The sequence below is a fragment of the Rhizobium sp. R693 genome (genome assembly GCF_002211315.1).
Classification (GTDB): Bacteria; Pseudomonadota; Alphaproteobacteria; order Rhizobiales; family Rhizobiaceae; genus Rhizobium.
This window is the reverse complement of record NZ_LOKY01000018.1, coordinates 1-54883: the sequence shown is the minus strand read 5'-3', so window position 1 is coordinate 54883 and position 54883 is coordinate 1. Positions and strand designations below refer to the sequence as shown.

At 60.7% G+C, this 54883-nt stretch carries 60 protein-coding genes, 1 tRNA gene and 2 pseudogenes; 31 read left to right on the top strand and 32 right to left on the bottom strand.

The features are described 5' to 3' along the window. On the top strand, nt 1-362 hold a 362-nt coding region (locus ATY79_RS16760), incomplete at its 5' end, for an aminotransferase class I/II-fold pyridoxal phosphate-dependent enzyme (protein ID WP_141105735.1). 34 nt (nt 363-396) lie between these two features. On the opposite strand, the gene dxr is transcribed toward ATY79_RS16760, so the two are convergent. Next, complete coding sequence (gene dxr, locus ATY79_RS16755) at nt 397-1590, bottom strand: 1-deoxy-D-xylulose-5-phosphate reductoisomerase (RefSeq protein WP_088693407.1); 1194 nt, start codon at nt 1588-1590, stop codon at nt 397-399. A 198-nt stretch (nt 1591-1788) separates the two neighbouring features. On the opposite strand from dxr, the gene ATY79_RS16750 reads away from it, so the two are divergent. Continuing rightward, nucleotides 1789-2055, top strand: coding sequence for a BON domain-containing protein (locus ATY79_RS16750; RefSeq protein ID WP_088693408.1), 267 nt, complete (start codon nt 1789-1791; stop codon nt 2053-2055). Between the two features lie 7 nt (nt 2056-2062). On the opposite strand, the gene ATY79_RS30900 is transcribed toward ATY79_RS16750, so the two are convergent. Then, nucleotides 2063-2218: a hypothetical protein gene (locus ATY79_RS30900; protein ID WP_189637181.1), complete on the bottom strand. Its 156-nt coding sequence runs from the start codon at nt 2216-2218 to the stop codon at nt 2063-2065. A 164-nt stretch (nt 2219-2382) separates the two neighbouring features. Between ATY79_RS30900 and ATY79_RS16745 the strand changes: the two genes are divergently transcribed. Then, nucleotides 2383-3027, top strand: a complete 645-nt coding sequence (locus ATY79_RS16745) for a ThuA domain-containing protein (RefSeq protein WP_088693409.1) — start codon at nt 2383-2385, stop codon at nt 3025-3027. Here the strand turns inward: ATY79_RS16745 and ATY79_RS16740 are convergent. Together ATY79_RS16740 and ATY79_RS16735 are read right to left on the bottom strand one after the other, a co-directional pair. Further along, nucleotides 3024-4658: pseudogene (locus ATY79_RS16740) on the bottom strand (phosphoethanolamine--lipid A transferase). The gene ATY79_RS16745 and the pseudogene ATY79_RS16740 overlap by 4 nt on opposite strands. A gap of 159 nt (nt 4659-4817) precedes the next feature. After that, the gene (locus tag ATY79_RS16735; protein WP_088693478.1) at nt 4818-5849 is read right to left on the bottom strand and encodes a LacI family DNA-binding transcriptional regulator; all 1032 of its coding nucleotides are present in this window, start codon (nt 5847-5849) and stop codon (nt 4818-4820) included. Between the two features lie 143 nt (nt 5850-5992). Between ATY79_RS16735 and ATY79_RS16730 the strand changes: the two genes are divergently transcribed. From ATY79_RS16730 to ATY79_RS16715, 4 genes are read left to right on the top strand one after another with little or no spacing between them, the layout of a single operon-like run. Further along, nucleotides 5993-7081 carry a fatty acid desaturase family protein gene (locus ATY79_RS16730; RefSeq protein ID WP_088704464.1) on the top strand — a complete coding sequence of 363 codons (1089 nt, stop codon included), beginning with the start codon at nt 5993-5995 and terminating at the stop codon, nt 7079-7081. A 34-nt stretch (nt 7082-7115) separates the two neighbouring features. Beyond that, nucleotides 7116-7430 carry a MocE family 2Fe-2S type ferredoxin gene (locus ATY79_RS16725; RefSeq protein WP_088693412.1) on the top strand — a complete coding sequence of 105 codons (315 nt, stop codon included), beginning with the start codon at nt 7116-7118 and terminating at the stop codon, nt 7428-7430. Nucleotides 7431-7440: 10 nt separating this feature from the next. Continuing rightward, nucleotides 7441-8664 (top strand): FAD-dependent oxidoreductase, encoded by a 1224-nt coding sequence (locus ATY79_RS16720; RefSeq protein ID WP_088704463.1) that lies wholly within the window; start codon nt 7441-7443, stop codon nt 8662-8664. A 30-nt stretch (nt 8665-8694) separates the two neighbouring features. Continuing rightward, a complete protein-coding gene (locus ATY79_RS16715) occupies nt 8695-9492 on the top strand; it encodes a 3-methyl-2-oxobutanoate hydroxymethyltransferase (RefSeq protein ID WP_088693414.1) in 798 nt (265 codons plus the stop codon). Nucleotides 9493-9540: 48 nt separating this feature from the next. Here the strand turns inward: ATY79_RS16715 and ATY79_RS16710 are convergent, their stop codons facing one another. The 4 genes from ATY79_RS16710 to ATY79_RS16690 form a co-directional block, all read right to left on the bottom strand. Beyond that, nucleotides 9541-9894 (bottom strand): acid shock protein, encoded by a 354-nt coding sequence (locus tag ATY79_RS16710; protein ID WP_088693415.1) that lies wholly within the window; start codon nt 9892-9894, stop codon nt 9541-9543. Nucleotides 9895-10474: 580 nt separating this feature from the next. Further along, on the bottom strand, nt 10475-10828 hold the full coding sequence (locus ATY79_RS16700) for a hypothetical protein (RefSeq protein WP_088693417.1): 354 nt from the start codon (nt 10826-10828) through the stop codon (nt 10475-10477). 275 nt (nt 10829-11103) lie between these two features. Beyond that, a tRNA-Arg gene (locus ATY79_RS16695) sits at nt 11104-11180 on the bottom strand. 74 nt (nt 11181-11254) lie between these two features. Then, nucleotides 11255-12418: a M20 aminoacylase family protein gene (locus ATY79_RS16690; protein WP_088693418.1), complete on the bottom strand. Its 1164-nt coding sequence runs from the start codon at nt 12416-12418 to the stop codon at nt 11255-11257. 156 nt (nt 12419-12574) lie between these two features. Between ATY79_RS16690 and ATY79_RS16685 the strand changes: the two genes are divergently transcribed. Together ATY79_RS16685 and ATY79_RS16680 are read left to right on the top strand one after the other, a co-directional pair. Next, nucleotides 12575-13702: a D-alanyl-D-alanine carboxypeptidase family protein gene (locus tag ATY79_RS16685; protein ID WP_088693419.1), complete on the top strand. Its 1128-nt coding sequence runs from the start codon at nt 12575-12577 to the stop codon at nt 13700-13702. Between the two features lie 12 nt (nt 13703-13714). Continuing rightward, nucleotides 13715-14884: a GTP-binding protein gene (locus tag ATY79_RS16680; RefSeq protein WP_088693420.1), complete on the top strand. Its 1170-nt coding sequence runs from the start codon at nt 13715-13717 to the stop codon at nt 14882-14884. A 1-nt stretch (nt 14885) separates the two neighbouring features. Here the strand turns inward: ATY79_RS16680 and ATY79_RS16675 are convergent, their stop codons facing one another. The 5 genes from ATY79_RS16675 to ATY79_RS30895 all read right to left on the bottom strand — a co-directional run bounded on the left by ATY79_RS16675 (nt 14886) and on the right by ATY79_RS30895 (nt 18677). Further along, nucleotides 14886-15110, bottom strand: a complete 225-nt coding sequence (locus ATY79_RS16675; RefSeq protein WP_088704462.1) for a sulfurtransferase TusA family protein — start codon at nt 15108-15110, stop codon at nt 14886-14888. Nucleotides 15111-15114: 4 nt separating this feature from the next. After that, nucleotides 15115-16338, bottom strand: a complete 1224-nt coding sequence (locus ATY79_RS16670) for a murein L,D-transpeptidase family protein (protein ID WP_088693422.1) — start codon at nt 16336-16338, stop codon at nt 15115-15117. A 187-nt stretch (nt 16339-16525) separates the two neighbouring features. Continuing rightward, complete coding sequence (locus ATY79_RS16665) at nt 16526-17479, bottom strand: acetyl-CoA carboxylase carboxyltransferase subunit alpha (protein WP_088704461.1); 954 nt, start codon at nt 17477-17479, stop codon at nt 16526-16528. A 63-nt stretch (nt 17480-17542) separates the two neighbouring features. Beyond that, a complete protein-coding gene (gene xerD / locus ATY79_RS16660) occupies nt 17543-18496 on the bottom strand; it encodes a site-specific tyrosine recombinase XerD (RefSeq protein WP_088693424.1) in 954 nt (317 codons plus the stop codon). Nucleotides 18497-18500: 4 nt separating this feature from the next. Continuing rightward, on the bottom strand, nt 18501-18677 hold the full coding sequence (locus ATY79_RS30895; RefSeq protein WP_007789465.1) for a hypothetical protein: 177 nt from the start codon (nt 18675-18677) through the stop codon (nt 18501-18503). Nucleotides 18678-18823: 146 nt separating this feature from the next. On the opposite strand from ATY79_RS30895, the gene ATY79_RS16650 reads away from it, so the two are divergent. The 4 genes from ATY79_RS16650 to ATY79_RS16635 all read left to right on the top strand — a co-directional run bounded on the left by ATY79_RS16650 (nt 18824) and on the right by ATY79_RS16635 (nt 22395). Next, nucleotides 18824-19414 carry a shikimate kinase gene (locus ATY79_RS16650; RefSeq protein WP_088693425.1) on the top strand — a complete coding sequence of 197 codons (591 nt, stop codon included), beginning with the start codon at nt 18824-18826 and terminating at the stop codon, nt 19412-19414. Then, complete coding sequence (aroB, locus tag ATY79_RS16645) at nt 19411-20541, top strand: 3-dehydroquinate synthase (RefSeq protein ID WP_088704460.1); 1131 nt, start codon at nt 19411-19413, stop codon at nt 20539-20541. The genes ATY79_RS16650 and aroB overlap by 4 nt, the downstream gene beginning before the upstream one ends. Then, entirely contained in the window at nt 20538-21848 is a 1311-nt protein-coding gene (locus ATY79_RS16640) for an HlyC/CorC family transporter (protein WP_088693427.1), read from the top strand. The genes aroB and ATY79_RS16640 overlap by 4 nt, the downstream gene beginning before the upstream one ends. A gap of 67 nt (nt 21849-21915) precedes the next feature. Beyond that, nucleotides 21916-22395, top strand: coding sequence for a DUF2938 domain-containing protein (locus ATY79_RS16635; RefSeq protein ID WP_088693428.1), 480 nt, complete (start codon nt 21916-21918; stop codon nt 22393-22395). A gap of 68 nt (nt 22396-22463) precedes the next feature. Here the strand turns inward: ATY79_RS16635 and ATY79_RS16630 are convergent, their stop codons facing one another. Beyond that, the gene (locus ATY79_RS16630) at nt 22464-22745 is read right to left on the bottom strand and encodes a BolA family protein (protein WP_088693479.1); all 282 of its coding nucleotides are present in this window, start codon (nt 22743-22745) and stop codon (nt 22464-22466) included. 100 nt (nt 22746-22845) lie between these two features. Here ATY79_RS16630 and ATY79_RS16625 point away from each other — a divergent pair, with 100 nt between their 5' ends. From ATY79_RS16625 to ATY79_RS16610, 4 genes are all read left to right on the top strand, one after another. Continuing rightward, complete coding sequence (locus ATY79_RS16625; RefSeq protein ID WP_088693429.1) at nt 22846-23457, top strand: J domain-containing protein; 612 nt, start codon at nt 22846-22848, stop codon at nt 23455-23457. Nucleotides 23458-23769: 312 nt separating this feature from the next. Beyond that, a complete protein-coding gene (cobS, locus tag ATY79_RS16620; protein ID WP_007528066.1) occupies nt 23770-24762 on the top strand; it encodes a cobaltochelatase subunit CobS in 993 nt (330 codons plus the stop codon). A 12-nt stretch (nt 24763-24774) separates the two neighbouring features. Further along, nucleotides 24775-26676: a cobaltochelatase subunit CobT gene (gene cobT, locus ATY79_RS16615; protein ID WP_088693430.1), complete on the top strand. Its 1902-nt coding sequence runs from the start codon at nt 24775-24777 to the stop codon at nt 26674-26676. Nucleotides 26677-26696: 20 nt separating this feature from the next. After that, nucleotides 26697-27728, top strand: coding sequence for an esterase-like activity of phytase family protein (locus ATY79_RS16610; protein ID WP_088693431.1), 1032 nt, complete (start codon nt 26697-26699; stop codon nt 27726-27728). A gap of 43 nt (nt 27729-27771) precedes the next feature. Here the strand turns inward: ATY79_RS16610 and ATY79_RS16605 are convergent, their stop codons facing one another. The 4 genes from ATY79_RS16605 to rpmB form a co-directional block, all read right to left on the bottom strand. Next, nucleotides 27772-28797 (bottom strand): porin, encoded by a 1026-nt coding sequence (locus tag ATY79_RS16605; protein ID WP_088693432.1) that lies wholly within the window; start codon nt 28795-28797, stop codon nt 27772-27774. Nucleotides 28798-28937: 140 nt separating this feature from the next. Further along, the gene (locus ATY79_RS16600) at nt 28938-29279 is read right to left on the bottom strand and encodes a hypothetical protein (protein WP_088693433.1); all 342 of its coding nucleotides are present in this window, start codon (nt 29277-29279) and stop codon (nt 28938-28940) included. Between the two features lie 200 nt (nt 29280-29479). Then, nucleotides 29480-30109 carry a VUT family protein gene (locus ATY79_RS16595; RefSeq protein ID WP_088693434.1) on the bottom strand — a complete coding sequence of 210 codons (630 nt, stop codon included), beginning with the start codon at nt 30107-30109 and terminating at the stop codon, nt 29480-29482. 121 nt (nt 30110-30230) lie between these two features. Further along, nucleotides 30231-30527: a 50S ribosomal protein L28 gene (rpmB, locus tag ATY79_RS16590; RefSeq protein WP_007528060.1), complete on the bottom strand. Its 297-nt coding sequence runs from the start codon at nt 30525-30527 to the stop codon at nt 30231-30233. 237 nt (nt 30528-30764) lie between these two features. Here rpmB and ATY79_RS16585 point away from each other — a divergent pair, with 237 nt between their 5' ends. Next, on the top strand, nt 30765-31541 hold the full coding sequence (locus tag ATY79_RS16585; protein WP_088693435.1) for a DUF3108 domain-containing protein: 777 nt from the start codon (nt 30765-30767) through the stop codon (nt 31539-31541). 29 nt (nt 31542-31570) lie between these two features. Then, nucleotides 31571-32467 (top strand): EamA family transporter, encoded by an 897-nt coding sequence (locus ATY79_RS16580; RefSeq protein WP_088704459.1) that lies wholly within the window; start codon nt 31571-31573, stop codon nt 32465-32467. Nucleotides 32468-32470: 3 nt separating this feature from the next. Here the strand turns inward: ATY79_RS16580 and ATY79_RS16575 are convergent, their stop codons facing one another. Next, nucleotides 32471-32893, bottom strand: coding sequence for a cupin domain-containing protein (locus ATY79_RS16575; protein WP_088693437.1), 423 nt, complete (start codon nt 32891-32893; stop codon nt 32471-32473). After that, nucleotides 32893-33663, bottom strand: a complete 771-nt coding sequence (gloB, locus tag ATY79_RS16570; protein WP_088693438.1) for a hydroxyacylglutathione hydrolase — start codon at nt 33661-33663, stop codon at nt 32893-32895. The genes ATY79_RS16575 and gloB overlap by 1 nt, the downstream gene beginning before the upstream one ends. 54 nt (nt 33664-33717) lie before the next feature. Between gloB and ATY79_RS16565 the strand changes: the two genes are divergently transcribed. The 3 genes from ATY79_RS16565 to ATY79_RS16555 all read left to right on the top strand — a co-directional run bounded on the left by ATY79_RS16565 (nt 33718) and on the right by ATY79_RS16555 (nt 36636). Next, nucleotides 33718-34494, top strand: coding sequence for a class I SAM-dependent methyltransferase (locus ATY79_RS16565; protein ID WP_088693439.1), 777 nt, complete (start codon nt 33718-33720; stop codon nt 34492-34494). A 106-nt stretch (nt 34495-34600) separates the two neighbouring features. Continuing rightward, nucleotides 34601-35710, top strand: coding sequence for a histidinol-phosphate transaminase (gene hisC, locus ATY79_RS16560; RefSeq protein ID WP_088693440.1), 1110 nt, complete (start codon nt 34601-34603; stop codon nt 35708-35710). After that, complete coding sequence (locus tag ATY79_RS16555) at nt 35707-36636, top strand: prephenate/arogenate dehydrogenase family protein (protein WP_088693441.1); 930 nt, start codon at nt 35707-35709, stop codon at nt 36634-36636. The genes hisC and ATY79_RS16555 overlap by 4 nt, the downstream gene beginning before the upstream one ends. A 2-nt stretch (nt 36637-36638) precedes the next feature. Here ATY79_RS16555 and ATY79_RS16550 read toward each other — a convergent pair whose 3' ends face one another. Beyond that, a complete protein-coding gene (locus tag ATY79_RS16550; protein WP_088693442.1) occupies nt 36639-37637 on the bottom strand; it encodes a DUF2125 domain-containing protein in 999 nt (332 codons plus the stop codon). 51 nt (nt 37638-37688) lie between these two features. Between ATY79_RS16550 and ATY79_RS16545 the strand changes: the two genes are divergently transcribed. Beyond that, nucleotides 37689-38222: a gamma-glutamylcyclotransferase gene (locus ATY79_RS16545; protein ID WP_088693443.1), complete on the top strand. Its 534-nt coding sequence runs from the start codon at nt 37689-37691 to the stop codon at nt 38220-38222. Nucleotides 38223-38226: 4 nt separating this feature from the next. Here ATY79_RS16545 and ATY79_RS16540 read toward each other — a convergent pair whose 3' ends face one another. The 4 genes from ATY79_RS16540 to ftsE form a co-directional block, all read right to left on the bottom strand. After that, a complete protein-coding gene (locus ATY79_RS16540) occupies nt 38227-39024 on the bottom strand; it encodes a 1-acyl-sn-glycerol-3-phosphate acyltransferase (RefSeq protein WP_088693444.1) in 798 nt (265 codons plus the stop codon). An 84-nt stretch (nt 39025-39108) separates the two neighbouring features. After that, nucleotides 39109-39813 carry a YdcF family protein gene (locus ATY79_RS16535; RefSeq protein ID WP_088704458.1) on the bottom strand — a complete coding sequence of 235 codons (705 nt, stop codon included), beginning with the start codon at nt 39811-39813 and terminating at the stop codon, nt 39109-39111. A gap of 74 nt (nt 39814-39887) precedes the next feature. Further along, nucleotides 39888-40898 carry an ABC transporter permease gene (locus ATY79_RS16530; RefSeq protein ID WP_088693445.1) on the bottom strand — a complete coding sequence of 337 codons (1011 nt, stop codon included), beginning with the start codon at nt 40896-40898 and terminating at the stop codon, nt 39888-39890. Continuing rightward, nucleotides 40891-41550, bottom strand: coding sequence for a cell division ATP-binding protein FtsE (gene ftsE / locus ATY79_RS16525; RefSeq protein ID WP_088693446.1), 660 nt, complete (start codon nt 41548-41550; stop codon nt 40891-40893). Before ftsE ends, ATY79_RS16530 begins: the two co-directional genes overlap by 8 nt. A 149-nt stretch (nt 41551-41699) precedes the next feature. Here ftsE and ATY79_RS16520 point away from each other — a divergent pair, with 149 nt between their 5' ends. From ATY79_RS16520 to ATY79_RS16510, 3 genes are all read left to right on the top strand, one after another. Beyond that, a complete protein-coding gene (locus tag ATY79_RS16520) occupies nt 41700-42419 on the top strand; it encodes a hypothetical protein (protein WP_088693447.1) in 720 nt (239 codons plus the stop codon). A 65-nt stretch (nt 42420-42484) separates the two neighbouring features. Continuing rightward, nucleotides 42485-43027, top strand: a complete 543-nt coding sequence (gene hpt, locus ATY79_RS16515; RefSeq protein WP_007528026.1) for a hypoxanthine phosphoribosyltransferase — start codon at nt 42485-42487, stop codon at nt 43025-43027. Between the two features lie 118 nt (nt 43028-43145). Further along, nucleotides 43146-43505 carry a response regulator gene (locus ATY79_RS16510; RefSeq protein ID WP_007789408.1) on the top strand — a complete coding sequence of 120 codons (360 nt, stop codon included), beginning with the start codon at nt 43146-43148 and terminating at the stop codon, nt 43503-43505. A 23-nt stretch (nt 43506-43528) separates the two neighbouring features. On the opposite strand, the gene ATY79_RS16505 is transcribed toward ATY79_RS16510, so the two are convergent. From ATY79_RS16505 to argH, 5 genes are all read right to left on the bottom strand, one after another. Continuing rightward, nucleotides 43529-43978 carry a hypothetical protein gene (locus ATY79_RS16505; RefSeq protein WP_088693448.1) on the bottom strand — a complete coding sequence of 150 codons (450 nt, stop codon included), beginning with the start codon at nt 43976-43978 and terminating at the stop codon, nt 43529-43531. 625 nt (nt 43979-44603) lie between these two features. Further along, the gene (locus tag ATY79_RS16495; protein WP_088693481.1) at nt 44604-47294 is read right to left on the bottom strand and encodes a TIGR02302 family protein; all 2691 of its coding nucleotides are present in this window, start codon (nt 47292-47294) and stop codon (nt 44604-44606) included. A gap of 172 nt (nt 47295-47466) precedes the next feature. Continuing rightward, nucleotides 47467-48735, bottom strand: a complete 1269-nt coding sequence (gene lysA / locus ATY79_RS16490; protein WP_088693450.1) for a diaminopimelate decarboxylase — start codon at nt 48733-48735, stop codon at nt 47467-47469. A gap of 12 nt (nt 48736-48747) precedes the next feature. Further along, a complete protein-coding gene (locus ATY79_RS16485; RefSeq protein WP_088693451.1) occupies nt 48748-48942 on the bottom strand; it encodes a lipoprotein in 195 nt (64 codons plus the stop codon). Between the two features lie 79 nt (nt 48943-49021). Beyond that, nucleotides 49022-50422 (bottom strand): argininosuccinate lyase, encoded by a 1401-nt coding sequence (argH, locus tag ATY79_RS16480; RefSeq protein ID WP_088693482.1) that lies wholly within the window; start codon nt 50420-50422, stop codon nt 49022-49024. A gap of 41 nt (nt 50423-50463) precedes the next feature. Here argH and ATY79_RS16475 point away from each other — a divergent pair, with 41 nt between their 5' ends. From ATY79_RS16475 to ATY79_RS16455, 5 genes and pseudogenes are all read left to right on the top strand, one after another. Beyond that, entirely contained in the window at nt 50464-51126 is a 663-nt protein-coding gene (locus ATY79_RS16475) for a TlpA disulfide reductase family protein (RefSeq protein WP_088693452.1), read from the top strand. Nucleotides 51127-51375: 249 nt separating this feature from the next. Continuing rightward, a complete protein-coding gene (locus tag ATY79_RS16470) occupies nt 51376-51957 on the top strand; it encodes a TetR/AcrR family transcriptional regulator (protein WP_088693453.1) in 582 nt (193 codons plus the stop codon). Nucleotides 51958-51970: 13 nt separating this feature from the next. After that, on the top strand, nt 51971-52264 hold the full coding sequence (locus ATY79_RS16465; RefSeq protein ID WP_088704457.1) for a YciI family protein: 294 nt from the start codon (nt 51971-51973) through the stop codon (nt 52262-52264). Next, nucleotides 52261-52341 (top strand): annotated as a pseudogene (locus ATY79_RS31585) (DNA-3-methyladenine glycosylase I); the annotation flags it as partial. The gene ATY79_RS16465 and the pseudogene ATY79_RS31585, both read left to right, overlap by 4 nt. Nucleotides 52342-52692: 351 nt before the next feature. After that, nucleotides 52693-53223 (top strand): hypothetical protein, encoded by a 531-nt coding sequence (locus tag ATY79_RS16455; protein WP_088693456.1) that lies wholly within the window; start codon nt 52693-52695, stop codon nt 53221-53223. 37 nt (nt 53224-53260) lie between these two features. Here ATY79_RS16455 and ATY79_RS16450 read toward each other — a convergent pair whose 3' ends face one another. Both ATY79_RS16450 and ATY79_RS16445 read right to left on the bottom strand, forming a co-directional pair. Continuing rightward, nucleotides 53261-54142 carry a 3-hydroxybutyryl-CoA dehydrogenase gene (locus tag ATY79_RS16450; RefSeq protein ID WP_088693457.1) on the bottom strand — a complete coding sequence of 294 codons (882 nt, stop codon included), beginning with the start codon at nt 54140-54142 and terminating at the stop codon, nt 53261-53263. Nucleotides 54143-54290: 148 nt separating this feature from the next. Next, on the bottom strand, nt 54291-54883 hold a 593-nt coding region (locus ATY79_RS16445; RefSeq protein WP_141105734.1), incomplete at its 5' end, for an electron transfer flavoprotein subunit alpha/FixB family protein.

Here is a 54883-nt window from a genome sequence, read left to right as displayed (position 1 = left end):
CCGGTGCGGTTGCCTCGATCCAGCATCTGAAGGTCAGCCCGTTCGAGCGGGCGCGGCATCAGGATCGTGTCCGCAAGCTGAGGGCGCTGCTCGATCAGCGCGGCATTCCGCATATGCCGAACCCGAGCCATATTGTCCCGGTCATGGTCGGCGATGCCGCCAAGTGCAAGTGGATCTCCGATCTGCTCATCGACCATTGCGGTGTCTACGTGCAGCCGATCAACTACCCGACGGTGCCGAAGAAGACCGAGCGGCTGCGCATCACCCCGACGCCGCTGCACAGCGATGCCGACATCGAGCATCTCGTCGACGCCCTACATTCGCTCTGGTCGCGCTGCGCGCTCGCGCGGCACGTGGCCTAAAGAGCCGTTATCCGGGAAAAGCGAGGGGCCGCCGTTAGGCGGCCTTTTCGTTGACGGTTACCAGTTCGGCAGCGAGCCTGCGGGCCTCCGCATCGGCAGCAAAGACGTCGTCCATCGTCTTCGCTTCGCCAGTTGCAATCATCTTATCCATGATCGCTTCGGCAATGTCTGCCATGGCCAGGAAGCCGATCCGTTCTTCGACGAAGGCGTGAAACGCAACTTCCTCGGCCGCATTCATGATGGCGCCCTGCAGGCCGCCCCGTTCCAGCGCGGTGCGCGCCAGTCTCAGCGCCGGGAAACGCGCTTCATCCGGCGCCTCGAAGTCGAGGCGCGAGAGCTTGGCGAAATCCAGCCGCTCGACGTTCAGCTTCGTCCGGCGCGGATAGTCGAGCGCGTAGCCGATCGCCGTCCGCATGTCGGGGCTGCCGAGCTGGGCGATGATCGATCCATCCGTGTAGCCGACCATGGAGTGAATGATCGATTGCGGATGCACGATCACTTCGATCTGGTCCGGGCGAACATTGAAGAGGTGCTTCGCCTCAATCATCTCCAGCGCCTTGTTGAACATCGAGGCACTCCCGACCGAGATCTTCAACCCCATCGACCAGTTGGGATGTGCACGCGCCGTCGCCGCGGTCACGTTCGCCATGTCGGCACGCGACCAAGTGCGGAATGGGCCACCCGAAGCCGTCAGAATGATCCGTTCGACAGCGTGCCGCTGATCTTCGTCAAGAGATTGAAAGATCGCGCTATGTTCGCTGTCGACCGGGATCAGCCGCCCACCGCCCTTTGCCACGGCATCGATGAAGAGATCGCCGGCGGAAACCAGACATTCCTTGTTGGCAAGCGCGATCGTGGCGCCCTTGCGGGCAGCGGCCAGCGTCGGCGCCAGTCCGGCGGTACCAACGATGGCGGCCATCACCCAATCCGCATCGAGGTCAGCTGCTTCCGCTAGGCCCGATACGCCGGCGGCGACCGCGATGCCGCTGCCAGACAGTTCTTCCTTCAGCGAGTGATACTTGCCGTCGCTAGCCGTGACCGCAAGCTTGGCGCCGGCAGACTTCGCCTGCTGCGCCAGAAGCTGGACGTTCTCATTGCCGGTGACTACAGCGATCTCGTAGCGGTCCCGCCCGCCCAGTTGGTCGACAACGTCGAGCGTGTTTTGTCCGATCGAGCCGGTTGAGCCAAAAATGCTGAGGCGCCTGGGCGCCCTTTCGCCTGCCATCATCGGTGATTTCGCCAAAACTCTTGCATTGGCTCTGCCTGTACAGGGGATTGAAATGAGCGGCAAGTGTGCGCCGCAGCAGAAATCCAGCGATCCGCCAGCGCGGTCGCCCCTGCATCGGATGTCGGGGATGCCTCGGAGTGCGGCGCGAAACCAATCGGCCAATCGCCGCGTTTTGCAGTTGAGACAGGAGGAAGGCAAATGGTTTTCAAGCAACCGACGTTCTACGGCGAACCTTTCGAGCCCGAGACCGGCGCTGACAAGGACGCCGCGCTTGAGGAGGCCGTGGCGAATGCTCTGGCTGTGGCTGGTGGGATCGATGCTGCGGACGTGAAGGTCACGCTCGAAGATCATACCATCGTGCTGACGGGCATGGTTGCCACGCCAGCCGAGATCGAGCGTGCAACCGCCGTCGCGCAGGCTATCGCGGGGACGAGACCCGTGCGCAATGATATTGAAGTGGCGTAATTATCCCTCAGCCGGCAAAGCGTTCCATTTGGAAGGCTGCGATCCTGTCCGTCTTTGGCGTGGTGATCGGCCCCGTCGATTTAAAGGCGGTTGCAAGTAACAAGCCGCTGACGATGAGATATGCGAATACAAGCAACGTCAATTTCACGCGCATGGCAAGCACTCCGCTCTTTCCGTCGAACGCCTTGTAGGTCGGAAAAGTTCCGCCTTCCGATCGCCGACAGAAAATGTGATTGGCAAAGGCTTGCGCTGGTATGTGGCGTCGGTCTTGTCGTAAGGAGAGTTGGCTGTCTCGGCGGCCCAGTGTGTGCGGCAAGGGAGGCGCTAATGCGCAAAGCGATCATCGTCTGGGGCGGCTGGATCGGCCACGAACCCGAGGAGTGTGCTCACCGCGTTGCGGAGTTGTTGCGAGAGGATGATTTTGCCGTCGAGGTGACTGGCGATCTTGGCATCTTCGGCTCAGCTGTGATCGCCAACGCGGATCTGCTTGTGCCTGTCATAACCGGTGAGAAAATCGAGAAGGCGCACGCGGATGCGTTGGTGTCGGCAGTGCGTGGCGGTCTCGGCCTCGGTGGGCATCATGGCGCGCTTGCGACCTCGTTCAAGGAGAGTGCACCCTTCCGATATGTCTGCGGGGTCACGTGGGTCGCCCATCCCGGCAATATCATCGATTTCCGTGTCAAGGTCACCCGCCAGGACGATCCTGTAATGGAGGCGATTCCCGACTTCGACTATCGGTCCGAGCAATACTACCTCCACTATGATCCTTCCGTCGAAATCCTGGCGACGACGAGTTTTTCCGGAGAGTATGATGCGGCTGCCCGCAACGTCACAATGCCGGTCGCCTTCAAGCGCCAATTCGGGCAGGGGCGTGTCTTCTACTGCGCTCTCGGTCACGTCGCGAGCGAGTTCGATCACCCCTACATGCGCCTCATTCTTCGCCGCGGCCTTTCCTGGGCGGCGCGCTCCTAGGGGCCAGGAGGTCCGGCCCGTTTGCAGCCGGCGAAAACATCGAGCTTCGGTTCATAGACGGATGTCACCACGTTCATCATTCCCAGTACGCTGTGGAACAGGTTGTCGTGGGATGTCGGATCGTTCGTCGACTGGGCAAGGCACGCCTTATCGAGAGCCATCGACGCGGTGAAATCCGGATCCAGCCAGAGGAGGAAGGGCACGTGCTTCTGCTCCTCGGGGGCGAGGAAATATGGAGCGCCATGAAGATAAAGGCCCTTCTCGCCGAGCGATTCGCCGTGGTCTGACATATAGATCAGTCCGGCCGCGATCTTGTCGCTACGTGCCTTGAGCCTATCGATGACCGTGGAAAGGAAGTGGTCAGTATAGAGGATCGAGTTGTCGTACGCGTTGACGATCTCGTTGTCCTTGCAATTGGAAAGCTCCGCTGTCTCGCACTCAGGAGTGAATTTTCGGAACTCCTTGGGATAGCGTAGATGATAAGCGGGGCCGTGACTGCCGATCTGATGGAGTACAAGGACGCTATCCTTGCTCACGCCGTTCAACCAATCGTCGAGCCTGTCGAGAAAAATTCCGTCCTGGCACTCGCCGTTCCGGCAGAAGCGCGGGTCGGTTGAATTTGCCAGGTCCACGTAGGGGATCCGCGCCGCGGCGCCCTTGCTTCCGGTATTGTTGTCAAACCAGGTCACATCGATGCCCGCATGGGCGAGCACATCCATCAAGCCCTCGTTCTGCGACCCCTTGGCGTGTGTGTAGCTGGCGCGCGTGAAGGGCGAGAACATGCAGGGTATCGATGTGGCAGTCGCCGTGCCGCAACTCGTCGTATGCGGGAAATAGAGAACGTTCCGCTTTTGAAGCTCCGGGTTGGTATTGCGACCGTAGTCGCCAAGCGAGAAATTCATCGCCCGCGCCGTTTCGCCGGCAACGATGATCGTGACCCGTGGTTTGTTCAAGGACATGACCGGAACGACCTTGGCGTCGGTACCAACGGGCCTGACGACGGATCTGGCTTCCTTGCCCGCCTGAACGAAATATCGTGTGGCGCTGACGATTGGCGTAACCGGGTTCAGGCTCTTCACTATATCGCGGTGCTGGCGGATTGCTGCGGCATAGTCCTTGGAATAGGCGCCTGCGACAGCACCAAATATCAACAGACAGCCGATGATCGTCACGCTGTTCCACAAGAGCTTTTTCAGGATGGGACGATGGACGACCCTGACCCATAAGATCAGTGCCGTCGGGATGGCCGAAAACAATACGATGTGCAGAAAAAAGCCGGGTGTGATCAGGTGGTTGGCCTCGGCAGGCGTCGTCTCCATGGCGTTTCTAATCATGTCGGGATCGACAAGGACGCCAAAGGAATCCGTGAACCAGGCAGCAAGCGAAGCCGCAAGAACTAGGAAAATCAGCACCGGCTTGATAACGTACTTTGCCGAGAAAGCCGTGACGAACGCGATGAACAGAACGGAGATTGCGAGGTAGAGGGCGGCAACCGCTATCGGCGCCGCGGCGAGATTGGCGTGAACCTTGCCCTAGAACGTCCGATTCAGGAACAGGACCAGATAGAGACCGGTGATTGCCGATAGCGAAACACTACCGATGCTGGGGCGGTATATGGATTGCTTTTTCAATTTATGCGACCGCTTCGATGCCTGCAGGTTCAGGTCTTCGCAGCGGTTCGGGACTCTACGTTCACCGCAGCAGGCAGGTTAGTGTGTTACAAAACTGACACGGGCCTGAACCGGTGGCAACAGGCCGCTCGCCTGATGCTAGAAGGTCGTCGGGAGCCGTTAGATGTTCTCTGAGGTGTAGATGTCGAAAGGCAGGAACGACTGCCCCGGGACGGCGTCGCTTTCTGACCCTATGGATGCGGTCATCAGGGCAATCAACTCGTTGCAGAGGCTCTTGACGGGTGTTGCGATCGCCATGGTCACCACATCGTCGGCGAGTGCTGCGCGCGAGTCCGGTGTCAGTTCATTGACGACCACGGCAAGCTTGCCTGCGAGGCCTTCTTCGCGGACAGCGGAGATCGCACCTTCCATGCCGCCGCCGCAGACATAGAAGCCGACGAGGTCGGGATGCTGCTTGAGCAGGTTGATGGTGGCCTCGTGCGTGATCTCCGGGGTCTCGAGGTTTATCAGTGTTTCGAGAACCTCGAAATCTGGCGCATTCTCGCGAAAATACGAGCGAAAGCCGATCTCGCGCAGTTCATGCCCGTGATAGCGATGGCTGCCGACAAAGCAGGCGACCTTGCCCGGTCTCTTGGAGGCCTTCGCGATCATCCACGCGGCCGTGCGGCCGACCTTTCGATTGTTCAACCCGACGTAGCCCTGGCGGACGCCACTGGCGAGATCGGACAGGATGGAAAAGGCGGCGATGCCCCTGGCTTTCAGGTCTTCAACCTCGGCCGTGACGGCAGGATAGTCCGGACCGACCAATGCAATCGCCTGATTGCGGCTGGCAAGCAGCTTCAACTTTTCAATGATCGCTGCAGGAGTAGACGCGGTCGCATATTCGATCTGGGCGGTGAGGCGAGATGATGTGTTGGAGTTAGCCGCCTGCTCGATTTCGCGGGCAAGCGTTTGATAGAACGACTGCGTCGGACGCTGCAGAAGAAAGCCCAGCCGGTAATGCGGGAGATCTTGAAATACTCTCTGCCTGAGCAGGCCGACCGCATGATAGCCGATCGAGGCGGCCGCGTTATAGACGCGCCTGGCCGTCTCCTCGCGCACGCGATGACGTCCGTTCAGAACGCGATCGACCGTTGCAACGCTAACGCCGGAAGCATTCGCCAGATCCTGTATCGTTGGTCGCTTCACCATTTCGCCCTTGCAAGAATCAATCATTGTGATGTGGCCGCAATGATGGGTTTTGATAGATTACATCAAGGCTGCATTGTCGCTTGATGAAAGTCAACATATTCTCGACTGGACAGGCCGAGAGGGATGGCATGCGAGAGGTTGCGATGGCGGATCATACGAAGAAGCGAGACTACAGCCTGCTCGGCGAAAGCGGCCGGACGGCCGTCGACACGGGGCTGGCGGCGGCGGAGTGGTATTACACGGAGGTCCCGCGCAAAGAGATGAAGGCGCTGATGCAACGTTCCGATGCGCCGGCCGTTCGCGATACGATCATCTGGCTCGGCGCAATGATCGTCCTTGCCGGGCTTGGCGTCTACTTCTGGGGCTCCTGGCTCTGTGTGCCCTTCCTTCTTGCCTATGGGGTGCTTTACGGTTCGGCATCCGATAGCCGTTGGCATGAGTGCGGTCACGGCACGGCCTTCAAGACGCGCTGGATGAACGGCGCCGTCTACCAGATCGCCAGCTTCATGATCATGCGTAATCCAGTCACCTGGCGCTGGAGCCATACGCGTCATCACACCGACACGGTGATCGTCGGCCGGGATCGCGAGATTGCCGTGATGCGCCCGCCGGATCTGCTGCGACTGATCCTGAACTTCTTCGGCGTTCTCGATGTCTGGCACGCGATGGTCGACATGCTGCGCAATGCCTTCGGTGTCATCAGTGCCGAAGAGAAGACCTTCATCCCTGAGATGGAGCAGCCGCGCGCGATCCTCGTCGCCCGTATCTGGCTTGCTATCTATGTCGTCACGATCGCCGCTGCGATTGCGATGGGGACCATCCTGCCGCTGGTGCTGATCGGTCTACCGCGGCTCTATGGCGCATGGCACCACGTGCTGACCGGTCTGCTGCAACATGGCGGTCTTGCGGACAACGTCATCGACCATCGGCTGAACAGTCGCACGGTTCACATGAACCCCGTCAGCCGCTTTATTTACTGGAACATGAACTACCACGTCGAGCATCACATGTTTCCGATGGTGCCCTATCACGCGCTGCCGCGCCTGCACGCAATGATCAAGCACGATCTGCCAACTGCGAACCCGTCGATCTGGTCCGGTTATCGCGAGATGCTCCCGGCATTCCTGCGCCAGCTGCGCAATGAGGACTATTTCCTGAAACGCGAGTTGCCGGCGACGGCACGGCCCTATCGTGAGGAATTCCACGCCGAACTTGCGCCGGCCGCCCAATAGCGCAGCACAAATCACGAAGTTCTGGGAGGACATGATGAGCGGAAATTGGATCGAAGTCTGTGCGGTCGAGGACATCGACGAGGAAGATGTCATGCGGTTCGACCATCAAGGCAGGACGTTTGCGGTCTATCGCAGCCCCGACGACCAGTTTTTCGCAACGGACGGGCTTTGCACGCACGAGCAGGTCCATCTGGCCGACGGCCTTGTCATGGACGAGATCATCGAGTGTCCGAAGCATAATGGCCGCTTCAACTACAAGACAGGTCAGGCCAAGGGGGCGCCGGTCTGCGTCAACCTCAATACCTATCCCGTGAAGGTCGAAGGCGGCGCCGTCTTCATTTCGATCTGAGGAGCCCGTCATGACCCATTTCGTGATCATCGGAGCAGGGGAATGCGGCGCACGCACGGCGTTTGCCTTGCGCGAAAAGGGGTTTGACGGCGAGATCACGCTGATCGGAAACGAAACTCTCGCACCCTACGAGCGGCCGCCGCTTTCGAAGACGGCCGAGGAAGGGACGGGGCCGAAATTCATCGCCGAGCCGCAGAGATATGCTGCAGGCGGCGTCAGCCTCATGACAGGCGTGACGGTTCAAGGCGTTGATCCCGCTACAAAGGCCGTTACGCTTTCCGATGGCCGTACCATTGCCTATGACAAGCTTTTGTTCGCGACCGGTGCCCGCGCGCGGGCGTTTCCCGGGATTGCCGAGGATAGCCAGCATATCCGTCTGCTGCGTACCCATGCCGACGCGGTCGCACTTCGCAAGGCGATGGTGCCCGGAAAGCATATCGTGATCGTTGGCGGCGGTTTTATCGGCCTGGAACTTGCCGCGACGGCACGTGTGCTCGGAACTGACGTGACGGTTCTCGAAGGCCTTGAACGCGTGTTGAAGCGCGGCGTGCCGGAGGAGGTCGCAGGCGTGATCTGCGAACGGCATTCGCTCGAGGGCGTCGATATCCGCTGCGGCGTGGCAATCACCGCGATTGCCGAAGACGACGAAAGAGCCATCATTCAACTGGCTGACGGCAGCACGGTCAGCGCCGATCTCGTGCTCGTCGGAATTGGCGCCACGCCCAATGCGGAGCTTGCTGCTCGTGCCGGACTTCAAATCGACAATGGCATCGCCGTCGATGAGTGCCTCCGCACTTCCGCGCCCGATATCTACGCGGCAGGCGACTGCTGCTCTTTCCCGCTGGCGATCTATGGCGGCCGGCGTGTCCGGCTCGAATCCTGGCGAAATGCGCAGGAGCAAGGAGCCCTGGCCGCAGCCAACATGATGGAGCTTGGCGAAACTGTTTCCGCCGTGCCCTGGTTTTGGTCCGATCAGTACGACGTAACCCTGCAGATCGCTGGCTTGGCGGAGGGTGCCGTCCAGCATTTGCGCCGAGACCTCGGCGAGGGCGCTTTCATTCTCTTTCATCTCGATCAGGCCGGCAGGCTGCTTGCGGCCAGCGGCATCGGTCGCGGCAACGCGGTTGCCCGCGATATCCGGCTTGCCGAAAAGCTGATTGCGGCGCGGGCGCATCCGGATCCGGCGGCGCTGGTTGCAAGCAGCGTCAAATTGAAATCCCTCCTGGCCGCCTGACCGGCGACCCCTATTCTCAAGGTATTAGCGATGGGTAAACAAGTGCGTCCGACTGTGCATGACCTCCTGGCAATGAAGGGCAAGCGGCAGCTCAGCATGCTGCGCGTTGTGTCGCTTGAAGAGGCCGAAGCGGCCGAGGCTGCCGGCATCGACCTGATTTCGGTTCCGCCTGAACTCCTCTTCGATCCGCGATTTCGCGATGCCGCCCCCGGGCGCTTCGCCATCCCAGGCGGCGAGTATGGTCAGAGCGGCGCCACCACCGGCGAGATCCTGCGCTCGGCCGTGAAAATGCGGGCAGCTTCCGCGGACGCCGTCTATTGTGCCGCAAGCCTGCAGACGATCCGGCGGTTGCGTGACGAGTATATTCCGGTCTGTGGACACACTGGGCTTATTCCCTCGCACTCCACATGGACCGGCGGTTTTCGCGCGGTCGGCAAAACGGCCGAAGCCGCGGCTTTCGTCTACAAGCAGGTGAAGGATCTGGAGGCCGCAGGCGCGTTCAGCGCGGAGATCGAGGTCGTGCCGGCCGAAGTGGCCACGGCGATATCGGAGCGGACCTCAATGCTGATGATCTCAATGGGCGCCGGCAGCGGATGCGATGCCCAATATCTCTTCTCCGAGGATGTGCTGGGCCTTAACCGTGGGCACTATCCGCGCCACGCCAAGGTCTATCGCAACCTTGCGGCGGAATATGACCGCATCCAGGCCGAACGGATCGCCGCATTCCGCGAATATGCGGCCGACATCGAAAGCGGTGCCTATCCGCAGGAGCGCCATCGCGTGCTTGTGGATGCCGAGGAGCTGGAGACGTTTCTGACAAGGCTTTAGGGCGGCGCGTGGCCGGGAACAATTCCCGGCCACGCGCCGCCCGAGCGACTAGCTGCAGACGCGAACGCTTTCCGTGTGCCAGCCGCCATCATAGGCGTTACGAACGTCGCGGTCCTCAAACCAGCAGCGTGGCGGCGGCGGCGGAGGTGGAGGCGGCGGATCGATATAGCGTGGCCCGCTGTTGTTGTTGACAATCGCGCCGCCGATGAGGCCGCCGATCACGCCGGCAGCCAAGCCGCCCGCAATCGCAGCGCCATTATTATGGTGGTGATGTCTGCGCGGGGGCGGCGCATCGTCGTAATATGGTTGACGCCATTCTTGAGCCGCAGCCGTTTCGGCCACGGCAAGGACGCTGCTGGCCGCTATCGCTGCGGTGACCACGGACAAGACCAGTTTCTTCATTGTGCCTCCGTCGAGGTTAACCCCCCTCGCCGATCGCACGAATTGCATGTTCGTGCTTAACGTTCGATGAACGACATTGCACAGAGCAGCGCCAGCCGGCAAGCTGCGTAGGCTGGGACTTCTTGAGCCGCTGGTGTGCTGGTGATTCAGACGTGATTCGAACGCGTGATCCTCTTCGCCGCCGAACTACCCATCATTATTCAAAGCAAGCCCGCTCGACATTGGTGCCTAATCGCCCATCCCGAGCCTGCCAAACTGACCTCTGCGCGGCCGCGTCGGGGCCGAAGGCCACGCAGCTCGACTTGGGGCTGCGGGCGTGGCGCCCTCGCTAGGGACCAACGCAAGGACCAAGGCGATGCCATAAAAAAGAGTGTGATGCCTTGTGTCGCCAAAGCGGGCAGTGGGATAGCGATAAACTTCGGCAGGAAAACCGGCGTCAGAAGCACCCATATGAGGTATTGCGGCCATCCTATGTCTCGAAGACGGCTTGAGAGCAGGTAGAGCAAACCGATGACGGTGATTGCTGTCATCGCAATCGCGGCAATGACATAAAGCATCTCAAAAAACGAGCGCCGGGCCGTCAGCTGGCAGTTTCAGTATCTCCCATTGCCATCTCGATTGCGCTCTCTATGGCCATGCCGTGCAGTTTTTCTATCCCGCCTACGGTCGGTTTGCGACCGCTTGCGGCGATCTGCCTTAATGCTTCGTCCTGGCCCCTCAACATGAGCGGCATGTTTTTGCCTTGAAACGGGATGCTTGCCGCATTTCCTTGACCATGGGTAGGTCGTGACGCCATCAGTTGGCGGGCTGCTTTGTCTTGCTCAGTCATGATGAGGCGCTCGATTTGGGGCTTTAAGAAATCGAAGCCAAACAGCACTACGATCAAGATGGCATAACGGACGCGTCCAAGCTTAGATTGGCCGAAAATCGTCATGAACGGAAGATGCCACTCGCCTTAAGGCTGTGGATGTTGTACCCTAAAGGTTGAATAATATACTAAAATCGCCGCATTTCCCGGCCTGAAAGCTGGAGTGATTTGCCTCCCCAGAGACAAGTCCTAGCGAATTAGTTGCAGTTACGAACACGCGACCATTTGAGGAGCGGTGGGTTGGTGTTGTGGGCCGCAAACCATTCACGCCGCCGACAACCACCCAGCCGCACGAACGTGGCTCTGATTGGAAAATCGAAGATAAGTCTTTTTGAAAAGACTGGTGATCCCGACGCGATTCGAACGCGTGACCCTCAGATTAGGAATCTGATGCTCTATCCTGCTGAGCTACGGGACCACTTGAGCGTCATGCATACAAAAGGCTTGGCCGGAAGCCAAGCTCTTTTGCATGTGTTTGGATAAAGTCGGATTTCAGGCGCCGAGGCGCTGTTCCGCGAGTCGCACCCAATAGGAAATGCCGTGGGCGATGGTTTCGTCGTTGAAATCGTAGGCCGGGTTGTGCAGGCCCGCCGTATCGCCATTGCCGATGAAGATGAATGCGCCGGGACGGGCGTTGAGCATATAGGAGAAGTCCTCACCGCCCATCATCGGGTCTATCTCGGCGTTGACGTTGCCGACGCCCGCGATCTCGCCGGCGATGCGCACCGCATGGCCGGTTTCCGTCGCGTGATTGTAGGTGACCGGGTAGTTCCGGTTGAAGTCGATATCGACTTCGGCGCCGTGGGCTGCGACCAGGCCGTTGACGACCCGCTTCAATCGGGTTTCGGCAAGATTGCGTACCTCTTCGTCGAGCGTGCGCACCGTGCCGGCGATCGTCGCGTCGTTTGGAATGACATTGTGCGCGAAGCCGGCGTTGAACTTGGTGACCGAGACGACGACCGAGCGCAGTGGATCCACACTTCGCGAGGCGATGAGCTGCAGGTTGCTGACGATCTGCGCGCCGATGGCGATCGGGTCGATCGTGCGGTGCGGCTGTGCAGCGTGGCCGCCGCGGCCTTTGATGGTGATGGTGAATTCGTCGGTGGCGGCCATGATCGCACCACTGCGGATGGCAAAATGCCCGACCGGAAGGCCCGGCAGGTTATGCATACCGTAGACCTCTTCGATGCCGAAGCGCTCCATCATGCCGTCCTTGACCATCAGGTTGCCGCCGCCGCCGCCCTCCTCGGCCGGCTGGAAGATGACCGCGATATTGCCGTTGAAGTTGCGCGTTTCTGCCAGATATTTCGCCGCGCCGAGCAGCATGGCTGTATGGCCGTCGTGGCCGCAGGCATGCATCTTGCCCGGGGTCGTCGAAGCCCAGGGCTTGCCGGTGATTTCCGTGAGCGGCAGCGCGTCCATGTCGGCGCGCAGGCCGATGGTGCGGGTGCCTTCGCCATTGCCCTTAATCAGGCCGACAACGCCTGTTCTGCCGATGCCGGTGACGATCTCATCTATGCCGAATTCCTTGAGTTTCTCGGCCACGAAGGCAGCGGTGTTCTCGACCGCGAAGAGAAGTTCGGGGCGCGCATGGATATGCCGGCGCCACTCTGTCACCTCGTCCTGAAGTTCGGCGGCTCTGTTCAAAATCGGCATGTCAGCTTCCTGTCGTGAAATCGAAACGGGGACAGCACCGGGTCGCGGGGACACGATGCCGCAGAAATAACTTAGTCAAGGCCCTTTGCCATGTCATGGCCATATACGTTAAATAGGGGAAACTTTCGAGACCTCCGGACATCTTAAGGACGAACCGTGTCGACGCGTCAGAATCGCTTGCTTGCCGTCTTGCGGCCGCTTTCAATCGCAGCTTCCGCAGCCGCCATCGCTCTCTCGGCCACTGCCCAAGCCTATGCGAACCCGCATATCCTGGTGGATGTGCAGAGCGGCCGCGTGCTGGAGCATGAGGAAGCGTACCGCAAGTGGTATCCGGCTTCGCTCACCAAGCTGATGACCGTCTACACCGTCTTCGACGCGGTTCGCGCCGGCCAGATCAGCCTCGATACCCCCATTGTCATGAGCAAGCGGGCGGCTGCCCAGCCGCCGGCGAAGATGTATTTCAAGCCGGGACAGAAGCTGACGCTCGACAGCGCGCTGAAGATCCTGATGGTCAAGTCGGCAAACGACATCGCCGTTGCCGTTGCAGAAGCTGTCGGCGGTACGCAGGAAGCCTTTGTGCTGAAGATGAACGCCGAGGCTGCGAAGCTCGGCATGGCGGACTCGCATTTCGTCAATCCGAACGGCCTGCCTGGCAAGGGCCAGTACACGACGGCGCGCGATCTCGCGGTTCTTTCCGTCGCGCTGCGTCGCGAGTTCCCGCAATATGCCGGCTATTTCTCGCTTGAGGGCATCACGACCGGCGCCAAGAACGTACCAAGCATCAACGTCCTGATCGGCCGCTTCGCCGGCGCCGACGGTATGAAGACCGGCTTCATTTGCGCTTCGGGCTTCAACCAGATTGCTTCGGCGACGCGCAACGGACGTACCTTGATATCCGTCGTGCTCGGCACCGACAGCCTCGCGGCGCGCGCGGATGCCTCCGCCGACCTGCTGCAGAAGGGTTTCACCTCGCAGTTTGCCGCGCCCGATACGCTCAGTTCATTGCGACCCTATGGGCCGGGTCAGGATCAGGTCGCCGACATCACCGCCGATATCTGCAGCGCCAAGGGTGCCAAGGTGCGCAGCGAGACACGCGACGAAGTCGGCCGGATGAAGGTTCAGTCGCCCTATATTCAGGAAATGGACCACGAGCCGAATTTCGTCTTCGCGGGGCTCATTCCGGGCCAGAACGAACCACAGCCGGATAAGCTGGCGACTGCCGACACCGCGGGAACGGTCGCCAATGTGCCGGTGCCGCTGCCGCGTCCGGCCACCTCCTTTTAAGGTCAGTTCGCGATGAGCGCTGCTTCCGATCGGATCCCGGTCACCATCCTGACCGGCTTTCTTGGTGCCGGCAAATCGACGCTGCTGAACCGTATCCTCAAGGATCCGGCGATGAAGGACGCCGCCGTGATCATCAACGAGTTTGGTGACGTCGGCATCGATCATCTGCTGGTGGAAAGCTCCGGCGACGCGATCATCGAGCTGTCGGACGGCTGCCTCTGCTGCACCGTGCGCGGCGAACTGGTCGATACGCTGGCCAACCTAATGGACGCGGTGCAGACCGGCCGCGTCAAGCCGGTGAAGCGCGTCGTGATCGAAACCACCGGTCTTGCCGATCCGGCGCCCGTCATGCAGGCGATCATGGGCAACCCGATCATCGCCACCAATTTCGACCTTGATGGCATCGTGACCGTGGTCGATGCGGTCAACGGTGCGCAGACCCTCGACAACCACGAGGAGGCGGTGAAGCAGGCGGCGGTTGCCGATCGGCTCATTCTCTCCAAACGGACGATGGCTTCGCAGGAGGTGTTGCGGGCGCTGGAAGCGCGTCTTGATGCCCTCAATCCGCGCGCCGCATTGCTGGATGCCGACAGCACTGAGGCAGGGCAGGTGGGCGTGCTCGTCAACGGCCTCTACGATCCGGCAAGCAAGATTGCTGACGTCGGCCGCTGGCTGCGGGATGAGGATGCGCACGACGCGCATCACCATCATGACCATCATCACCACGGCGCTGACGGGCATCATCACCACCATGACCATCATCACGGACACGATCACCAGGACCCGCATGATGTGAACCGCCACGATAGCTCGATCCGGTCCTTCTCGATCATCGAGGAGAAGCCGATCGAGCCGATGGCGCTTGATATGTTCATCGACCTCCTGCGTTCGGCGCATGGCGAGAAGCTGCTGCGGATGAAGGCGATCGTTGCGGTCTCGGACCGTCCGGATCGCCCGCTGGTGCTTCACGGTGTGCAGAGTATCTTCCATCCGCCGTCGCGCCTGCCAGCCTGGCCGGACCCTCAGGATCGCCGCACGCGCATGGTGCTGATCACCAAGGATTTGCCGGAAGCCTTCGTCAAGGATCTGTTCGATGCGTTCCTCGGCAAACCGCGCATCGATACGCCGGACCGGACGGCGCTGAACGACAATCCACTCGCCGTGCCGGGCATGCGGTTCTGATCTATCCCTTGCGGATGAGGAACCGGTGGCCGGTGTCGGTCTTTACGGTCTCGATGAGCTCGTGTCCGTCTTCGTTGCAGAAATGAGGGATGTCTATTCCAGCGAGCGGATCGGTCGTTTCGACCTGGATCAATGAACCGCTTGGCAAGGAGGACATCTTGCGGCGGGTCTTCAGCACCGGAAGCGGGCATTTCAGCCCGCGCAAGTCGTAGAGAATGGCACTCACGCCGTCAGTCCTTGGCCCAGAACTTCCAGAACGGCTTCTTTGAGGCGACTTCCACAGGTTCCGGCTGCTCTACCGGCGCGAATGCCAGCGGGCTCGGCGTGGGGACCGGAATCTGAGCCGGAACGGCAGCGGCGACGGCGATTTCCTTTGCTTCGGGCGTGGCCGGAGCAGCACCGGGAGCAGCATTTGCAGCAACCGTGGATGCGGTCTTGCTCGCCATCATCTCTTCGAGATCGGCGACTTTGACCATCTTGCCGGCCTCGAGCGAGGTGCCGGTCGGCGCATAGGCCAGTTCGCGACCCTTCCTGAGCTTCGCGACCACGGCCTTGCGCTCGGCCTCGCTCGGATCGTACCAGGCCATGCCGTCATATTTCTTCATGGCTTTGGCGTAGTCGGCGTCGTAGGTCTTGCCGTAGGAGGCAAGGGCAGCCGTCAGCGCCGGCGGCGTCGACATTGCCGGGCACTTCCCGGCCGCATTGAATTCGCCATTGTCGGTTGCCTGCTGATTGAAGACGTACTTCTTCTCGCAGAAATTCACCTCAGGAGGACGCTTGGTGACCTCGAAGTTGTCGTAGCCGACCTTCAGCATGTTCCAGAACTCGATGTTCGAGTTGAGGCGATGCCGTACCATGTTCTCCGCCGTCATGCGGAACGGGAACGCCTGAAGCTGCACCGTCGACTGGCCGCCGGCAAAGGCATCGCGAGCGAACGCGTAAATCTCCAGCACCTGCTGGTCGGTCATCGAGTAGCAGCCCGACGAAGAGCATGCGCCATGGATCATCAGATTGGTGCCGTTACGGCCGTTGACGGCGTCGTAGCGGTTCGGGAAGCCGGTGTTGATCGCGAGATAATACTTCGAATTCGGATTCAGGTTGGCGCGTGTCAGCTCATAGAAGCCTTCCGGCGCCTGCCGGTCACCCTCCTTCACCTTCGGGCCGAGGCGGCCCGACCAGGCGCAGATCTTGTATTCGGCGATCTTGTCGAAGCGATTGTCGGTCTTCGCCTTCCAGATCTCCAGCGCGCCTTCTTCCTTGAAGATGCGGATCATGATCGGCGAATTGCGCTGCATGCCCTTGGCCGACATCTCGGACAGGATCTTCGGCGGTAGCGGCTGCTCGACCTTGTTCTTGACCTTCGAGAGGTCGACCTGGGCCGTTTCCAATGCATCGTTGCAGCCGGCCAGGGCCAGAGCGATCAGGGAAACATATGCAAAATGACGAATGCGCATTCAAAATAGCCCATCAACAGTATGCAACCCAGCCCCAGGTGCGGAGCGAATCATAGGCTGACTATGGTTCACAAACTCTTAGCAGCCTATGAAGCGCGCTCGCGTCCCCCGCAAGTAGGAATGTTACTGATAACATTATTGTGGCCAAGGTTTGGCCTCATTCACCGCGCAGCCATCTCTTCGACTACTACAAATTGCGGCCCATGTTGAGGAATTTCTGCCGACGGTCGTTGCGAAGCTGCTCGCCAGTGCGGTTGGAAAGTTCGCCGAGAGCATTGGCAATGACATCGCCGGTGGCAGCAATCACGCTGTCCGGATCGCGGTGCGCGCCGCCGAGAGGCTCGCTGATGATGCCGTCGATGATGCCAAGCGCCTTCAGATCCTCGGAGGTGATCTTCATGTTGGTAGCCGCTTCCTTGGCGCGGGCGGAATCGCGCCAGAGGATCGAAGCCGCACCTTCCGGTGAGATGACGCTGTAGATCGCGTGCTCCAGCATGTAGACACGGTTGCCGGTGGCGATCGCGATTGCGCCGCCCGAGCCGCCTTCGCCGATGACGACGGAGACGATCGGCACCTTCACCGACAGGCACATTTCCGTCGAGCGTGCGATGGCTTCGGCCTGGCCACGTTCTTCGGCGCCGACGCCCGGATAGGCGCCTGCCGTATCGACGAGGGTGATGACGGGAAGGGCGAAGCGGTCAGCCATCTCGAGGACGCGGATCGCCTTGCGATAGCCTTCTGGACGGGCGCTGCCGAAATTGTGCTTTAGGCGGCTCTTCGTGTCATTGCCCTTTTCCTGGCCGAGAACGGCGACGGGCTGGCCGCGGAAGCGGGCAAGCCCCGCCTGGATAGCGGCATCCTCAGAGAACTTGCGGTCGCCGGCGAGAGGCGTGAATTCCTGAAACAGCGTCTTGGCATAGTCGACGAAATGCGGTCGCTGCGGATGGCGCGCAACCTGTGTCTTCTGCCAGGCGTTCAGCTTCGAATAGATGTCGAGCATCGCTTCGCGAACGCGAACTTCGAGCCTGCCGATTTCATCGGACGTGTCGATACTCTCGTCTTCCGTGGCGAGCTTCTTCAGTTCGATGATCTTGCCTTCGAGGTCGGAGATCGGCTTTTCGAAGTCGAGATAGTTGTGCATGAGGTGCGTTTCCGTTCCTTTTGCCGGGGCTACTTTGTATGAGCTCGCCCTTTGTTGCCGGTCCTATTCCTGCTTTTTGGCCTGTTTGGCAAGGGGGTGGTGTGTTTGGACCAGTTGTTGAAGCCGTTCCTCCAACACATGCGTATAAATTTGCGTGGTTGAAATGTCCGAGTGTCCGAGCAGTTCCTGAACGACGCGAAGATCAGCGCCGTTGGCGAGAAGGTGGCTCGCAAATGCATGCCGCATGACGTGCGGCGAGATCATAGATGGGGTGAGACCTGCCCGGATCGCAAGCTTCTTCAAGTCACGTGCGAAAACCTGGCGCGGCAGGTAGCCTTCCCGGGAGGCTGCGGGAAATAGCCAGAGGCTTTCCTGTGGCACCTTGGCGGCAGCGTTCTCGGCGGCGAGCATCCGGCCGTAGAGCTTCAGTGCCACGATCGCCGATTGCGACAGCGGCACGAGACGTTCCTTGTTGCCCTTGCCACGGATCATCAGGAAGCGTCCGTCCTGATCGAGCACACGGGCTGGAAGAGAGACGAGCTCGCTCACACGCATCCCTGTTGCATAGAGGAGCTCAAGAAGGGCCAGCATCCGAAGCCGCTGCAGTTGGCCGGGCGCGGGATCCTGCGCTTCGGTTTCCGCCTGCTCGAGCAAACGGCCAACCTCATCGACCCCCATCGTCTTCGGCAGAGCCCGGCCCTTCTTCGGCGCATCGAGAACGCCAGTCGGATCGTCGGTGCGCAGGCTTTCGGCGTAGAGAAACTTGTAGAACTGGCGCATCGCCGCCAGCCGCCGCGCCTGGGACGATGGCTTGAACCCATGCGCGGCGAGGGAAGAGAGATAGGCCGAAAGATCCGCCGATGTCGCCTCCAGCAGGCGCACGCTCTTGCCGTTCAGGAAGCCATGAAGATCGTCAAGATCGCGCTCATAGGAAGAAAGTGTATTGGCGGCTGCGCCCCGCTCCGCGCTCATCATTTCCAGAAAGGCTTCGACGTGAACCCAGCCGAGATCCTTCATCGTCTCACTTCTTGGACGGGTTGATGGCGCCGGTGGACGGAGGGTTGATCCGCTCGGACGGAATACGGATCGTCACGTCACGCTCCTGCGGCTCGACGAAAGCAACCAGTGCCCACATCGTTCCGTATATCGCACCGGCGATGATCGCCAATATGGCGAGAAAACGGAACAAACTCGGCATTCAGTAACTCCATGGCTCTGCTTCTTTATGAAGAAGCATGTTTGCAAGTGCAAGAAGATGCATTTGAACCACGTTTCCCTTGCCCGCGACTTGACGCTACACCTGCATTTGTCGATACCGTTCGCAAACAAAGTGTGAATGGACCAATGAGCGACCCAGTTCTGACCGTTGCCGAAAGCTTGAAAGACAGGGCTCGTGCTGCGCTCGGTTCTCGCAATCTGATCCTGGTCGGATTGATGGGCGCAGGCAAATCCTCTGTTGGCCGGATCGTCGCGCATCAGTTGGGCATCCCCTTCGTCGACAGCGATGCCGAGATCGAGAAGGTCTCCCGCATGTCCATCACCGAACTCTTCGCCGCTTACGGCGAGGAAGAGTTCCGCGCGCTTGAAGGCCGTGTCATGAAACGCCTCTTGAAGAACGGGCCGCGTGTGGTCTCCACCGGCGGCGGTGCTTTCATCAACGACCGGACGCGCAAGCATATCAAGAAGGGCGGCCTCTCCATCTGGCTGAAGGCGGACCTCGATGTTCTCTGGGAGCGGGTCAGCAAGCGCGATACGCGCCCGCTGCTCAAAACAGAGAACCCCAAGCAGACCCTCGAAAACCTCATGAACGCGCGTTATCCGATTTACGAGCTCGCCGACCTTACCGTCCTCTCGCGCGATGTGCGCAAGGAACTGATGGCCGAGGAGATCCTTAAAGCCATGATCGACGCCCGAACCGAAAGTGCAGCCCGATGAATGCGATTGCCCCTGCCTCCGAACGCAAGGTTCACGTGCCACTCGGCGAGCGCGCCTACGATATCCTGATCGGGCCGGGCCTGATCGCACGCGCCGGCGCTGAGATCGCTTCGCGCCTGAAGGGCCGGAAGGCGGCTGTCATTACGGACGCGCATGTAGCGCCGCTTTATCTTGACGCGCTGGTTCAAAGCTTGGAACAGGCTGGCATCGCGTCCGCGACCCTCGTGCTGCCGGCTGGCGAGAAGACCAAGAGCTTCGAGCATCTGATAACTGTTTGCGACAAGGTCCTCGAAGCGCGGATTGAACGCAACGACTGCGTCATCGCGCTTGGCGGCGGCGTTATCGGCGACCTCTCAGGCTTTGCCGCCGGCATCGTGCGGCGCGGGATGCGTTTCGTACAGGTACCGACTTCGCTGCTGTCGCAGGTCGATTCCTCGGTCGGCGGCAAGACCGGCATCAACAGCCGCCATGGCAAGAACCTCCTTGGCGTCTTCCATCAGCCGGACTTGGTGCTCGCAGACACCGATGTTCTGAATTCGCTAAGTGCGCGTGAGTTTCGTGCCGGCTATGCAGAGGTCGCGAAGTACGGCCTGATCGACAAGCCTGACTTTTTCGCGTGGCTGGAAGCCAACTGGCAGGCGGTTTTTGCCGGCGGTGCGGCACGCATCGAGGCGATCGCCACGAGCTGCCAGGCAAAATCCGATGTCGTCGTTGCCGACGAGCGCGAGACCGGACAACGCGCGCTCCTCAATCTCGGCCACACCTTCGGCCACGCGCTGGAGGCGGCAACCGCCTATGATAGCTCGCGTCTCGTTCATGGCGAAGGTGTTTCAATCGGCATGGTTCTGGCGCACGAATTCTCGGCGCGCATGAACCTCGCAAGCCCGGATGATGCCCGCCGCGTCGAAAGCCACCTCAAGGCTGTCGGTCTTCCGACCCGCATGTCGGAAATTCCGGGCGCGCTGCCGCCGGCCGAAGTGTTGATGGACGCGATTGCTCAGGACAAGAAGGTGAAGGGCGGCAACCTGACCTTCATTCTCACCCGCGGCATCGGGCAGTCCTTCGTCGCCAATGATGTTCCCGCTTCGGAAGTACTGAGCTTCCTCAAGGAGAAGCACCCGCAATGACCCTCGAAGGCACGCTGGCATTTCTTTCCGTATACTGGCCGGAAATTGTCTCCATCGTGGCCCTCGTCCTCATGTCGGCGTTCTTCTCCGGTTCGGAGACGGCGCTGACCGCGGTATCCCGTAGCCGGATTCACACGCTCGAAGCCAATGGCGAGGAACGCGCAGGGATTGTGCGCCAGCTCATAGAGCGCCGCGATAGGCTGATCGGTGCGCTGCTCATCGGCAACAACCTTGCCAACATCCTCTCCTCGTCGTTGGCCACTAGTCTGTTTCTCGGGCTGTTTGGCAACTCGGGCGTTGCGCTTGCGACTTTGGCGATGACCGTCATTCTGGTCATCTTCGCCGAAGTGCTGCCGAAGAGCTGGGCGATTTCGACGCCGGATCGGTTTGCACTGAACACGGCCTATGCAGTCAAGATGTTCGTCGCCGTCGTCGGTCCGGTGTCGTCTTTCGTCAATGCGATCGTTCGCCGGATCCTGTCGCTCTTTGGTATCAATCTCTCGCGGGAGGTCTCGATGCTCTCCGCGCATGAAGAACTGCGTGGCGCTGTTGACTTGTTGCATCGTGAGGGATCGGTCGTAAAGGCGGACCGCGACCGCTTGGGCGGTGTCCTCGATCTCGGCGAACTGGAACTCTCCGACATCATGGTCCACCGCACCGCGATGCGGGCGATCAATGCCGATGATCCGCCGGAGGTGGTCGTGCGGACAATTCTCGAGAGCCCGTTCACGCGCATGCCGCTCTGGCGGGGGACGACGGATAACATCATCGGTGTGGTTCACTCCAAGGATCTGCTGCGCGCACTTGCCGAGCGCGACGCCGAGCCGGAGCACCTCGACATCATCAAGATCGCCCAGAAGCCGTGGTTCGTACCCGATAGCACCAGCCTTGAAGCCCAGCTGAACGCATTTCTGCGCCGCAAGCAGCATTTCGCCGTCGTCGTCGACGAGTATGGCGAAGTGCAGGGCATCGTGACGCTGGAGGACATCCTCGAGGAGATCGTCGGCGACATTGCCGATGAGCACGACATCGACATCCAGGGCGTGCGGCAGGAAGCGGACGGTTCCATAGTGGTGGATGGCAACGTTCCCATCCGCGATCTCAACCGCGCGCTGGATTGGCATCTGCCGGATGAGGAAGCGACAACGATCGCAGGCCTTGTCATTCACGAGTCGATGACAATCCCGGAAGAGCGACAGGCCTTCACATTCTACGAAAAGCGCTTCATCGTCATGAAGCGAGAGAAGAACCGCATCACCAAACTTCGAATCCGGCCGGCTGAGGAAAACGAGGCAGGTCCGGCCTGAGGCGAGCGTCCTAGCCATGGTCGCTGTGGAAAGGAGTCCGCCGCGACATCACCATTATGGATTTGATATGTTTGATATTTTCTGGCGGGCTGTCGTCATCGGCATCGGGGCGACCGTTCTTATGGATATCTGGGCAATTGTGTATGCAAAAGCCACCGGCAGCGCGCTGCCGAACTGGGCGCCGATCGGTCGCTGGTTCTGGCACCTGAAGGACGGCAAGGTTTTCCACGACGACATCGGCACGGCCGCACCTTATGAGCGCGAACTCGCGCTCGGCTGGATTGGCCATTATGCCGTCGGCATTCTCTACGGCATACTGCTTGTGGTGCTGGTCGGTCCCGGCTGGCTGGCGGAACCGACCTTTCTTCCGGCGTGGATCTGGGCGATCGTCACCGTCGGCGCCGGCTGGTTCCTGCTGCAGCCGGGCCTCGGCATCGGCTGGGCGGCATCGAAGACGCCGAACCCGAACAAGGTTCGCTTCCTCAATCTGGTGGCGCACACGGTCTTCGGCTTCGGGCTCTACGCGACGGCGCTTCTGATCCGCTGAAACCATGCTGTGACGGTCCGGCCGCATTGGAAAGTGCGGCCTTGTCACCCATATAGGGGCCGTGCCCGCTACCAGCGCACCGGTTCGCCGGGGGCTGCCGGTTCGACGGCGAGCGCATGCAATCCGGCATCCAATTCTGGCTTCAAAAGCTCCGTGATCGCGCGGTGCCGCGCCAGTCGGGGCATGCCGGTAAACTTGGCGGATACGATGCGCACCCGCATATGGGTCTCGCCCGTCCCCGTCATATCAGGCTGATGACCTGCATGAAGATGGCTTTCATTGATGACGCTCAAGCGTTCCGGCGCGAATGCGGCGGTCAGCTTTTCTTCGATGCGGGTCTGCAGGGTCATGGTCTCGTTGCTTTGCGAAAAAGGTTCCCACCAAGCCAGCAACATTCCCATTTGTCAATTCTTGTTGTGGCCTCTTCGCAGGCTTAAAATTAGAGCCGTCATGAGACTCGATTCCAAATATTTCGACCGCATCCGCACCCGCCGCAAACGCGAGCAGGAAACCGAACAGGCTCCCCCTTCCTGTCAGTGGGACGGCTGCGACAAGAAAGGCGTGCATCGCGCTCCCGTCGGACGCAATGCCGAGGGGCAGTTCTTTCTGTTCTGCTTCGAACACGTCAAGGAATACAACAAGGGCTACAATTACTTTTCCGGCCTCTCCGACGGTGAGATCGCGCGCTATCAGAAGGAAGCGATAACAGGCCATCGCCCAACCTGGACGGTCGGCGTCAACAAGTCGGCCAAGGACAGCCCGCTGCATTCCGATATGCGGTCCGGTTCCTACCGCGTGCGCGATCCCTTCGGCTTCGTCAACGGTACCAAGGGAAACGGCCCGCGCTTCCCTGAGCAGCGCAAGCTGAAAAGCCTGGAAGCCAAGGCCTTCGACACGATGGGCCTCGATGCCAGCGCGACCTCCTCGGAGATCAAGAGCCGCTACAAGGAACTGGTCAAGAAACACCACCCTGACGCCAACGGCGGCGACCGCGGTTCGGAAGAGCGGTTCCGGGCCGTCATCCAGGCCTATCAATTATTGAAGCAGAACGGTTTTTGTTAATTCCCGTCCTTGCTCTTGGTCTTCAATCAGGTATGGTCCCAAATCGGCTGAGGCCGCAGGCAATCGCGGCATAAGTTTCTGCGTTTGTCTCACAGGCGCCTCGGCCACTTCCGGGCGCGGCGTTTCTTGTCCGGGACTTTGTTCAAGAATGCTCGCTAGCGGTAGATTATCGCCCCCGAGGTTTCGTTTCAGTCCCGGAGAAGCATCGCCGACGTTCCGACATGAACGAGCGCGGGGTAGACTGCGGCGTCGTGGTTGCGAAATGGGCTGAGACAGTATGGTCGGGTGTCGGGCACCCGCCTTGGAGACATGATGAGCAAGATTGACCTTGATATTTCGGAGCTTCCGGACACCACCGTTTCGGTCAGGGAGGTCTTTGGTATCGATTCCGACATCCGCGTGCCGGCCTATAGCCAGGGCAGCGCCTATGTTCCGGACCTCGACCCCGACTATCTCTTCGACCGCGAGACCACGCTCGCCATTCTTGCCGGCTTTGCCCATAACCGACGCGTGATGATCTCCGGCTATCACGGCACGGGTAAGTCCTCGCACATCGAACAGGTCGCCGCCCGCCTCAACTGGCCCTGCGTTCGTATCAACCTCGATAGCCACGTCAGCCGTATCGACCTCGTCGGCAAGGATGCGATCGTCCTCAAGGACGGTCTGCAGGTCACGGAATTCAAGGACGGCATCCTGCCCTGGGCCTACCAGCACAATGTCGCGCTCGTCTTCGACGAATACGATGCCGGCCGCCCCGACGTCATGTTCGTCATCCAGCGCGTTCTGGAATCGTCGGGCCGCCTGACGCTGCTCGACCAGAGCCGTGTTATCCGCCCGCACCCAGCCTTCCGTCTGTTTGCGACCGCAAACACGATCGGTCTCGGTGATACGACGGGCCTCTATCACGGCACGCAGCAGATCAATCAGGCGCAGATGGACCGCTGGTCGATCGTCACGACGCTGAACTACCTGCCGCACGACCATGAAGTGAACATCGTTGCTTCCAAGGTGAAGAGCTTTGGGAAGGACAAGGAAGGCCGCGATACCGTCTCCAAGATGGTGCGCGTCGCCGATCTGACTCGCGCCTCCTTCATGAACGGCGATCTGTCGACCGTCATGAGCCCGCGTACGGTTATCACCTGGGCCGAGAACGCCGAGATTTTCGGCGACATCGCGTTCGCCTTCCGCACCACGTTCCTCAACAAGTGCGATGAACTGGAACGTCCCCTGGTGGCCGAACACTACCAGCGTGCTTTCGGCGTCGAGCTGAAGGAAAGTGCTGCCAACATCGTTCTGGAGGCCTAAGGCCGACCGATCATGGCTGCTCGCGGTGACAATTCGAAAGCAAAGCCCGGCTCGCCTGTCGACGTCGAACCGTTGCGCCGGGCGATAACTGGCAGCGTGCGCGCGATTGCCGGTGACGGCGAGGTCGAGGTGACCTTCGCCAACGAACGCCCTGGAATGACGGCCGAGCGGATCCGTCTGCCGGAGCTTTCCAAGCGTCCGACGCTGCATGAGCTCGCCGTGACGCGCGGGCTTGGCGACTCGATGGCGCTGCGGCTCGCCTGCCACGACGACAAGGTGCACGCGACGATGGCGCCGCAAGGCTCCGATGCGCGCGCGATCTTTGATGCCGTTGAGCAGGCGCGCGTTGAATCGATCGGCGCGCTGCGCATGGAAGGAGTAGCCGCCAACTTGCGCTCGATGACCGAAGAGAAATACGCCAAGGCGAATTTCTCCGGTATCGAGCGGCAGGAGGACGCGCCGATAGGCGAAGCGATGGCCATGATGGTGCGGGAGAAGCTGACGGGCCAGAAACCGCCAGCCTCCGCCGGGAAGGTACTCGACCTCTGGCGCTCCTTCATCGATGAGAAGGCCGGATCCGACCTAGACGACCTTCCCGCCGTCATGAGCGACCAGCAGGCCTTTTCCAAGGTGATCCGCCACATGCTCTCCGCCATGGAAATGGCCGAGGAGTATGGCGACGACGATAGCGAGCCGGAGTCCGATGATGAATCGGAGCAGGAAGACCAGCCGAACGGCGACGAGCAGGAACAGGACGAAGTTGATGACGACGCCGGTTCCGACGCTGCGCCCGTAGAAGACAGCGAAGTCGCCGACGAGCAGATGGAGGACGGCGAGACCGAAGGCGCCGAAATCTCCGACGACGACATGCAGGATGAAGGCGAAGAGGATTCCGAGACGCCGGGGGAAACCCGCCGTCCGAACACGCCGTTCGACGACTTCAACGAGAAGGTCGACTACCACGTCTTCACCGAGGAATTCGACGAGACGATCACCGCCGAAGAGCTCTGCGACGCGGCCGAGTTGGAGCGCCTGCGCGCCTTCCTCGACAAGCAGCTGGCGCACCTTCAAGGCGCGGTCGGGCGGCTGGCGAACCGCCTGCAGCGGCGGTTGATGGCGCAGCAGAACCGTTCCTGGGATTTTGATCTCGAGGAAGGCTACCTCGATCCGGCGCGCCTGACGCGCCTGGTGATCGATCCGATGCAGGCGCTGTCCTTCAAGATGGAGCGCGACACGCAGTTCCGCGATACGGTCGTGACCCTTCTGATCGACAACTCGGGCTCGATGCGCGGCCGCCCGATCACGGTCGCGGCCACCTGCGCCGATATCCTGGCCCGCACGCTGGAGCGTTGCGGCGTCAAGGTCGAGATCCTCGGCTTCACGACGAAGGCCTGGAAGGGCGGACAGGCGCGCGAAAAGTGGCTCGGCAGCGGCAAGCCGCAAACGCCGGGCCGTCTCAACGACCTGCGCCACATCATCTACAAGTCGGCCGACGCGCCGTGGCGGCGCGCGCGTGCCAATCTCGGCCTGATGATGCGCGAAGGCCTGCTCAAGGAAAACATCGACGGCGAGGCGCTGATCTGGGCGCACAATCGCCTGCTGGCTCGCCGCGAGCAGCGCCGCATCCTGATGATGATCTCCGACGGGGCGCCGGTCGACGATTCGACGCTGTCGGTCAACCCGGGGAACTATCTGGAACGGCATCTGCGCGCCGTCATCGACCGAATCGAGACGCGCTCGCCGGTCGAGCTGCTGGCAATCGGCATCGGCCACGACGTTACGCGCTACTACCGGCGCGCGGTGACGATCGTCGATGCGGACGAACTGGCCGGTGCGATGACCGAGCAGCTTGCGTCGCTTTTCGAAGATAAGACTGTCCAGCCGCGGGGCGGTCGTCTCCGCCGCGCCGGCTAACCGCGAAGGACGCTTTCTGGATGCTCCGGAAGCCCTTCGCCAGCGTGGTCTCGATCGCTCTCGGGTTGGCGGCTCTCATGCCGCCGGCGCTCGGCGAAGGCGACGTGGAGGTCCGCAGCCGCCTCATCACCGATTTCAAGATCGGCTCCGATGAGACCAAGTTCGGCTCTCTCGAATTTCTCGGCGGGCTGGAAATGGTCTCGCCGCAGCGCCTGTTCGGCTCGCTGTCGTCGATTCGGTTTCGATCGGACAAGACACATTTCGTCGGCGTGCTCGACACCGGTCACTGGATGACAGGCCGTATCGAGCGTGATCCGCAGGGGCACCTGTCCGGCCTGACCGATGTCGCGATCACGCCGATGAAGAACCGGGCGGGGCGCAGCTTTGAGGGCAAAGGGTATATGGATGCCGAGGGCCTGACGCTGCACGCGGACCAGGTTCTCGTCTCCTTCGAACAGGACCACCGCGTCGACATCTATCCCGATCCGGGCTTCGAGGAGTCGCGTGCAATTGACACGATCCCCATCCCCTTTCCCAAGAAATCGCTGCGTGCCAATCGCGGCTTTGAGACGATCGCTGTTGCACCCGTCGATAGCGCGCTGAAAGGCGGCACGCTGATCGTCGCAGAACGCAGCCTGGACACGGACGGGAATGCCTATGCGGCGATCCTCGATGGACCACTGAAGGGACGTCTGTCGCTTGCTCACTATGGCGATTTCGACGCGACGGACGGAGCCTTCCTGCCGAATGGCGACCTGCTGCTTCTGGAACGCCGGTTCAACATGGCGGAAGGCATCGGAATGCGTATCCGCCACATCAAGGCCGCCGACATCCGCCCAGAGACCGTCATGGACGGCGAGATATTGCTGCAAGGCGACTTCGGCTACCAGATCGACAACATGGAAGGCCTTGATGCCTTTACGGCTGAGGATGGGACCACGCATGTTGTCATCGTCTCCGACGACAACCATTCGATCCTGCAGCGCAATCTGATGCTGGAATTCCGGTTGGTGGAGCCGCGGGCCGGCGATACGGCTGGCCTACAGAGATGAGCGCTCGTCGTGAGCGGCGAGCCTGAGCGGACTGCAACACGGCTTAGAAATTGCGCTGGAAGCGCAGGAAACCTTCAACATAGTCGTCGGCGTCATCAGGGTCGTCGTATTGGACGCTGAGTTTGGTCGTCAGGTTCGTGGCGATCTTGTAGTCGGCCGTGATACCCGCGCGCCACTCGTCGCCGCCGGTGAATTCGCCATCGCTATCGAACGAGGTCTTGCTGAAATACTGATAGCCGGGGGTAACCGACCACTTGTCGTTCAGCTTCACATAGTATTGCGCACCGACGGTCCACTCGGACTTTTCCCAGTAGTAGTTGGCGCCACTTGCCCAGATGCCCCAGAGGCCGAGCTGGCCAGGTCCGAGGTCCGCGAACAGGATGCCGCGAATGGCGCCTTCGTCAGCGTCGGTGTCATAGCTTCCCAGAAGGTAGCCGCTGACAACACCGACTTTGCCGTAAAACTGGGCTTCGATGCCGACATTGTTCGGCTGCTCGCCAGGTATGGCAGGCTTGGGCGCGTCTTCGAGTTCATCCACCATGACGCCGGCGCTGAAGTCCGGTGTCTCGTACATATAGCGGATGGCGTTGTGGATCGTCTGGTTGCTGGAGATGATGTCCGTTTCGCCGGTACCGATGCTGCGGTCGTTATCCCACCAGGAGTACTGCATGCCGACGCGCAGGTGAGCGATGTCGATATAGCCTTCCTGCAGAAGAGCCGTCTGGTTCGTCGCGTTCTCGGCGTTGATGCGGAGCGTGATGACGCCGGTCAGCGTGCCAAATTCTGTTTCGCTCTTGGACGAAATAGTCGTCTGTCCGCGCGTCCAGGAGGACCAGTCGGATGTGCCGGAGCGATTAGGACCGAAACGCTCTTCAACGCGGATGTAGCCGCCGATCGACAGACAGGTTTCCGTTCCCGGAATATAGAAGTAGCCGGAGCCATAAGCGTCGCAGACGCGCACATACTCGACCGGTTCGGGCTCGGCTGCGACGATCGCGTCTGCCGCGTAGGCACCGGACGCCATTGAGACCACCGCTATGGAGCTGAAGAGGGCAGTGCGAATATTCATGGGAGGTCCCTACAGGTACTCGATGGGGAACGGTTATGAGCGGTGCCTAACAGTTACATGACGATATTGCGGCGACGGGGCTTCCATTGTTCCGCTTCATACGATCTGTTGTGAATGCGCAACATTATGGCTGCTCGCCGTCAGATCTGGTTGGCTTCGCTCAGCTCGGGCGCGGCGGCGCGCATCTTCTTCAACTTCCGCAGCGCTGGGCTCTTTTCCGTCGGATTCTCGTCATCGTCGGGATCGCTGGTCGAACCGACTTCATCCATCCTGTGGGTTATCGCGAGCGCGTAGATAGTATGGAGAATATTGCGGTCAGTGACATCGGGGTCCGTCAAAGCCAGCAAAGAGGCGCGTACAATCTTCTTGCTGGTTGCCTTGGGGCAGCGTTCCAATACGAAGTCGAAAAGCCCGTTGCCGGAGAGGCCCTCCGTCGCACCGTCCAGAAGCGCCTCGTACACTCTCTTCCGTTTCTCGCTCACGGTTACCCTCCATGTGGCGTGATTGAGACAGTATTGTCACAAAAACGTCATGCGCAACAATTTTAACGCGCAACATGAAGAGTTTTTGCATGGTAGCGTGGCAGCAAAGTGTCGTCGCGGCACCGTCGTCCAGGGATTGCGCAACCAAATATAGCGGAGCCAGGCTCCGCTATATTTGGTTGTGACAAGGCTGAATGGGGTTAGCTGGCGCGGGCCGCCTGCGTCGGGCGCAACACGTTCATCAACGCGCCGTAGGGCAGCAGCATCACCAGACCGACGATCATCTTTACGGCGAAGTCGCCGATCGCCCAGGAAATCCAGCGAGGTGCCTGCGCGGTCAAAACGCCGAGGATCGGCGCGGCTTCGAGCGCGAACGGATCGTTCGGGCCGAAGAAGACGAAGAAGGCCGCAAAGGCGAAGGAGAAGAAGATCGCCGTGTCCAGCATCGAACCGATCAGCGAGCCGACGAGCGGCGCGCGCCACCAGGCCTGACGGCGCAGGCGGTTGAAGACCGAGATATCAAGCAGCTGCCCGGCGAGATAGGCCGAGCCGGAGGCGATAGCGATGCGCGGGACCGACGTGTAGAAGGACAGCGCCACACCGACGACAAAGCCAGCAAAGACGACCTTGCGGGCGGCCTGCGGGCCGAATTGGCGGTTAGTCAGATCGGTGATGAGGAAGGCGACCGGATAGGTGAATGCGCCCCAGGTCAGGATGTCGGCCAGATTGATGCCGGCGAACTCGGCGTTCAGGGGGAACTGTACGAGGAAGTTCGAGGCGACGACGACCAGCGTCATCAGTGCGACATAGATAGAGCGCGTCGTCAGCATTTTTTTATCCTGGGGTATGCCACCAGTTCGAGGAACAGACCGGCAAAGCAAAAGGCTTGTCCGGAGATCATCCGTGCAAGCCTTTTGAAGCCGTATGAAGAAGAAGAAGAAGAGACGGAGCTTACGCAGCAGCCGCTTCGGCAGTCTTCTTGACGATCTGGCGACGCAGCAGACGAGCGCGCATCGACAGTTCATTTTCGCTTGCCTTCAGCAGGAAGGCATCGAGACCGCCACGATGCTCAACGGAACGAAGAGCAGAAGCCGAAACGCGAAGACGGTAACGCTGGCCGAGAGCGTCGGAGATCAGCGTAACCTGGCACAGGTTCGGGAGGAACCGGCGCTTGGTCTTGTTGTTGGCATGGCTGACATTGTTGCCAACGAGGACTGCCTTGCCGGTCAATTCGCACATGCGGGACATGGAACACCTATTCTTGTTTTTCTCGGCCATCAGTTGCATGCCCGCGCAAAACCGGGTTGCAATCCATCAGGCCATGATTGGAAAGTTGCGGTTCTATAGTCAGACAGGCCGTGCGCGTCAAGCCAAACCTTGGCATTTCCCGCAATTCTGTCAAAAAGCTCGTGTTTGCTTCATCGAGAGACAGGCGTATAGACCGTTATCAACGGCTTTACCAGCCGCCTGAACAAGGTTCATTTCATTGCTCATCTGGGCAAGCGCATTCTTATTTCCACGGTCGCGGCGCTGATGGCGATTCCCGCCAGCGCAAGCGAGATCGTGCATCGCACGGAATACAGGGTTTCGCTTGGCATCCTGACGATCGCCCGCGCCGCCTTCCTGACGAAGATCGAAGACGACAAGAGCTACAGGGTGTCCGGCGATATCAGTTCGGCCGGCCTTGCCGACCTCGTCACCAATATCTCGGCCAAGACAAGCGTCGACGGCGTGTTGCGCGGCGACCGACTGCAGGCCTCTCGCTACTATCTGTACTACAAGAGCGGCAAGCGCGCCCGCACATATGAGGTGCGCTACAACAACGGCGACATCACCTCGACAACCGTGAAGCCTCCTCGGAAGCCTCCCAATAACTGGGTCAGCGTGCCGGCAAGCGACATGCGCTCTGTACTCGATCCGATCTCAGGTCTGATCTTCCCCGCCGATGCCAATGTCTGCGCGCAGAAGCTGCCGATCTATGATGGGGAGATGCGCATGGACCTGGTGCTTTCACCCAAGGGCTCGCAGGATTTCTCGACAGCGGGCTTCAGTGGCAAGGCGACCGTATGCAGCGTGCGGTTTGTCCCTCGCTCCGGCTATAAGAAAGGCCGCAGCGATATCGACTATCTGAGCAAGAGCAGCCGGATGGAAATCTGGTTTGCCAAGTCGGATGCGGCAAATGTATATGCTCCGGTCTACGTCCGCATTCCGACGCAATACGGACCGGTGACGATTACCGCGGTGAAATACGGCGCAAGCTGACGGAGCGAGAGTCTCCGCAAGGGGGACAGGTGAAGCTTCGGGCAACGCTAATCGGTTTTGCAGCCATCCTCATGTGGTCGTTCCTGGCACTGTTCACAGCCGCCTCCGGCACGATGCCGCCGTTCCAGCTCTCGGCCGTCTGCTTTGCGATCGGCAGTATTCCCGGCATCCTCGTGCTGATCCTCAATCCGTCGCGGCTGGCTTTCCTCAGGCAGCCGGCCAAGGTCTGGATCGTTGGGATTGCCGGCCTGTTCGGCTATCACTTTCTCTACTTCACGGCATTGCGCAACGCACCGGCGGTCGAAGCCGGGCTGATCGCCTATCTCTGGCCGCTGCTGATTGTCGTCGGATCGGCGCTGCTGCCGGGTGAACGCCTGCGCTGGTATCACGTCGCCGGGGCACTGGCCGGTCTCTGCGGCACCTTCCTGATTGTTGGCCGCAACGGCATCAACTTCGATGGTGCCTATGCCGTCGGCTATGGCGCGGCCTTCCTCTGCGCCTTCACGTGGTCCGGCTATTCGCTGCTGACGCGTCGCTTCGATGCGGTTTCGACCGACGTCGTTACCGGCTTCTGCATGGCGACCTCGATCCTGTCGCTGGTCTGCCACCTCGGCCTTGAAACAACGGTGTGGCCACAGGCGGCTTCGCAGTGGGTTGCGGTTCTCGGCCTCGGGCTCTTCCCGGTCGGCGCGGCCTTCTATGCCTGGGACTACGGCGTCAAGAACGGCGATATCCAGATCCTCGGCGCCGCAAGCTACGCCGCGCCGCTTCTATCAACCTTGAACCTGACGCTGTTCGGCTTCGCCGAGCCGAGCTGGCGTATCGCGCTCGCCTGCGTGCTGGTTACCGGCGGCGCTGTGCTGGCGGCAAACGAGATGTTCCGGCGGCAGGCCGCGACGGTCGAACAACGCGCCGCCGCGGAGTAGCTTTCAGCCGACCGGCTTCCAGTCCGGCGGCGCCATCTCGAAGGACGTGAATTCGAAGCCCGGCGCGACGGTGCATCCGACCAGCGTATAGTCTCCGCGTGTTTCGGCAGACTGCCACCAGTTGGCGGGAATAATCGCCTGCGGGCGCTCGCCATTGAGAATGTCCGTGCCAAGCATCAGCGTCTCGCTGCTCTTGCCGTCCTGCGAGCGATAGAGCGCCAGGGGCGCACCCGCATAGTGGTGCCAGACCTCGGCTGCGTCATGGACACGATGCCAGTGGGATCGCTGCCCCGCCTTCAAGAGATAGTAGATCGCCGTCGAGTGTCCGCGCGATCTACCCTCGGTGTCGCGGAACGTCTGCACGTACCAGCCGCCTTCAGGATGCGGCTGCATTCCAAGTTCGCGAATGATATCGTCCGGCGTCATCAGAAATTGTCCTTGCGTCGGCGGATTTCCGCGAAGACTTCCTCGTTGGTCTTGGTTTCCATCAAGAGGTTGCGGCGGATGGCGGGATCGGCCGCGCGCAGGAAGGGGTTGGTCTCTTTTTCCAGCGCCAGCGTCGTCGGAATCGTGAACTTGTTCTCGGCCCGCAGCGCTTCGATTTCGGCCGCACGGCTTATCAGGCGCTGATTGTCCGGATCGATGGTCAGCGCAAAGCGCGCGTTGGACAGGGTATATTCGTGGCCGAAATAGATGGCAGTTTCATCGGGCAGCACCGCAAGCTTCTGCAGCGAGTGCCACATATCGGCGGCCGGGCGTTCAAAGAGCCGCCCGCAGCCGAGTGCGAACAGCGTGTCGGCGGCAAAGAGCAGCTTGTCGTCGACGAAGTGGTAACAGATATGTCCGGCCGTATGCCCGGGTGTCTCAATGACCTGTATCGCGTGGTCGCCGAACAGGAAGGTGTCGCCGTCGGCCATCGTTTTGTCGAGGCCCGGAATCGCCACCGCCTCGTTGATCGGGCCGATGATCTCGCAGCCATATTGCTCCTTGAGCGCGAGGTTGCCTTCGACGTGGTCGGTATGGTGATGGGTGTTGAAGATATGAGAGATCGTCCAGCCGCGGCGGATTGCCGCCTTCTCGACCGCGCCTGCATCGGGAGCGTCAATTGAAGCGGTCAAGCCGGTTTCAGGATCGTGGACAAGCACGCCAAAATTGTCGGTACGGCAGAGAAAAACGTCTAAATCCAAAGGTTTCATAGTCTCAGGCAGCCTCTTTATGGCGGGTATACCGGGAATGTAGAGGGTCGTGCCTTGAAGTCCAACAGCCTATTGATAACATTTACCGCGATGCACGCTGATATCGTCGACCTACGCCAGTTCTATCATTCCGACCTCGGACGTATCGCCGAGCAGTCGATCGCCATGGCGCTTTCCTCGCTATGGGTCCGGCTGCCGCAGGAGCGTCTCGTTGGTCTCGGCTACGTCGTGCCCTTCCTGGATCGCTTCCAGTCCGACACCGAGAGGACATTTGCCTTCATGCCGGCAGGGCAGGGCGCCGTGAACTGGCCGGTAGGAGCGTTGTCCTCGACAGCCCTGATCTTCGATGAGGAATTGCCGCTGCCCGATTCCTCGATCGACCGGGTGCTGATGGTCCATTCCCTCGAGTTTGCGGAGAGCCCGCGGGAAACTCTGAAGGAACTGTGGCGGGTGTTGGCGCCAGGCGGGCGCCTGGTCATCGTCGTTCCGAACCGCCGCGGCGTCTGGGCGCGCATGGAGCACACGCCGTTCGGCTCCGGGCGACCCTATTCGCGGGGCCAGCTGACCAATCTCCTGCGCGAGACCAATTTCACGCCGGGCGCGACGGCCGAGGCATTGTTTTTTCCGCCCTCGAAACTGCGCACCATGATGCGCTTGCGCAGCCTCTTCGATCGCGTGGGACGCACCTTATGGCCGGCTTTCTCAGGTGTGATCGTTGTCGAGGCGCAGAAGCGGCTCTATCAGGGCCTGCCGGTTGCCGCCCGCGCCTCGCGGCGCGTCTTCGTGCCGGTTCTGGCGCCACACGGCGTTCCAACGACGCGCAGCCGCTAGGGTCAGGACCTAGGTCCTGCGGTACTCGACAAGGCCGCCTTTCCGTTCTATTGCCACATGGCAGTTTTCAGCCGAATTTCTCCCGGTATTTTCCAAGGTCGATCTCATGAGCGAAGAGAAGAGCAAGCCCGTTCCGCGTCCCGGTATCCTGGATATTGCCGCGTATGTGCCGGGCAAGGAACACGCGCCGGGTGTCGCACGCGTCTACAAGCTCTCCTCCAATGAAACGCCGCTCGGCGCGAGCCCGAAGGCGATCGAAGCTTTCCGCAATGCCGCCGGCAGTCTCGAGCGCTATCCGGACGGCCAGGCAACGGAATTGCGTGAGGCGATCGCAGCCGTGCATGGGCTGAACCCTGTCAACATCATGTGCGGCAACGGCTCGGACGAGTTGCTGGGCCTGCTCTGCCATGTCTATCTCGGGCCGGGCGACGAAGGCATCATCACCGAGCACGGCTTCCTCGTCTACAAGATCCAGATCATGGGTGCCGGGGCGACTCCGGTTGTCGTCAAGGAGAAGGATCAGACGGTCGACGTCGATGCCATTCTGGGCGCCGTCACGCCGAAGACCAAGATCGTCTTCATTGCCAACCCCGGCAATCCGACCGGCACCTATGTTTCGGTCAGTGAAATCCGCCGCCTGCAGGCAGCTCTGCCGAAGCACGTCGTTCTGGTGCTCGATGCCGCTTACGCGGAATATGTTCGTCGCAACGACTACGAAGCCGGCATCGAGATCGTCTCGTCGAACGCGAATGTCGTCATGACACGCACCTTCTCCAAGGTCTATGGTCTGGCCGCGCTTCGCGTCGGCTGGATGTACGCCCCGGCCGATATTATCGATGCGGTCAACCGCGTCCGCGGCCCGTTCAACATGAACGCGGCAGCGATTGCCGCCGGTGCTGCGGCCATTCGCGACCAGGCGTTTACGCAGGAGGCAGCTTCCTTCAACCAGATGTGGATCGAGAAGATGACGGGCGCGCTCGAAGCTATCGGTCTCAAGGTGACGCCATCGGTCGCAAACTTCGTGCTTATCCACTTCCCCGATGTCGACGGCAAGCGCGCGCCTGAAGCCGATGAGTTCCTGACCAGCCGTGGTTACATCCTGCGTGCAGTGAAGGGCTACGGATTCCCGAATGCGCTGCGTATGAGCATCGGTCCCGAAGAGGCGAACCGCGGCGTCATAGAGGCGCTCGGAGAGTTTATGGGACGCAAGTCATGACCGTGCAGTTCGATCGCATTGCGCTGATCGGGATCGGCCTGATCGGCTCCTCCATTGCACATGACATCAGACGGCTTGGCCTCGCAAAGGAAGTCGTTATTGCGACGCGCAGCGCAGACACCCTAAAGAGGGCCGAGGAACTGCAACTCGGCGACCGCTACACGACGTCGTCGGCCGAGGCGGTGAAGGATGCGGATCTCGTCATCGTGTCGGTGCCAGTCGGGGCGTCGGAGAGCGTGGCGAAGGAAATCGCGGGCAGCCTGAAGCCCGGCGCGATCGTCACCGACGTCGGTTCGACCAAGGCCTCTGTTATCGCGCAGATGCAGCCGCATATGCCGCCGCATGTCCATTTCATTCCCGGCCACCCGCTGGCGGGTACGGAGAAGTCAGGTCCGGATGCCGGCTTTCCCGGGCTTTTCGAAGGACGCTGGTGCATCTTCACACCGGTCGCTGGCACTGATGCAACTGCCTTGAAAACGCTGCGGCAGTTCTGGGAAGCGTTCGGCTCGAAGGTCGACGAGATGGATGCGGAGCATCACGACAAGGTGCTCGCCATCGTCTCGCACTTGCCGCACATTATCGCCTACAACATCGTCGGCACGGCCGATGATCTCGAGGCGGTCACCGAATCGGAAGTCATCAAGTATTCCGCATCGGGCTTCCGCGACTTCACGCGTCTGGCCGCCTCCGATCCGACCATGTGGCGCGACGTCTGCCTGCACAACAAGGATGCGATCCTCGAAATGCTGGCGCGTTTCTCCGAGGATCTCGCCTATCTGCAGCGGGCCATTCGCTGGGGCGAGGGCGACAAGATCTTTGATCTTTTCACCCGCACCCGTTCCATCCGCCGCTCTATCATCCAGGCGGGTCAGGATGTCGATGCGCCCGATTTCGGTCGCCCGCATCCGCTCGAGAAGAATACCTGATTTCAGATCGGCGGAATCGATCCCAATGGAATGAAGCCGCCGACTGTGGCATTGCCACGCGCCACCACGAGATCGACGGAAACCTTGTCGCCGCCGCCGGCCAGCGCCTTCAAGAGCTTGGCGGCGGTATCGACCGTCTTGGCGATCTCAGGGAAAGTTTGTTTGACGCTGTCGCGCCAGGGGCCAAGCTGTTCGATCTCCAGCTTGAATTTGCCCGACAGGTAGCCCTCCTCATCGAAGGAGAAGGGGCCGCTCAGAGTCATGACCTTGCCGTCACCGATGTCGGCCACGACCTTGCGCAGTTCGCCACTGGCGCCGTAGAGCCCCTTCTGGTCGCCACCGTCGATCATGCCGGCTTTGCCGGCGAGCGTCACGTCAGCACTCGCCGAGAGCTTGGGGAAGGCGGGCCAGTCCTTGATCGCCGTATTGGAATCCGTCACGGAGATTGCGCCGTCGAGGTCGCCATTGTTCTGGCGGAGGTGGATTTCCGTATGGGCGGCGTCGAAATTGATCGTCTGGCCTGTCTGCGCGGAGACGGCGGTGCCCTTCAGCCCGTCGATGACGGTCGAGGAGCGGTCGATGCCCTTCAACTTGGTGATCAGGCTGGATTGCAGGCTTGCCCATTCGGCATTCAGCGTCAGACCATGAGCGCTGCGGATCTCGGCAGGGGAGTCGAGTTCCCAGACGATGTGGCCGGGAGCGTAGACCTGCGCGGCGGAGCGCAGCTCACCGAAGCTTGCCGATACGCCGTTGACGGTGTCGTCGACATCGACCTTCGAGCAGAACAGCCCGATCCGGAACGGATAGCCGCGGAAGTCGATATCTGTGCACTCGCCGCTGACGCCAGCGGTATTGCCGGGTGCGATTGCCCTCAAGACAGTGTTTTTCAACTCGGACGCGGCATAGAACCAGGCACCGGTATAAAGTGCGATCACCAAGGCGATACCGCCGCCGAGCATCCAGAATTTCCTGCCGCTGCGGGATGGGCTTGACGCTGCCATGATGTTCTCCAATGGTGACTCGCGAGTGGGAATGTCGGTCTGGCGTGCGATATGGACGAATTTTGGGTATTTGGCTACGGATCACTGATGTGGAATCCGGGCTTCGAGTTTTTGGAGCGTTCTCAGGCTCTTGTCCGTGGCTACAGGCGTTCGCTTTGCGTGCATTCCTGGGTGCATCGCGGCACCGAGCAGAATCCGGGCCTGGTGCTAGGCCTCGATCGTGGCGGCTCCTGCCGGGGCATGGCATTCCGAATCGCGCCGGATGAGTGGGACGAGACGATCGACTATCTCAGGGAGCGCGAGCTGGTAACCAATGTCTATCTCGAGCGCTGCCTGCCGCTGCAACTGGCCGATGGCAGAACAAGCAAGGCGATCGCCTATGTCGTTGATCGCAAGCACACGCAATATGCCGGTGGGCTCGACGCGATTGCGGCGGCACAGGTCGTCCACGGTGCCAAGGGCAAATCAGGATCGAACGACGCCTATGTCTTCAATACGCTGGCGCACCTGCAGGCGATGGGCATTCGCGACCACTGGCTGGAGCAGGTCGTCGGCGAAGTGGCGCGGCTGAGAAACGGGGGCTGAGAGCTCAGGCCGTCGCCGCCTTCGCCTTCTGCAGTTGCGCGAGCCGTTGGACGGCGGTCGGCGGAAGCGGCAGGTTCGGATTGCGCTTGACGGTGTCGAGCAGCAGTTCGTCGCTCGCCGTCTCGGTCACGTCGATCAGATGCGCAAAGAAGGCATCGGGATCCATGCCGGGCTGGATCGGCGGCAGTATCCGCACCTTGAAATGGCCGGGATAGCGCATCGTACGACGTCGCGGCCAGAAGAGGCCAGGATGCATGGCGACCGGCACGACCGGCAGCTGCAGATCGCGGTACATACGGGCAATACCGTATTTGTAGACCGGCTCGGCGCCCGGCGGGCGGCGGGTTCCCTCGGGATAGATGATCAGCTGGCGGCCGGTTGCCAGTTCTTCCTTCGTGCGCCTCAACGCCTCGACCATCACCTTGCCGCGCGCACCGCGGTTAATCGGTATCATCCGCTGCTTCTTGGCATACCAGCCGAAGAGCGGGATCCACATCAGCTCACGCTTCAGGATGTAGACCGGATCCTTCAGCCACGGCAGCAGGGCATAGGTGTCCCAAAAGGACTGATGCTTCGGCGCCAGGATATAGCCGCCGTCCGGCAGGTTCTCCATGCCCTCGATCTCGAAGGTCGTGCCGACGATCTTCTCCATCAGCCAGTGGCTCGACAGCGCCCAATTCTTCGGTATCTGGTAGGCGACCTTGCGTGGCACCACGAAGTAATAGGGGGAGAGCACGATCATGCGAACGATGAGGTTGGCGTAGAAGATCGTGTTGAAGAGAACGGAACGCAGGGCGATCATAAACTTTCCCGAGACAAATGTCCGCAAAAGGCGGTTTCGCCCTCCTACACGATATTGACCATCAGAAAAAGGTTTCCTTCGGCTTCAGCCCGAGACGCCGGCCGAACGCAGCCCCGGATGACGGCCGAGACCAGTCAAATTGCGGGCGCCGGCAAAGAGCACTTTCACATATTCGGCGAGCATGACACGCATGGCGTTTGGATCGGTAAACCAGTTGCTGGTCTTCAGATCCGTGTTCACGACAGGATAGGGAATGAACTGCGTTTCGGAATCGACATAGGCGAGTTCCGCCAGGCTGCGCGGCATATGGTAATTGTTGGTGACAACGAGGACGCTCTTGTAGCCGCGCTGGTGAATCCAGTTGGATGCTTCCTGGGCATTGCCGATCGTGTCGAGCGCATCGTAGCCGACATCGACGCAGCACGAGAATAGCTCCGGCGAGGCCTGGGTCATCCTGCGGATCTGCTTCGGCGTGGTTGTCGGGTGCACGCCCGAAATCAGCAGGCGCTTGCCGGCGCCCTTCTGCAGCAACTCGACAGCTTGGTCGATACGCTGGTACCCGCCCGTCAGAACAACGATCGCATCGGCGCGCGGATCGAGCGGCGCCTTCAGGGTCGTCACGGAATCGGCAAAGCGAAGGAAGCCGCCGAAGATCAGAGCGGCGGCAAGCACAAAGACAACGCCGCCCCAGCGCAGCATGCGCCGTATAGGACCGCGGCGCGCAGGTCCTCCTTCGGAGCGGGCAAGCTCCGTTTCCGGGCGAATCGGGGTGCGCGACATGTTGCCCATGCTCATGAATCGGAAAATATATGCAGATTGCGGCGGCGAACAGACGCTTTCATGGCAAAAAAGGCATGTAAAGCTCAATTCACGAGCCCGTCGGCCCGTGTTGGATCGGAACGCAGCGTATCGATCTCGTAAATGGTCCGCATGACCGTCAACCGGGCGGTGAAGGTGGTGAGCAGGGCGATGACAATCATGGTGGCAAAGATGCCGGCATAGCCAAGCGCACCGACCGAAAACGTGCCGAAGAGAGCCGTTGCCTGGTCAGTCTGCGGGGTAGCCAGCGTGCGGCTTTGCAGGAAGCCAGCGGTCAGGAAGAAGAGTGCGGCAAGAGCGCTCCCGACCGCCGATCCTTTCAAGCTGATCTTCAGAAAATGCTTCTGGAATTCGGTTGCGACGAAGGAGCTTTCCGCGCCAACGAAATGAAGTACCTCGACGATATGGCGGTTGCCGGAAAGGGCGCCGCGTGTTGCGAAGACGACGGTCAGAACCATCGCCGAAAAGACGAGCAGCAGGATGCCGGTGCCGATCATTACGGTGGTATGGGCCATCGAAACCAGTCGATCGACCCATGTGCGGTGGTCGTCGAGCGAGGCTTGCGGGATGCTCTCCTTCAGCAGCGAGCGCATCGCCTCGAAATCGGGCGGGTTGTTCTCGTCGATGGTGACGATCACGAGCCGCGGAACGGGTAGCTCCTTGATGTCGAGCCCCGTGCCGAGCCAAGGTTCGAGGAGGCGGGCCGTTGCCGCCTCGTCGACGATCTGGCCGGTTTTCGTGCCGACGAAGGTGAGCGCGAGATCCTTCGCCTGTGCTAGAGCCTTGTCCATGTCCAGCCCGTCATCGGGCTTGATCTGGATGGTGATCTCGCGGGAGATCTGGCTTTCCCAGCTGGCCGCCGTCGAGCGTACCATGCTGACGCTGCCGAGCGTCAGGCAGGCGAGGAAAGCCATGATGGCAATGACCACCATCAGCGCATTTCCTTGAATGTTGGCGGAAGGCAGGATCGGCGCCGTCGGGCGCACCTTCATCTCCGGCCGCTTCTGGCTTTTCGACGTGGCCTCTGCCGGCGGTTTGGGCGCAGCTTTAGTCATGGATATCAAGATGCCCTTCCGAGAGGATCATACGGCGGGCTTCCACCTGGTCCATCAGCGCCAGATCGTGGGTGGCGATCACAACCGCCGTGCCGAGACGATTGAGTTCGAGGAAGAGATTGAGCAGGCGGCGGGCCATCGGGGGGTCGACGTTCGCGGTCGGCTCGTCGGCGAGAAGGATCTCGGGACGGTCGATCAGCGCACGCGCGATTGCGGCGCGCTGCTTTTCGCCGCCAGAAAGAACCGGCGGCAGGACATTGACGCGTTCGCCAAGGCCCACCCACTTCAGGAGCTCGAGCACGTCGGTCCTGTAGGAGCTTTCGTCCTTGCCGCGAACGCGCAGCGGCAGCGCCACGTTCTCGTATGTGGTCAGATGGTCCAGCAGCCGGAATTCCTGGAAGATGATGCCGACGCGGCGACGCAGCAGCGGCAGTTCGGGGCGCGGAATATCGGAAATCTCGCGGCCAAACATGCGGATCAGTCCGCGGGTCGGTTGCAGCGAGAGGAACAAGAGTCGCAATAGCGTGGTCTTGCCGGCCCCGGAAGGGCCAGTCAGGAACTGAAACGATTTCTTCGGAATGTCGAATGTCAGGTCCCGGAGGATTTCCGGGCCCATGCCATAGCGCAAACCGACATTTTCGAAGTGGATCAACGGTAGATCAGTCTTTTGTTTGTTCACCGCACGACTTGTTAACCAACACCATTAACAACCAGTAAATTTTACCGGAAAGACGCCGCTTTGATGGCGATCTTTGCGAAGCATTAACCATTGAAATTTACGACTGAGCAGGATTCGTTTCAATGCCGGATTTCTGTTCGGCCAGAAACCATGTGGACACCGGAAAGGCAGTCATCATGACCTCCTCCTCGTTCAGACGCCAGGCGCCCGGCCGCGCTTATGATTTTCTGCCGCCAGAGCCGACCAAGCGCGAGGCCCGCCGAACTCGACCGGCCGATGTGGCCGATGCCGAATTCGTGGTGATCGCGAACAGTCGCGCCCAGACCTTCAATGCACGGAGCTTCAACGATAATCGCCGTCGATCCTCGGCGCCTTCGGTGATCCAGCCTACATTCCCGCGCGCCTTGATGGAAACATTCATTCGAGCGGGCGAATCCTGGTTGCAGCAGGCACCGGCAAAGACCTTCGCCGCGCTCGTGCTCGCACTGTCGGTGCTCGTGTTCGGTCTCTTCGGTGGCTTCTCCGGCCTCTCCCAAAGCGAAGCTGCATCGACGGACTCGCCGCTGCACTTCTCGCACGTCACGATGACGCCTCGTGACGCGAACGGGATGCGGGTACTGTTGATCAACGGCATCATCGACAATCAGAGCGGTACCACCCAGGTCGTGCGCCCGATCCGCGCGGACCTTCTTGCCGGCGAGCAACTGACCGCGAGCATCGTGATCAATCCGCCTACGGATGTCATTTACGGCGGCCAAAGCCGCGGATTTTCGACAAGAGTGCAATACGCGGGTGGAAAAATGCCGGAAGTCCGGCTCTCCTTCATGCCTGAAAGGCTCTAAAGGGGTGTTTCGCTCCGACGTTTGTGGTAACGGCTTGTGCTTCTATTCATGGAGCAAGCCTTCTTATGCCCGTCGTGCGCGGAAAAAACATCGAACCACTCTTCACCGCCGAGCAGATCGCCGAACGCAACCATGCCATGGCGAAGCAGATCGCAGCGGGACCGACGAAGGACCTGCTGGTCATTGCCGTGCTGAAGGGCTCGTTCATCTTTGCAGCCGATCTTATTCGCGCGCTGCATGACAGCGGCCTAGCGCCCGAAGTCGAGTTCATCACGCTGTCGAGCTATGGCACCGGCACGGTCTCGCAGGGCGTTCGGATCGTCAAGGATATCGACAGCGACGTGAAGGATCGCGACGTTCTCCTCATCGACGACATTCTGGAATCCGGCCGCACGCTGCTGTTCGCTAAGGAACTGCTCTACGAGCGCGGCGCCCGCAACGTCACCATTGCCGTGCTCCTCGACAAGAGCGTCAAGCGCAAGGAAAAACTGGAAGCCGATTATGTCGGCTTTGAATGCCCTGACTATTTCGTCGTCGGCTACGGCATGGATGTCGCCTACGCGTTCCGCGAACTCCCATTTGTGGGCGTGGTCACCGGCGACGCCTGACTGTGCCAGGATAAGACGGGTTGTTAACCATCCCGTCCATCCCTTCCCGCCGTTTACCGATCGCAAAGGAAAGTCGTGTGATTTCCGTTGCGGGGCATGAAACGGAGTGATGCACACCATGGCAAAAATTCTGATTACGGAAGACGAGGATTCCCTGCGCTCTTTCGTAGCCCGCGCTTTGCGTCTTGACGGTCATGAGACCGAAGAAGCCGCCGACGGTGCGGAAGGACTGGAAAAACTCAGGGACGGCGTCTACGACCTGCTGCTCTCGGATATCCGCATGCCCGTGATGGACGGTATTGAGCTGGCGCATCAGGCAAAATCCGCCTTCCCGGCGCTGAAGATCCTGCTGATGACCGGCTATGCGGAACAGCGTGAGCGCGCTGACGACCTGGCGGAAAAGATCGTCGATGTCGTCTCGAAGCCCTTTGCCTTGCCTGACATCCGCAAGGCCGTTGCGCGTGCTTTGGCCGCCTGAGGCTAACGGCACTCCTCGACCATTCAGCCCTCATCGGGGATGAATTTGCCTTCGTAGCGTACGCGGAAATTGCGGCGCTGGAAGTCCTGCTGAAAACATACAAAGATCAGTTCGATATCGGCCAGGTTGTCGCGCTTGTGGAGCAGGCTGAGCGTCACGACAATGACGCCAGCATAGCCACGCGTCAGTCTGAACGCCGCATTGCGGATAGCGTTGGCCTCGGCATCCTGCCGATCGTCGCGCCGTTCGTAGATCACCCAGAAACGACAAATGTCCCAAGTCGAACGGAGGATCTCGGTGATCTCCGCCTGGAATTGTTCGGCATGCATGCCGGGCGACCAGGAGAGAGTCTTCTCACCTTCGTCTGCCACGACGTTGAGGTAGCCATCGTAATCGCCGGTCCGGGAGAGTGCGTTCTCGATCAGCTCAAATGCTGCGTTTTCGCCGATTACCGTCTTAAAGAGAATTGCCATCGAATCGCTATCGTTAATCACTTGCAGGGTGACAATACGAAGCTTTCGCCAGTCAGGGCTAGCCTCGGCGACGAAATTAGAAGCCTGGCGTCCGCCAGGTCATGTGCGCCCATGCCATCGTCCCCGGCAGATGGAGACGGTGGCGCAATCAGTAAAATCCAACCGTGGCCTGTCAATAGTCGGGGCAGGCGGGATTTATCGTAGTTCCGCTGTTTCCGCCCTGCGTCTGCAGCGTGCCGGGAATTGGCTTCGGAGGGCAGTTGACCGGTCGCCGCGCCGTCCTGCCATTAGACGAGATACTCCCCGTCGTCTCCATGCTGTAGGGAGCCGGTCTGTAGGCGTTTGAGTTCCACCCGCTTCGGCTCGATTCGTAGTGGTCGAAAGCAAGGGTCCTGCCCCCGCTGTTCGTTGTGGCAAAACCACCGATATCCAATGCGTTTGCCGTGCCAGCAGCCATGCTGAATCCAAAAGCGACAGCTGCGATCAGCCTCAATTCCGCTTTCATGGAAGTACCCTCAACTCGTGCCCAAACGACGCGATCTCGCGTCACAGTAAACACATAGGCATCTAGGGCGTCGGGGCGGCGAATCTCACGGGATTGTGACCCGAATTGGCGCAACTGGGACTACTGGATGTCCAGCAGGCGTTCTAGATAGCGTCGTTCGATTTCCTGCGGTGGGTTGTTGCCCAGCTTTTCGCGAATGGCGTCCAGGATTTCGCGGGCGCGCTGCACATCGATTTCATCAGGTACCTTTACCTGATCTCCGAAATCAGGTCCTTCGGCGCGGCGCGGACGGCCAAGCGGGTCGCGGCCGTTCTGGTTGCCTTGCCCGACCTGGCCCTGCTGACCCTGTCCCTGTTGGCCCTGCATGGCCTGCATCATCTGGTTCATCATGTCGCGTGCGCCCTGGCGCAACGCTTCCAACGCACGTCCTTGGCCCTGAATGGCTGGTTCGCCATGACCTTGACCGAGTTCGCGTCCGGCGCCTTCCATTTCGCGCTGGGCCTGGCCGAAGCCTGGGCCGGGCCTGATGCCCATGTCGCCTAGACCTTTTTGCAGCTCACCGAGCTGCTTGCCGAGTTCGTCCTGGCGTGAACGTAACTGCTTCAGGGCTTCGCGCAGCTGCTCGGCCGTCATCTCGTCGGACGGCGACTGACTTTGCTGGTTCTGACTTTGCTGGTTCTGGCCCTGCTGGTTGGGGTCCTGACCCTGGTCTTGCTGGCCCTGCTGCTGATCCTGCTGCATACCGTCGTTGTCCATCGGCATGTCGTCGAGCAAAGGATCGTTCATGCCCATGTTGGGATCGCCGCGCTGCATGCGGTCCTTCAACTGCTGATCCAGCTTGAAGGTTTCTTCCATCAGTTTCTGTTGGTCACGCAGGATCTGGCCGAGCTTGTCCATCTGCTGGCGCATCTGGCTGTTGTCCTGGCCCTGTTGTCCCTGCTGCGGTCTTCCGGCCTGCAGGTTGTTCATCATCCGTTGCAGCTCGGAAAGCATCTGCTGGGCCGCGTCCCGGTTGCCCGAGCGCGCCAGATTCTCGATCTGGTCCATCATCCGCTCCAGATCCTGCTGGCGAATGATGTTCTGGGCTTTCTGGTTCGGCTGCATCGGCGCATTCTGCATGCGCTGCGCGAGCTCCTTCATATATTCCTGCATCGCCTTGCGCAGCTCGTCCATGAGCTTCTTGATTTCGGCATCAGGTGCGTTGCGCTGCAGGGCATCCGCCAGATTCTGCTGGGCATTGCGTAGGTTGCGTTCCGCTTGCGAAAGATCGCCATCCTCCATGCCCACCGCGATGTCCCAGAGATAATCGGCGGTGTCCTTCATCGCATCTTCGCCCTTGGTGAGTTTCATGCGTGTCAGCGCCGATTCCAGCAGCAGGTAGTTTGTCAGGTTCGGAATCGTTTCTTCCGGGCGAATCGTAAGCGCCTCGTTGAGCGCGATCGCCTCCGGCATCTTCCGGGTATCCAGTGAGAAGACCTGCCGTTCCTCGGCGACGGCAGCAGCAAGAGGCTCGTTGAATGGGCGGGCAGGCAGTGTCATCTCGTGCGGCGGGCTGCGACCGGTCTGGCCTGCGGCGTCCTTGGCGACAAGGGTAATGCGAACCCGCTTGCCCGAGAGCGGGTGCTCGGTGAGGTTCTTGCTTGTCACCCCTTTGGCGTCGCGTGAATTGCGGCGAGGGATGTCCAGGCGGAAGTCCGGTAGCGGGTAGAGCGGCGTTGCGGCCGGGTCGGAGTCGACGGGAACGATCTCGGCGCGCGCTTCCTGCACGCCGTAATCGTCCTTGACGAAAAAGCCGATTTCAAGCGCGCCGTTGACCGTTGGCTTCGGCATTCCATTGAAGGCGATCTCCGGCGCCTTATCGGAAATGACGTCGAAGCTCCATATACGTCCGTTGACCTCGAGCCTGCCGTTTTCCTCGAGTTTCACCAAGTGCGTGGTGGCCGACAGAGCGACGTTGGTTGCAGTCGCGCCTTCAGCCTGCGGCGTCGCGGGCTGTTTGGCCACTTCCTGGGGCGCGATATCCTGCGCTTCGCCATTCTCATGCCGGAAGACGACCTTCTCGGCTGTTTTGCCGCCGCTGACCCGAACTGTGAGGTTCGAGAGTTCGGGAACGCGGATCGGTCCCTGCTCGGTGCCGTTTGCCGTCAAGTAGATCGGAGCGCGGCCGGTGTAGGAGGGTGGCGTGACCCAGGCATCGATCCGCACGGCAGGATCACTTGCCTGCGGTGTCGGTCGCGGCTGCAGCGCATCTGAAATCGAGCCGCCGCTCGCCGACAGCGAATAGGCAAAAGCCATCGCCACAAGCAAAGCCGGAACAGCGCGCAGCGCCAGCCGGTCGTGGGAGGCGATGTCGGGGCGGGGGAAACCGGTATCGAGCGCCGCGATCTTCTCCGCCATCCGCGTCTGGTGCTCACGCCAGAGGGCGCGAGCGAAGGGCGTATCGGTTGCGGGCTCGTCTTCCTGAACGGCAACAGGCTGATGCTGCAGGCCGTTGCGCTGTTCAAGCAGCCGATCGGCGGCGGCTACGTCTGGCCAATAAAGTCGGCGAAGGGGAAGGAGCGCAGCGACGAAGGCAACCGCGAAGCCAATCAGCAGTGCCAGGCGAAGCCAGTCCGGCGTGTAGCGGAAGACGCCGAACCAGGATGCCGCGAGATAAAGCGCAACGACCGAGAGAATCGGCAACAGCAGTGGCAGGATCTGCTCGGACAGCAGGACAAGGCGCGCCAGAAAGCGCTTTGCCGCGACCAGCCGTGCCAAGGACGGCTTCAGGGCAAATGCACCGTGTTTCTCCCTGCTGGAGCTCTTATTCAATCCGGTCTCCGCGAGCTGGCTTTCGAAGGCAGAGTGCACCTACGGCGATCGCCGGGGCAGTTCGCTCTCCGCCAAGGATAACATTCTTTGTGGCGAAGGCGAGGGCAAGCGCCGTTCAATGCCGGTTTTTCACGGTTCTTCGCCAAAAAGTGATGCTTTCCCGGGCGCCGGATCAATCCAGCCAGGCGGGCGCGGAATCGAGGCCGATCAGCTCTTCATAGGTGCCGCGCGGACGAATCGCGTGGAAATCGCTGCCCTTGACGAGCACTTCGGGAACCAGAAGACGGCTGTTGTAAGTGCCGGCCTGGACCGCTCCATAGGCGCCGGCGGAAGAGACGGCGAAGAGATCGCCAGGCTTCGGCATCGCCATCTCGCGGTCGAGCGCCAGGAAATCGCCGGTTTCGCAGACGGGGCCGACGACATCAGCCTTGATGCGCGGCGCGTTCGCCGCCGAGATCACGACGGGGCGGATTTCATGGTGTGCGTCGTAAAGGGTCGGTCGGATCAGGTCATTCATCGCGCCGTCGACGATGACGAAGGTCTTCTCGCCGCCATCCTTCACATAGATCACTTCGGTCACCAGGATGCCCGCATTGCCGACGATCAGCCGGCCAGGCTCGGTAACGATCTTGCAGTTCAACTCGCGCAGCTGGCTTTTGACGATGTTGGCGTAGGCATCGGGCAGCGGTGGCGGGTTGTTATCCTCCTTGTAGGGGATGCCGAGACCGCCGCCGATATCGACGTGGTGGATGTCGTGGCCATCGGCGCGAAGCGTGCCGACCAGCTCGCGCAGCAGCTTGAAGGCGTCTTCGAATGGCTGCAGTTCGGTGATCTGGCTGCCGATATGCATATCGATGCCGGTCACTTCGATGCCGGGCAGGGTTGCGGCGCGGGCATAGACGGCGCGGGCACGCTCCCAGGAAATGCCGAACTTGTTTTCCTTCTTGCCGGTCGAGATCTTCGCATGCGTCCTGGCGTCGACATCGGGATTGATGCGGAAGGAGACGGGTGCTCGTCTGCCTGCCTTGATGGCGCGCTGGTTGAGGATCTCGAGTTCCGGCTCGGACTCGACGTTGAAGCAATAGATGCCGGCCTCAAGCGCAAAGTCCATTTCGCGCGGTGTCTTGCCGACGCCGGAGAACATGATGCGCGATGCTGGGATGCCGGCGGCGAGTGCGCGGCGCAGCTCGCCTTCAGAGACGACGTCGATGCCGGCGCCGAGATTGCCGAGCGTCTTCAGCACTGCCTGATTGGAATTCGCCTTCATGGCGTAGCAGACCATTGCATCGACATCGTTGAACGCCGCTGCAAAGACCTTGTAGTGGCGCTCAAGCGTCGCCGTCGAATAGACATAAAAGGGCGTGCCGACGGCCTTGGCGATCTCCGGAACGGGAACGTTTTCGGCGTAGAGGATGCCGTCGCGGTACTCAAAATGGTTCACGTCGGTTGTCTCTTAGAGAAGCGGATCGAGGATGAAGGGCCGGTCGACGGTGCCGGGCTGTTTCGTCGGCTTCGACGAATCTCCGCCCTTCGTCGCGTTCGCGCTCGGTGGATCGAGATCGCCTTTACGCCCGCACCCGGCGACGGCAAGGCCGATCACGGCGAAAACAACCGTCAGGCGGGCGATCTGCGGCAAGCTCTTCTGCATGGAATTCCTCTTGGGAAGCGGCACTGGTGGACATCTTCATATCGAAGTTTATCCAGCTTGTGCACCCTGATTGTTGAGGTCAGTTGCGGGCGCGCCAGTAGGCGATCTGCTTGCGCACTTCCGAAGGTGCGGTGCCACCGAAGCTCTTGCGGCTTGCAACCGATGCCTCGACCGTCAGCACGTCGTAGACCTTGTCCGTGATCGCGGCATTGATCGCCTGCAGGTCGGCAAGCGACAGTTCGGCGAGATCGCAGCCCTTGCTCTCGGCAAGCGCCACGGCACGGCCAGTCACGTGATGGGCGTCGCGGAACGGCAAGCCGGCTTCCCGCACCAGCCAGTCTGCAAGATCGGTTGCCGTCGAATAGCCGGAGCCGGCGGCAGCCTTCATCCGCGCGGTGTTAACCGTCATGTCGCGCACCATGCCGGTCATGGCCGATATCGCCAACTCGAGGCTCTCGGCCGCGTCGAAGACTTGTTCCTTGTCTTCCTGCATGTCCTTGGAATAGGCGAGCGGCAGGCCCTTCATGATGGTCAGCAGCGCGATCAGCGAGCCGTTGATACGCCCGGTCTTGGCGCGCACCAATTCGGCGGCGTCCGGGTTCTTCTTCTGCGGCATGATCGAGGAGCCGGTGGAGAAGGCGTCCGACAGGCGCACAAAGCCGAACTGCGGCGTCGACCAGATGACGATCTCTTCGGCCAGCCGCGACAGGTGCATGCCTGTTATCGCAGCGATCGCCAGGAACTCGATGGCGAAATCGCGGTCCGAGACGGTGTCGATCGAGTTGCGGGTCGGCTCGCGGAAGCCGAGCGCCTTCGCGGTCATGTGGCGGTCGATCGGATAGCCGGTGCCGGCAAGGGCGGCGGCGCCGATCGGGCTCTCGTCCAGATGCTCGATCGCGTGGCGCACTCGCGAACGATCACGACCGAACATTTCGACATAGGCCATGCAATGATGACCGAAGGTGACGGGCTGTGCCGTCTGCAGGTGCGTGAAGCCCGGCATGACGGTGTCCGCATGCTCTTCGGCGCGGTCGAGGAAGGCTGCGATCAGGTTGGTCAGCAGCTGCTCGGTCTTCTGCAGCTCTTCCTTGACCCAGAGGCGGAAGTCGAGCGCCACCTGGTCGTTGCGCGAACGGGCGGTGTGGAGCCTGCCGGCGGCCGGGCCGATAAGCGTCGCAAGGCGGGCTTCGACGTTCATGTGAATGTCTTCGAGCTTGCGGGAGAACTCGAAATTGCCGCTTTCGATCTCTGACAGGATCGTGTTTAGCCCTTGGACGATCTTGTCCTTATCATCGGCCTCGATGATGCCCTGGTGGGCGAGCATGGTGGCGTGAGCGATCGAGCCACGGATGTCCTGGGCAAACAGCTTCTTGTCGAAACCGATCGAGGCATTTATCTCCTCCATGATCGCATCTGGGCCGGAAGCGAAACGTCCGCCCCACATCTGGTTGGAGGATTTGGTGTCCGTGCTGTCGGCCATGACGATGCCTGCCTTGAAGAACGCGTGTTTCGGAGAATGAAATGACGACAAGAACGCCCCTGCGCCTGCCATCCCTGAAGCTGATCGGGATCGCGGCCGTCGCAGGCATTATTGCCGGTGCGGCAGCGGTTTACATCAGGGAAGCCGGGTCTGGCAATGGCGGGACGCAAACGGCGTCGGGCGAATGCGCGGCGGCAAAAGAGACCGCCACGAGGATTGCGCCACTGCTCAAGGGACAGGTGGCGGCGATGGTTGCTCCTGATGAGCACCGCAGGCTCACCACCGTTGCCTTCAAGGGCGCCGACGGCAAGCCGATGACGCTCGACAGTTTTTCCGGCAAGACCGTGCTCTTCAATCTCTGGGCAACCTGGTGCGTACCGTGCCGCGAGGAAATGCCGGCGCTGAACGCGCTGGAGAAGGAGTTGGGCAGCGACAGGTTCCAGGTCGTGCCGGTCAACATCGATACCGGCGACGACGAGAAGCCGAAGGCCTTCCTCAACGAAATCGGTGTCGATGCGCTGCAGCTCTACCGCGACAACACGATCGAAGTGTTCAACAGCCTGAAAAAGGAAGGCCTTGCCTTTGGCCTGCCCGTCACGCTTCTGATCGACGGCAAGGGCTGCCTGATCTCCGCCATGAACGGCCCGGCCGCCTGGGACAGCGACGACGCCAGGGCGCTGATCAAGGGCGCGGTGGGGTCGTAGCCGGCAAGGCGTGCTGTGACCGATGCGATCATCGGTCAGTGTCGCCTATCGGCGGCCCAAACCAGCCATTCGGCTGGAGTCGGCCGCCTGTCGCCGTTTTGCCCGTGAGTTCCTCGACAGAAACTGTCTTGAAAAGTTCGCGAGCAGAGCTTGTCGCGAATGGTCGGAATTTTTGTGAGAGATTGCGGCTTTGACAAAATAGGTCAATTGTCCTAGTGATGCTTCATCAAACTAGGACAACTGACCTAAATGCCGGCGTCATCTACTCGTGAATTGATAATCGAAGCGGCCGACTCGCTCTTTTACGAGGGTGGATTCGAGGCGACGTCATTTGCCGACATCGCAGCCGCCGTAAGCATCTCGCGCGGCAATTTCTATCACCATTTCAAGACCAAAGACGCAATATTAGACGCCGTGATCACGCGCCGCATGGAGAGGACGCGCGCGATGCTCGATGGTTGGCAAGCCGATGGCGAAGGCCCGCGCGAGCGCATCTTATCCTTCATTCATATGCTGATCGCCAACCGGGCGAAGATCATGGCATTTGGTTGCCCTGTCGGCACACTCTCCTCTGAACTCGCCAAGCTCGATCATGTCGCGCAAGGCCGCGCGGCCGAAATCCTGATGCTATTCCGCGACTGGCTCGCCGGGCAGTTCCGCGCATTTGGCGCCGGCGATCAAGCCGAGACGCTGGCACTGCATCTTCTGACATGGTCGCAAGGGGTGGCAGTCATGGCCACGGCGCTCCGCGACGAATCGTTCATCCGCAGCGAAGTCGCCCGTATCGAACACTGGCTGGCAACCTTGCCGGACCTTCCCTCTCCAAACTGACCAAGGAGCGCCGATGCTTGTCACATTCCTGAAATTTGCCGACAACCGTGCCGCCGCGGCCGAGTTCATGGCGGCCCACAACGACTGGATCGCGCGGGGCTTTGCGGATGGCGTGTTCCTCTGCGTCGGCTCGCTTCAAACAGCCGCCGGGGGTGCTATCTTCGCCAACGGCGAAAGCCGGGCCGACCACGACGCACGTATCGCCGCCGACCCTTTCGTCGCGCAGGGGATCGTAACCGCCGAAACCTTTGAGATTGACCCGAAGCGGACCATTGCCGCGCTGGATTTCGTGAAGATGCCAGCATGAGCCCGACTGTCCCTGGCCCGGATGGACGCCCTCGCTGCCGCTGGTGTGCCGCCGCGCCCGAATTCTTCGCCTACCATGTGAGGTTTGGCATTTTCGTGGGCTCTCCGGAGCGATGGTTTGGACACCGCAGGCGGATGCGCCATGCGGAGGGGAAGCCGCGGCCGGCTCGTGAGCGTCGACAACCTGGAGTGCGTGCTCGAAATAGATCGTGCGACCAGCGATATTGAAGGCTCATTGCCGACCCGGTCGTGCGGCGCTAGATTGTGAAGGAGACGCCACCGCGCGCTTGGCGATAAGTTGGAGCGGCAACCACATTGATGCCCAAGGGACGGCGTCTCCCAAGCTTTTGAAGCTCGCTCGGCTCGGGGAGCAGGCGAGCACTACAGAACGCAATTCAGTCTATTGGTGCGACAGCGTAGGAGGCGTTAATGGCAATTTCGCGCAAACAGGCGGAGCGGTTGCTCACGGCGGACGAATGGCAGCTCGTTCAGAAAACTCACCATCCGGCCATGCAGGATTTGTCGGATGCGGATCTTTCGGATCTCGCCAAGCGAATACGCGAAAGGCGCGATCGGGCGCAGAGCGTGGCGAACAGGCAACGCAGGGAAATACGCGGTAAGGCGCAACCCAAAGGGGCGACGCCAGCGCGCAAGGATACGGGCACGCGAGCCAAACTCGAAGTTCTTGCCATGGGCGTACGCAGTGTGAATGCCGAACAAGCCCGTCGGCGCAGAATGCTTGCTAAAGTTCGGATGGTCGAGAATCTGCGGGCTGCGTTGGCGCGAAAGAAAGAAGCGAAAGGCGAGAAGGACGAGTCATTCAACACACGCCAGGCGCACGCAGGCATGCACTCGATCGAAAGCTCAAAGCGCAAAAATCTCATCCGTCCGATGGAGCGAGGCAGATTGCGAAAGGCCGGCGCTGTTTCGCAGGCGAAGCGTGACGCGCGCGGCGCATAGGCGCCCATATCTCGCGGACTTGCGAGTTGGTGGTGTCTTAGCGGGTCGGGATCGGCGTATCGCCGCGGTAATCGTAGAAGCCGCGGCCGGATTTGCGGCCGAGCCAGCCGGCTTCGACATATTTCACCAGCAGCGGGCATGGACGATATTTCGAGTCGGCCAGGCCGTCATGCAGCACCTGCATGATCGACAGGCAGGTGTCGAGGCCGATGAAATCGGCAAGCTGCAGCGGTCCCATCGGATGGTTGGCGCCGAGCTTCATGGCGGTGTCGATGGCATCGACGGTGCCGACGCCCTCGTAAAGAGTGTAGATCGCCTCGTTGATCATCGGCAGCAGGATGCGATTGACGATGAAAGCCGGGAAATCCTCGGCGACCGTCACGGTCTTTTCCAGCGATGCGACGAATTCCTTGGCTGTCGCGAAGGTCACTTCGTCGGTCGCAATGCCGCGGACGAGTTCCACGAGTTTCATGACCGGAACCGGATTCATGAAATGAATGCCCATGAAGTGTTCGGGCCGGTCGGTGGCTGAGGCAAGCCGGGTGATCGAGAGCGAGGAGGTATTGGTGGCAAGGATTGCTTCCGGCTTCAGGACCGGACAGACCTGGGCATAGATCTTGCGCTTGACGCTTTCGTCCTCGGTCGCCGCTTCGATCACGAGGTCGGACGCGGCAAGATCGTTGATGTCGGAGGAGCCGGAAATCAGCGCGAGGGTGGCTGAGCGTTCGTCGTCCGTCATCTTGCCGCTCGTCACATGGCGGGCGAGGTTGCCGTTGATAGTGGCAAGGCCGTGCTGGACGCGTTCGTCGGAGAGGTCGTAGAGCTGGACCTTGTAGCCTGCATCGGCCGAGACCTGCGCGATGCCGCAACCCATCTGGCCTGCGCCGATGATACCAATCGTCTTCAACACCGCGTTCATCTCCAAACCCCCGCTCGGCGTACGCCCCCGCGCTGCCGCATTTTTCTAACAGAACTGCCGGGCAAATGATCGCCCGGCAGAAGTAGTAGCCCTTAAAATGATAATTTTCCAGTCATTCGCAAGTGCGAAATGAAGGCAGATGCTCGGTTCAAAGCGCCTTCTGCAATTCCGGCAGGACATCGAAGAGATCGGCGACGAGACCGTAGTCGGCGACCTGGAAGATCGGGGCCTCCTCGTCCTTGTTGATGGCGACGATGACCTTGCTGTCCTTCATGCCGGCGAGATGCTGGATCGCACCGGAGATGCCGCAGGCGATATAGAGATCAGGGGCGACGACCTTGCCGGTCTGGCCGACCTGCCAGTCGTTCGGGGCATAACCGGCATCGACGGCGGCACGGCTGGCACCGACGGCAGCACCGAGCTTGTCGGCGACCGGCAGGATGACCTCTCTGAACTTCTCCGCCGAGCCAAGCGCGCGGCCACCGGAGATGATGATCTTCGCCGAGGTCAGTTCGGGGCGATCGGAGGCCGACAATGCATCCTTGACGAAGGTCGACAGGTCAGGATTGGCCGCAGCGGCAATGGTTTCGACCGGAGCCGAACCACCTTCGGCAGCGGCGGCAAACGAGGCGGTGCGCACGGTGATGACGCGTCTGGCGTCGGTCGTCTGTACCGTCTGGATGGCGTTGCCGGCATAGATCGGCCGCTTGAAGGTGTCGGAAGAAACAACTTCTGTTATTT

Excerpts from the sequence above, each read along its gene's own strand:
- dxr (WP_088693407.1), bottom strand. The coding sequence starts at position 1,590 with ATGATGGCAGGCGAAAGGGCGCCCAGGCGCCTCAGCATTTTTGGCTCA.
- ATY79_RS16750 (WP_088693408.1), top strand. The coding sequence starts at position 1,789 with ATGGTTTTCAAGCAACCGACGTTCTACGGCGAACCTTTCGAGCCCGAG.
- ATY79_RS16745 (WP_088693409.1), top strand. The coding sequence starts at position 2,383 with ATGCGCAAAGCGATCATCGTCTGGGGCGGCTGGATCGGCCACGAACCC.
- ATY79_RS16735 (WP_088693478.1), bottom strand. The coding sequence starts at position 5,849 with ATGGTGAAGCGACCAACGATACAGGATCTGGCGAATGCTTCCGGCGTT.
- ATY79_RS16730 (WP_088704464.1), top strand. The coding sequence starts at position 5,993 with ATGGCGGATCATACGAAGAAGCGAGACTACAGCCTGCTCGGCGAAAGC.
- ATY79_RS16725 (WP_088693412.1), top strand. The coding sequence starts at position 7,116 with ATGAGCGGAAATTGGATCGAAGTCTGTGCGGTCGAGGACATCGACGAG.
- ATY79_RS16720 (WP_088704463.1), top strand. The coding sequence starts at position 7,441 with ATGACCCATTTCGTGATCATCGGAGCAGGGGAATGCGGCGCACGCACG.
- ATY79_RS16715 (WP_088693414.1), top strand. The coding sequence starts at position 8,695 with ATGGGTAAACAAGTGCGTCCGACTGTGCATGACCTCCTGGCAATGAAG.
- ATY79_RS16710 (WP_088693415.1), bottom strand. The coding sequence starts at position 9,894 with ATGAAGAAACTGGTCTTGTCCGTGGTCACCGCAGCGATAGCGGCCAGC.
- ATY79_RS16700 (WP_088693417.1), bottom strand. The coding sequence starts at position 10,828 with ATGACGATTTTCGGCCAATCTAAGCTTGGACGCGTCCGTTATGCCATC.
- ATY79_RS16690 (WP_088693418.1), bottom strand. The coding sequence starts at position 12,418 with ATGCCGATTTTGAACAGAGCCGCCGAACTTCAGGACGAGGTGACAGAG.
- ATY79_RS16680 (WP_088693420.1), top strand. The coding sequence starts at position 13,715 with ATGAGCGCTGCTTCCGATCGGATCCCGGTCACCATCCTGACCGGCTTT.
- ATY79_RS16670 (WP_088693422.1), bottom strand. The coding sequence starts at position 16,338 with ATGCGCATTCGTCATTTTGCATATGTTTCCCTGATCGCTCTGGCCCTG.
- ATY79_RS16665 (WP_088704461.1), bottom strand. The coding sequence starts at position 17,479 with ATGCACAACTATCTCGACTTCGAAAAGCCGATCTCCGACCTCGAAGGC.
- xerD (WP_088693424.1), bottom strand. The coding sequence starts at position 18,496 with ATGAAGGATCTCGGCTGGGTTCACGTCGAAGCCTTTCTGGAAATGATG.
- ATY79_RS30895 (WP_007789465.1), bottom strand. The coding sequence starts at position 18,677 with ATGCCGAGTTTGTTCCGTTTTCTCGCCATATTGGCGATCATCGCCGGT.
- ATY79_RS16650 (WP_088693425.1), top strand. The coding sequence starts at position 18,824 with ATGAGCGACCCAGTTCTGACCGTTGCCGAAAGCTTGAAAGACAGGGCT.
- aroB (WP_088704460.1), top strand. The coding sequence starts at position 19,411 with ATGAATGCGATTGCCCCTGCCTCCGAACGCAAGGTTCACGTGCCACTC.
- ATY79_RS16640 (WP_088693427.1), top strand. The coding sequence starts at position 20,538 with ATGACCCTCGAAGGCACGCTGGCATTTCTTTCCGTATACTGGCCGGAA.
- ATY79_RS16635 (WP_088693428.1), top strand. The coding sequence starts at position 21,916 with ATGTTTGATATTTTCTGGCGGGCTGTCGTCATCGGCATCGGGGCGACC.
- ATY79_RS16630 (WP_088693479.1), bottom strand. The coding sequence starts at position 22,745 with ATGACCCTGCAGACCCGCATCGAAGAAAAGCTGACCGCCGCATTCGCG.
- ATY79_RS16625 (WP_088693429.1), top strand. The coding sequence starts at position 22,846 with ATGAGACTCGATTCCAAATATTTCGACCGCATCCGCACCCGCCGCAAA.
- cobS (WP_007528066.1), top strand. The coding sequence starts at position 23,770 with ATGAGCAAGATTGACCTTGATATTTCGGAGCTTCCGGACACCACCGTT.
- cobT (WP_088693430.1), top strand. The coding sequence starts at position 24,775 with ATGGCTGCTCGCGGTGACAATTCGAAAGCAAAGCCCGGCTCGCCTGTC.
- ATY79_RS16610 (WP_088693431.1), top strand. The coding sequence starts at position 26,697 with ATGCTCCGGAAGCCCTTCGCCAGCGTGGTCTCGATCGCTCTCGGGTTG.
- ATY79_RS16605 (WP_088693432.1), bottom strand. The coding sequence starts at position 28,797 with ATGAATATTCGCACTGCCCTCTTCAGCTCCATAGCGGTGGTCTCAATG.
- ATY79_RS16595 (WP_088693434.1), bottom strand. The coding sequence starts at position 30,109 with ATGCTGACGACGCGCTCTATCTATGTCGCACTGATGACGCTGGTCGTC.
- rpmB (WP_007528060.1), bottom strand. The coding sequence starts at position 30,527 with ATGTCCCGCATGTGCGAATTGACCGGCAAGGCAGTCCTCGTTGGCAAC.
- ATY79_RS16575 (WP_088693437.1), bottom strand. The coding sequence starts at position 32,893 with ATGACGCCGGACGATATCATTCGCGAACTTGGAATGCAGCCGCATCCT.
- gloB (WP_088693438.1), bottom strand. The coding sequence starts at position 33,663 with ATGAAACCTTTGGATTTAGACGTTTTTCTCTGCCGTACCGACAATTTT.
- hisC (WP_088693440.1), top strand. The coding sequence starts at position 34,601 with ATGAGCGAAGAGAAGAGCAAGCCCGTTCCGCGTCCCGGTATCCTGGAT.
- ATY79_RS16555 (WP_088693441.1), top strand. The coding sequence starts at position 35,707 with ATGACCGTGCAGTTCGATCGCATTGCGCTGATCGGGATCGGCCTGATC.
- ATY79_RS16550 (WP_088693442.1), bottom strand. The coding sequence starts at position 37,637 with ATGGCAGCGTCAAGCCCATCCCGCAGCGGCAGGAAATTCTGGATGCTC.
- ATY79_RS16545 (WP_088693443.1), top strand. The coding sequence starts at position 37,689 with ATGGACGAATTTTGGGTATTTGGCTACGGATCACTGATGTGGAATCCG.
- ATY79_RS16540 (WP_088693444.1), bottom strand. The coding sequence starts at position 39,024 with ATGATCGCCCTGCGTTCCGTTCTCTTCAACACGATCTTCTACGCCAAC.
- ATY79_RS16535 (WP_088704458.1), bottom strand. The coding sequence starts at position 39,813 with ATGGGCAACATGTCGCGCACCCCGATTCGCCCGGAAACGGAGCTTGCC.
- ATY79_RS16530 (WP_088693445.1), bottom strand. The coding sequence starts at position 40,898 with ATGACTAAAGCTGCGCCCAAACCGCCGGCAGAGGCCACGTCGAAAAGC.
- ATY79_RS16520 (WP_088693447.1), top strand. The coding sequence starts at position 41,700 with ATGCCGGATTTCTGTTCGGCCAGAAACCATGTGGACACCGGAAAGGCA.
- hpt (WP_007528026.1), top strand. The coding sequence starts at position 42,485 with ATGCCCGTCGTGCGCGGAAAAAACATCGAACCACTCTTCACCGCCGAG.
- ATY79_RS16510 (WP_007789408.1), top strand. The coding sequence starts at position 43,146 with ATGGCAAAAATTCTGATTACGGAAGACGAGGATTCCCTGCGCTCTTTC.
- ATY79_RS16505 (WP_088693448.1), bottom strand. The coding sequence starts at position 43,978 with ATGGCAATTCTCTTTAAGACGGTAATCGGCGAAAACGCAGCATTTGAG.
- ATY79_RS16485 (WP_088693451.1), bottom strand. The coding sequence starts at position 48,942 with ATGCAGAAGAGCTTGCCGCAGATCGCCCGCCTGACGGTTGTTTTCGCC.
- argH (WP_088693482.1), bottom strand. The coding sequence starts at position 50,422 with ATGGCCGACAGCACGGACACCAAATCCTCCAACCAGATGTGGGGCGGA.
- ATY79_RS16475 (WP_088693452.1), top strand. The coding sequence starts at position 50,464 with ATGACGACAAGAACGCCCCTGCGCCTGCCATCCCTGAAGCTGATCGGG.
- ATY79_RS16470 (WP_088693453.1), top strand. The coding sequence starts at position 51,376 with ATGCCGGCGTCATCTACTCGTGAATTGATAATCGAAGCGGCCGACTCG.
- ATY79_RS16465 (WP_088704457.1), top strand. The coding sequence starts at position 51,971 with ATGCTTGTCACATTCCTGAAATTTGCCGACAACCGTGCCGCCGCGGCC.
- ATY79_RS16455 (WP_088693456.1), top strand. The coding sequence starts at position 52,693 with ATGGCAATTTCGCGCAAACAGGCGGAGCGGTTGCTCACGGCGGACGAA.
- ATY79_RS16450 (WP_088693457.1), bottom strand. The coding sequence starts at position 54,142 with ATGAACGCGGTGTTGAAGACGATTGGTATCATCGGCGCAGGCCAGATG.